Here is a 57,671-nt window from a genome sequence, read left to right on the forward strand (position 1 = left end):
ACCAATACTGTTTCGCCGAAGATGTTCTTGCGTCCTGCGGCAGCCCATTCGTCTACGTACTCAGCCATAGTCGAAGAAGGAGTGATGGGGTAGATAGCAGCTACTTCAGAGAACATATACGAGATATGCGCTGCAGCCTGGTTACCATCACAAGTGATGAATTTCTTCTGTTTAGTCATAACTAAATTAAATATTTAAGTAAATAAATCATTTCAAAAAAGGTATGGAGAGCGGGTATTTCCACAGCTTTCCGTCCAGTCCTTTGATGCCTCCGATAATAGGAAACACAAAGTATAAGATTAATAAAAGTGCGAAGGGCAATGTTCCTAAGTTGAACAAAGAACCGCTTAACAATGATAATGGAGAGGCTAATACCCCGAAGACTCCACCGATAAACTGCCCTGCAAATATAAGCCCTATTATTAATGTATAAATAGCCCAACTGATTAACCAGTTGAATATATATTTTCCTTGCGTACTGACTGCTTCCGATTTATCTTTTCCGATAATCCATGCGATAATAGAAATAATCCATCCCCATGTTGGTATCAGAAGCAGAAAATTCATCATTCCCATATAGCTATTTTCAGAAATACCTAATACTCCTTTGGGAGTTTCTTCATTCAGTATTTTCTGTTTTTCTTGTTCGAATTCTTCATCAGTCAGTGCACCTGACATGCGCAGCTTGTTCAATTCATCTAACTTCTTGTAATCCATAATCGTATTTTTTAGTATAAGAAGCCAAACATCCAGAGAGGTATCTGGTTACCCCGACCTATCTCTGCCTTGTGTAACGCGTACGTCACATTCGGATTGTTCTTTATCTTTGCTCCTTCCTGGCAAATCTTGAACGGCATTACTTCGTCCACCATAAATGAGTAGTTTTTGTCTCCTTTATGTATCTTATGGTCTTTCCATAAGGAATTTGCAAAGAAAGTGTCCAGTACATCCTGCTCTTCCACTTTCACCGGATAGATGGAATACATCAGATTGGAATTGTGCATCATTATCTTTGATGGTTTTTTCGGAAATTCTTCCCCTTTCGGATAAACCAGGTTAATGAGTCGTGCGTCTGCCAGATACTTGATATAATTCATCACCGTGGCGCGGGATGTCTGTATGTCACTTGCCAGTTGGCTCACATTGGGAGCCTTCGGACCGTCTACAGCGAGCAAATATAGTAATTTTTTTATCTTTGAAAGATATTTCAGTTCAATTTGTTTGAGAAGCAGAATATCCACTTCCACCATCATATTCATCGTTTTCAGCAGATTCTCCGAAAAGTTACGCTTTTCGAGGAAGAACGGGTAAAACCCATGATGCAGATAATCCTGAAAATAATCCAGCGGACGAACTTTAGAAAGTACTCCTTTGGCGATCTGTTCGTGCGTGCTTAGAATCTCTTCAAGGCTGTAAGCCCGGAATTTCATACCTGTTTGCAGGTTCAGGAATTCACGGAAAGAGAATCCGCGCAGGTTATAACTCTTTGCGATATCACGCAGTTCGAGGTTTTCTTCTTTCAATCGCATCACGGACGAACCGGTAAAAACAATCTTCAGATTGGGAAAACGGTCGTAGCACATACGCAGTTCTCTGCTCCATTCCGGATGCTTGAATACTTGGTCGATCAGTAATACTTTTCCACCGCGTTTTTGAAATTCGTTGGCAAAATCCACGATGCTGTGTCCCGAGAAGTAGAAATTGTTCATATTGATGAACAGGCAAGAACGGTCGTTCCCAAATTTCTCTTTGGCATATTGGAGCAGGAAAGTGGTTTTTCCTACGCCACGTGTCCCTTTGATACCAATCAGGCGGTCGCTCCAGTCGATCTCGTCCATGAGGTCGCGGCGAACGGGGGCATTGGTGTGCTCAACAAGATAGGAGTGCGTGCGATAGAATGATTCCATTTCTGTTCTTTGTTTTTCGGGGGGCAAATATAGTGCTTTTTTTAGGATTTGCAAAGTAGAGATGGCAAAATTGTGCTTTTAATTCTAACTTTCTGTTTATTGTAGCCATTCCTGACTATTTCCTGCATATATTTGCAGAATAAAGTTTGAATTCGTTTGAAATGGCTAAAAAGACTCTTTATATATTCAACCCGGAACATGATTTGGCATTGGCCAGCGGTGAAACAAACTATATGGCACCGGCTTCCGCTCGACAGATGTCGACAGAACTGGCTTTGCTGCCGATGTGGTATGCAGAAGAGGGGAGTGCGGTACTGGCTCCTTCCGCTTACAATCTCGATTATATAAAAAAAATGCAGGAATTACTGGGACTTTCCGTGCATTTGATGACAGAACCGGAACTTGCTTCCGAGCGGAATTTGGATATTCATCCCTGGGGATGGGATATAGCTGTAAGGAAACGGCTGTTGGATTTGAGGGTAGAAGAAAGCAGACTTCCATCTGTCGGACAATTAGATGAATTGCGTTCCTATTCCCATCGTTCCTGCGCAGTAGAATTGTTGTCCCATCTGCAATTGGGAACTTATTTTTGTGGTGAATCTTTCTTCCTGACGCTTCCTGAAGAATGGGAATTATTTGTAGAATCGCACAATACTTGTCTGTTGAAAGCACCTCTGTCCGGCAGTGGAAAGGGATTGAACTGGTGCAAAGGCGCATATACTCCTTCGATTTCCGGCTGGTGTTCACGTATCGGAAATCAGCAAGGAGGCGTAATCGGTGAACTTATATATAATAAGGTGGAAGATTTTGCTATGGAGTTTCATTCTTCGGGCAATGGCCGATTTAACTTTGCCGGATATTCTCAATTCCGTACAAGTGGAAGTGGCGCCTATGAGGGGAATCTTCTGCTTTCGGATGCTGCCATTGAACGGAATCTTTCGGAATATATTCCTGTCGGGGAAATTCATAAACTACGCAACCGTCTTGAACAAGAATTATCCCTTTGTTTCGGAATCAATTATGATGGTTATTTGGGAGTGGATATGATGATCTGCCGCTTTCCGGAATCCCCTGTTTATCGTATTCATCCGTGTGTGGAAATTAACCTGCGAATGAATATGGGAGTAGTTGCACGTCGTTTGTATGATCGGTATATATGTCCTGCTTCGACAGGCGTCTTTCAGATAGGCTATTATCCTTTGGCAGGAGCAGCTTGGAGCGCACACGAGGAAATGGCAGAGGCTTATCCTTTGAAAATAGAGCAGGGAAGAATACGTTCAGGTTATTTGCCATTAGTGCCCGTTCATAAAAAGAGCAACTATCGGGTGTGGATACTTATTTCAACTTGATATTGTCACTTTCCTTTTATGTGAGTAGTCAATTACCGTAGTTATTAAGGAGTAAAGTCGGCGACTTTAACATAGATACAAGTCACTCATAATCTATTTTGAAAGCACTCTGTTTTCGTTTCACGTACGTCATCTGCTCGGATTACATACATGAACCCGAAGGTATACGTACGTGAAACGTATACCCCATGTACGTGAAACAAAGTGTTTCCACTGTTCGAATAGGTTAAACAAGCGTTTCTAATCACTTAATCATTGCTTTATACTTTGCTATATACGGCGGATTAATCAGGAAAGATAGCCATAGAAAGCTATTTTGGAAAGAGAAAAGTGACAATAGAAAGCAGCTATTCTTCTATTGTCACTTTATTGTCACCGGTTATTGTCACCGCCTTGCTTTTGATTATCAACTTGTTAACCTTAAAAAGTGACAAGTGACAATAAAAACTTACTTTTTATTGTTGCACTGCTGTACTTTCATTTCCGTAACGGTCAATAGCCGTAACTGCAAAATGCTTTTTCGCATTCCAGGGTAGGATAGGAGCATAAATATAACTTGTCTCCCGAACACTTTGTGCAATAATGTTTTCCGGTCGGTTCGTGTCTACCGGATATTCGTTCGATGCGTAAATGACATACATCGGGTTATTACGTGAGTCATTGTCAGTAGCAGCTTGCCATTTTAGTTCCGTATATCCATGGTCGATATCAGTTACTTTCAGTTCGGACGGAGCTGTAGGCGGAACATTATCCAGCCAGGGCATAGATGGCTGTAAAGCCGGATATGCATAGAAGTTTTCGGCTAATTCATCATAAATACCTTGTGTATTCTCCATGAGATATTTCACCCGGTAGTGTGCTTCACCCGCCAGTTTATGACTGCGGATGAAATTCATCTGACGGTCTATCTCGTCGCGCGTCCATTTTCCTTCGTCGGGATGAAGGAAATAAATGCCGAGCCCCGGAATCACCTGTCGCCCGTTGCTCTGTTCCTGCCAGTCGAGGGCAAAAGGATAGAAACTGTTCCCTTGGAAATACATCATTGGATATATCTGATCCATGATACCTTCGCCAAGCCATCCTTGCGGGTCTTGATAAACAGTGAAGAAAGCATTCCATCCACGGGAAGGATAGCGTGAAGTATCCCGGTATTTTCCTACCGGACTCGCACTTAGCTTCACCCACGGTTTCATGGCCTTTACACCTTTATGTATATAACGTACGATTTCCGAGATATTATCCCGTCGCCACTGTTCTACTGTACGGCCTTTGCTATATCGGCGGAAGTCGTACTTGTCGGGAAAGAGAGGAGCATTCTCGGGATAACGCAGGTAATCGAAATGCACTCCGTCAATATCATAACGGCTTACTACTTCCCGCACCAGTTTCATCAGATACTCTTTAGTCCCCGGATGTCCTGGATTCAGGAAATATTCATTCTTATACGGTACGCAAATATCTTTCATCCGCTTAGTGACGGACTGGCTGCCGAGAGAAGCGGCATGTTTCCTGTTTCCCAGCGGGATAGTCACCATCCAGGCATGACACTCCATGCCCCGCTTATGACACTCTTCAATGGCAAAAGCAAGCGGATCATATCCGGGATTCCCACCGGATTTTCCTGTCAGGATAGAGTTGAAAGGTTCGATGGACGAAGGATATAACACATCCCCGCGTGTACGTGTCTGAAACAGGACGGTATTAAAGTTGGCAGCTTTCAGTTTATCGAGAATATCCACCAGTTCTTCCTTCTGCTTGCGGATACTTTGCGGACTTACAGCACGTGTACGAGGCCAGTCGAGACCATACAGAGCTGTGAGCCATGCGGCACGGACTTCATACTTGGGCTGTGCAGCCATCGGGAGTAAAGGAAACAAAAGTGAAAGAATGAAAATAGATAGGCGCATATTCTTTATTTTTTGTTTTAAATCCCTGCAAAGTTAGTAAAAGTGTCGGTATTATTGGGCTGTTTCGTGAGATTATGTTACATTTGCCAAGCTAAAAAACGACACACTATGATTACATTTACTCTATGCCTGCTTGCATTGATAGTAGGCTATTTTACGTATGGACGCCTGATGGAGCGCGTCTTTGGTCCGGATGACCGTAAAACACCGGCATTAACCAAGGCTGATGGAGTGGACTATATCCCTTTGCCAACCTGGAAGATTTTCATGATTCAATTCCTTAATATTGCAGGATTAGGCCCGATTTTCGGGGCAATAATGGGAGCGAAATTCGGAACATCTTCTTATTTATGGATAGTATTGGGAAGTATTTTTGCAGGTGCGGTGCACGATTATTTTGCAGGAATGCTTTCTTTGCGTAATGGTGGTGAAAGTTTGCCTGAAATCATCGGTCGTTATTTGGGACTTACGACGAAGCAGATAATGAGAGGATTTACCGTTATCCTGATGATTCTCGTAGGTTCAGTGTTTGTGGCCGGTCCTGCCGGACTGCTGGCAAAGCTTACACCGGAAAGTTTGGATGCCACATTTTGGATAGTCGTTGTATTTGTCTACTATATCTTGGCTACTTTATTACCGGTAGATAAGATTATTGGTAAAATCTATCCGTTGTTTGCGGTGGCACTACTGTTTATGGCAGTGGGCATTTTAATGATGCTTTACGTCAATCATCCTGCTCTGCCGGAGATATGGGATGGTTTACAAAATACAAATCCCGAAGCGAGCGAGCTTCCTATTTTCCCGATTATGTTTGTGAGTATCGCCTGCGGCGCAATTTCCGGTTTCCACGCTACGCAAAGTCCTTTGATGGCACGTTGCATGACATCGGAACGTCACGGTCGCCCAGTGTTCTACGGCGCGATGATTACCGAAGGTATTGTTGCCCTTATTTGGGCTGCCGCCGCTACTTACTTCTTCCATGAGAACGGGATGGGAGAGAGCAATGCTTCCGTTATCGTGGATGCCATTACAAAAGAATGGCTGGGAACAGTTGGCGGAGTGCTCGCTATCTTGGGAGTGATTGCCGCCCCGATAACTTCGGGAGATACGGCTTTCCGTTCCGCCCGTCTGATTGTGGCGGATTTTCTGGGATTGGAACAAAAAAGTATGCGTCGTCGTTTATACATCTGCATTCCGATGTTCGTAGTGGCTATCGGTCTGTTGTTATACAGCCTGCGTGATGCGAACGGATTTAATATGATATGGCGTTATTTCGCCTGGGCTAATCAGACATTGGCTGTGTTTACCCTATGGGCTATAACGGTATTTTTGGCGGTATCCAAGAAACCTTATATCATTACTTTGATACCTGCATTGTTTATGACAAGTGTATGTTCTACTTATATATGTATTGCTCCCGAAGGATTAGGACTTTCGCATGTAATTTCTTATAGCGTTGGTATAGCGTGTGTAGTGATTGCGGCTGTTTGGTTCTACGTTTGGCTGGGCAAGCAGAAAACAAGAAAATTATCAGAATGAAGAAAATAAAGAAATCGACGGGAGTTGCGTTAGCATTCCTTATTTATGTATCAGTAACTGCGGCTTATTTGTTGCCACGTAACACTGAAGTTGGTCTGACAGAGAAAATACTGACGGTGGCCGTATCTTATGTCATTGTCTTCCTTCTTTGGTTGGTGCTCCGGAAAAAGGAACAAATGCGTGAACGCCGCAAAAAAGACGAACAATCTATTCACTTAAAAAAGTAAGTTTATGAAGAAATTAGCTTTGGCTCTTTGCTTATTGGCAGTCTCTTTCACTGCACAGGCACAATTTGAGAAAGGAACTACGATTATTAATCCCTCATTGTCGGGATTGGACTTTTCGTATAGTAAAAATGATAAAGCAAAATTTGGTCTTGGTGCACAGGTCGGTACGTTCTTTGCCGAAGGTATTGCCCTGATGGTAAATGCCGGAGCCGATTGGTCGAAACCGGTAGACGAGTACACAATAGGTACGGGAGTGCGTTTCTACTTTAACAAAACCGGCATTTATTTAGGTGGTGGACTTGACTGGAACCGTTTCCGTTGGAGTGGCGGCAAGCATCAGACTGACTGGGGATTGGGTATCGAAGCCGGATATGCTTATTTCCTTTCACGTACAGTGACTATCGAACCTGCCGTTTATTATAAATGGCGTTTCAATGACGGTGATATGTCACGCTTCGGCGTTAAGATAGGATTCGGGTTCTACTTATAAGAGAGAATCCGATAGAATACAAAATAATAATCCCTTGCGGAAGTATAGCTTCTGCAAGGGATTATTTATTAGAATCAAGTTTGATGCTCTTTACAGCATAAACGTTGCTTATCCCAGTTTTTCTTTCAGGAACTGTCCCGTATAGCTTGCTCCGCAAGCAGCCACTTCTTCGGGAGTACCTACGGCTACGATGTTTCCACCTTTGTCTCCACCTTCGGGACCGAGGTCGATTACATAATCGGCACATTTGATAACGTCCATATTATGCTCGATGATTACGATGCTATGTCCCCGACGAATCAGTGCGTCGAAAGCATCCAGTAATTTGCGGATATCGTGGAAATGCAATCCCGTAGTCGGTTCGTCAAAGATAAACATAGTCGGGTCTGCTTTCTCCTGGCTTAAATAGAATGCCAGTTTCACGCGCTGGTTCTCACCGCCGGAAAGAGTAGAAGAAGACTGGCCTAATTTGATATATCCAAGTCCCACATCTTGCAGAGGAAGCAACTTTTTCACAATTTTCTTCTGTCCGTGTTCGTTGAAGAATTCGATGGCCTGATTCACAGTCATTTCCAATACATCATAGATGCTTTTATCGTGGAATTTCACTTCCAGCGTGTCGGATTTGAAACGCTTCCCGTGACAGGATTCACATTCCAATACCAGGTCAGCCATAAATTGCATCTCTACGGTGATTGTTCCGTCACCCTTACACTCTTCGCAACGTCCACCTTCGCTGTTGAAACTGAAGAATCCGGCTGTGTAGCCCATTTGTTTAGCTAAAGGCTGTTCAGACCACAGTTTGCGGATTTCGTCATATGCCTTGATATAAGTCACCGGGTTGGAACGCGATGATTTGCCAATCGGATTTTGGTCTACAAATTCTACATTCCTCAGGTCGCGCAGGCTACCGCCGATAGAGGAGAATTCTCCCGGACGGTCACTACACTCATCCAGTTCACGCTTCAGTGCCCGGAAGAAAATATCTCTTACCAGCGTACTCTTGCCGGAACCGGAAACTCCGGTAACAACTGTCATTACGTTGAGCGGGAAACGGGCGTCCACACCTTTTAGGTTATTTTCGCGTGAACCTTTTAATTCTATATAGTTGTTCCACGGACGGCGATGTTCGGGAACGGGAATTTCTTCTTCTCCCAAAAGATAACGCACCGTGTGACTGTTACTTCCTTTTTTCAGGTCTTTCATGTCGCCCTGATAAACGACTTCTCCCCCCAGACGTCCGGCATTAGGTCCTATGTCGATGATGTAATCCACAGCACGGATAATTTCTTCGTCATGTTCCACGACTACTACTGTGTTGCCTAACCGTTGCAGTTGGCGCAATACAGTAATTAATCGGTCGGTGTCACGACTGTGAAGGCCGATACTTGGCTCATCGAGGATATAAAGGCTACCTACAAGGCTACTTCCCAATGAGGTCGCCAAATTGATACGCTGACTTTCTCCGCCGGAAAGGGAATTGCTTAAACGGTTCAAGGTCAGATAACCTAAACCGACATCAATAAGGAAGCGGATGCGACTGTTAATCTCAAGCAGGATACGACGGGCTACATTGCTGTCGTGCTCGTTGAGTTCCAGACCGTCAAAGAACTGCTTTAATTCTGTGATAGGTAAATCTACCAGTTCGGAGATATTCTTTCCCCCAACCCGTACGTATCCAGCTTCCGGTTTCAGACGTGTGCCGTGACATTTCGGACAAAGCGTCTTTCCCCGGTAACGGGCGAGCATCACACGATACTGGATTTTATATTGATTCTCCTCCAGCATCTTGAAGAAATCATTGATGCCATGAAAGTACTGGTTGCCCTCCCAAAGCAAACGGCGCTGTGCATCCGTCAACTCAAAATAAGGTGTGAAAATCGGGAAATCGAACTTTTCCGCATTATGGATGAGTTCTTCTTTCCATTCTCCCATCTTCTCGCCGCGCCAACATACGATGGCTCCTTCGTATACGGATAAAGAACGGTTGGGCACAACCAAGTGCTCGTCGATACCGATCACTTTGCCGAATCCTTCGCAGGTAGGGCAGGCTCCGATAGGAGAGTTGAACGAGAACATTTGGTCGTTCGGTTCTTCAAAGACGATGCCGTCCGCTTCGAATTTCGTGCTGAAAGTGTGTAGCTTCGTTGTTCCGTCCGAAAGGTAGAAACGCAGCATGCAGGTTCCATCACCTTCATACATGGCTGTTTCGGCAGAGTCGGTCAACCGGCTCATGGCATCCTTGGTGGTAGCTACCGCCATACGGTCTACCAGCAGATAGACTTCATCACCTGCCACGGGCGTATATTCATCTATACGTTTCATTTCACCGTTCACTTCGATACGGTTGAAACCCTGTTTCAGGTCTATTTCCAACTGTTGTTGCAGGGTGCGGTCTTCACGCAGGCGGATTGGTGTCAGCACCGTATATCTTGTACCTTCCGGATACGAGAGCATACAGTTTACGATATCTTCCGTCGAATGTTTCTTCACTTCCTGTCCGCTGACGGGGCTGTATGTTTTTCCCACGCGGGAATACAGCAGGCGGAGATATTCGTAAATCTCGGTCGAAGTCCCCACAGTAGAACGCGGATTGCGGCTATTCACTTTCTGTTCGATGGCAATGGCGGGCGGAATCCCTTTGATAAAGTCACATTCCGGCTTGCTCATTCGTCCCAGGAACTGACGCGCATAGCTGCTCAAACTTTCTACATAGCGGCGTTGTCCCTCTGCATAGAGGGTATCAAAAGCGAGGGAAGATTTGCCGGAACCCGATAATCCGGTGATTACAACAAGTTTGTTGCGTGGTATATCTACATCGATGTTTTTTAGGTTGTTTACTCGTGCACCTTTAATCGAAATATAGTTATTTTCTGACATAAAATACTCCTTGTTTTATGGTAGTCGGCAAAGTTAGCGAATTTATCGGGAGTTTGTATTATCTTTGCGTCACATTATTACGATTTAAGAATATTATGAAGCTGAAAAACTATCTTTTACTTTTAGCTCTTCTTCTGGCGGTAGGAGTGAGGGCACAGGTGCCATCCGGCAATAAATATCCTAAACGTGAATTTCGTGCAGCATGGATACAGGCTGTCAACGGCCAGTTCCGGGGGATTCCTACCGAACGGCTGAAACAGACATTGATTAGTCAGTTGAACTCTCTCCAGGGAGCCGGTATTAATGCTATCATCTTTCAGGTACGTCCCGAAGCGGATGCATTGTACGCTTCACAACATGAACCGTGGAGCCGTTTCCTGACCGGAACGCAAGGACAGACTCCTTCTCCTATGTGGGATCCGATGCAGTTTATGATTGAGGAGTGCCAGAAGCGGAATATGGAGTTTCATGCCTGGATTAACCCTTACCGTGTGAAGACTTCATTGAGGAATCAGTTGGCACCGGAGCATATTTATCACCAGCATCCTGAATGGTTCGTAACGTATGGCGATCAGGTATATTTCGACCCGGCACTTCCTGAAAGCCGGGAATATATTTGCAAAATTGTGACTGATATTGTGTCCCGTTATGATGTGGATGCCATTCATATGGATGATTATTTCTATCCTTATCCTGTTAAAGGTTTGGATTTCCCGGATGATGCGAGCTTTGCCCGTTATGGGGGTGGCTTTACGAATAAAGCGGACTGGCGTCGTAGTAATGTCAATGTGTTGATTAAGAAGCTTCACGAGACTATCCGCGGGATAAAGCCGTGGGTGAAGTTCGGTATCAGCCCGTTTGGTATTTATCGTAATCAGAAGAGCGATCCGTTGGGAAGTAATACGAATGGTTTACAGAATTACGATGACTTGTATGCCGATGTCCTGCTTTGGGCACGTGAGGGATGGATTGATTATAATATTCCGCAGATTTACTGGGAAATAGGCCATAAGGCTGCCGACTACGAGACTTTGGTGAAATGGTGGGCTACCCATTCGGAAAATCGTCCGTTGTTTATCGGTCAGTCTGTGCCGAACACTATTCAGCATGCCGACCCGCAGAATCCTTCCATCAACCAGCTACCACGAAAGATGGCTTTGCAGCGTGCTTATCAGACTATCGGAGGTAGTTGCCAATGGTATGCGTCGGCTGTTGTCGAAAATCAGGGAAGATACCGTGATGCTTTAGTGAGTGAATATCATAAATATCCTGCTTTGATTCCTGTCTTTGACTTTATGGACGATAAGGCTCCGGACAAAGTGCGCAAGATGAAAAAGGTATGGACAGAAGACGGTTATGTTCTTTTTTGGACTGCTCCGAAAGCAGAAACAGAAATGGACAAGGCTGTTCAATATGTAGTGTACCGCTTTAGCGGAAAAGAAAAAGTGAATCTCGATGACCCTTCACATATTGTGGCTATCACTCGCAATCCTTTCTACAAACTTCCATATGAGACAGGAAAGACCAAGCACCGTTATGTGGTAACGGCTTTGGACCGCCTTCACAATGAATCGAAGTCTGTAAGCAAGAAAGTGAAACTTTAGTAAAGTAGAAAGCCTGCAACCCCGCAGGCGATAATCATCAGAATCGGATTTACTTTGTATTTTCTTGTCCCGATAAAGGCAATCAGGAAGATTATGATACTGATAACGAACGAATAAGTATCTTCCGTAGGTGAACCGAAATTCTCTACATTCATCAATACCAGTGCGGCAGAAGCCAGCAGTCCTACGACTGCTGGTCGCAGCCCGCTGAAGATAGATTCTACTACCGGATGTTTTTGATATTTCAGAAAGAATTTACTGATAGTCAGCATTAAGATAAAAGAGGGAAGAACCACTGCAAAAGTGGCAATGATAGAACCCCAAACGCTGCCTGTCGAAGTAAATCCTACATAGGTCGCCGCATTAATGCCTATCGGCCCCGGAGTCATCTGGCTGATAGCGACAATATCTGTGAACTCCTGCGAACTTACCCATCCGTAGCGGGTCACCACCTCGCCTTGAATCATGGAAAGCATGGCATAACCACCGCCGAAGCCGAAAAGCCCAATCTTGAAAAACGTATAAAATAACTGGATGTAAATCATGGTGCTAATAACAAATTTCTAAATACAAGTTGTACATTACAAATAATGAAGGGTGTCTTTCCTTCTTCACTATTCGTTTATTCTTCCTTCTTCGCTTTTAAATCTTCCTTCTTTCTTAGTTTTCCCCAAAGGAAACCGCCTACACCCGCAGCAATGATAATCCAAATCGGTGAGAAGCCCAGCAGCCAAATCAGTAAGGCTGAAACAACGGGAATCCACAGATTATAGCGATTGATTTTGGCTGACCGTCCCATTGTAAAGGTTGGTGCGGCGATAAGTGCCACTACTGCCGGGCGGATACCTTTGAAGATACGCTCCACTATCGGATTATCCTTAAAACTATGGAAGAACAGGGCGATAGCCAATATAATAATGAAAGACGGCAGAATTGTTCCCAACGCCGTGATGATGCTTCCCCGGATGCCGCGCAACTTATATCCTATAAAGATAGAAATATTAACCGCCAGGATGCCGGGGGCAGATTGAGAGATAGCCAGCAGGTCGATAAAGTCTTCCTGCGCTATCCATTTTCGCTTGGTCACAATTTCATTTTCGATGAGTGGCACCATTGCATACCCGCCGCCAATGGTAAAAGCGCCTATTTTAAAAAAGATTCCAAATGCTTCGAGATAAATGTTCATTCTTCTTTTTCTCCTTCTTCCTTATGTACTGCTCTTTTCTCTTTGAAGTATTGACTGGGACTTACGTTGTAATGCTTCTTAAATACTTCACGGAAGTATTTGGCATCACTAAACCCTGTCATCTCCGCTATTTCTGTTATGCTATGTGCGTCTTCTTTTAGCAATTGTATGGCACGCTTCAACCGAATTAACCGGATATAATCTCCCGGTGCCTGGTCGGTGAGTGCCCTTAGCTTGTTGTAGAAACTGGTGCGGCTCATACCCATCAGACTGCAAAGCACGTCCACCGTAAGAGCCGGATTATCTATGTTGTCTTCCACATTCTTCTTAACGTTGGCGATAAACTTCCAGTCAATATCTTGTGAACAGTTGATACAATCTTCATCATTCTCTTCATCTTCCAAATCCAAATTGGCGTACTTGCTGCGCAGCAGGGCACGGTTAGCCAGCAGATTGGAGATGTTAGCCTTTAGGATACCGATGTTGAACGGTTTCACTACATATTCGTCCGCACCGATATTGAGTCCTGAAAGAATATCCTTCTCGTTGTTGAGGGCTGTCAGCAGGATCACGGGAATATGAGATGTTTCGATATTGTTCTTTATAGCTTGGCACAATTCATCCCCTCGCATTTCCGGCATCATGATGTCGGAAATAACCAACTCCGGTTTGTATTCGGGAATAATAGTCAATGCTTCCTTTCCGTTGGAGCAAACCTGGATGGTATAGTCTCCGGATAATGTCTGCGACAAGTAATTACGCAATTCGTCATTATCTTCCACGATTAAGATTCGCTGGTGGCCTGCATTTTCTTTCTTTTGTGCAGTTTCGTAAATCTCAGGTGATGGAGCCGCATCATCGTTGAGGCTTTTGATTTCCTGACGTTGCTTGCTTGGAGTCGCCAGATGTGCTTTCCGATAAAGCTTACTGTCTTTCGGGAAAGTGATTTTAATCACGGAACCCTGATTCTCCACACTCGACAGATTAATCTTTCCTTTGTGCAACCGGACTAATTTCCATACGAGCATCAGTCCGATACCGCTACCGGTCACTTTGGAATTGATGGCATTGCTGCCGCGGAAATGAAGTTTGAACAGCTTGTTTTGTTCACTGGCCGGAATACCGATACCCGTATCTCTCACTTCCACACTCCACGAATCGGATGTCTCTGAAACAAAAATCTGTACGTTTCCATTTTCCGGTGTATATTTCAACGCATTTGAAATGATGTTCTTGAAGATGGATTCCATCTTCTCCTTATCAAACCACACATTCATGTACCTGAAATTACTTTCATAAGTGAAGTTGATATGTTTTATATTGGCATATTGCTGGAATGCGTTGAATATTTCATTCATAAACGTATTAAGTTCATGTTCCGAAATATATAGTTCCGAAGAATATACGTCCGCCCTTTCAAAGTTGATGAGATTGGTTGTGAGACGTAGCAAGGCATTCACGTTACGTAGAGCCGTATTCATATTTGAAATACCTTCTTTGCTTAATGTCTCTTTTTCACGCAGTTCTTCCAAAGGTGCTTTGATAAGCGTCAACGGAGTACGGATGTCATGTGCCGTATTGATGAAGAAGTGTATTTTCTCGTCGGATACTTTGCGTTGTTTCCTTAAAATCAGGATGCGTAGTAGAATCAAGGCAATGAGAAATAGTATGCCTGCATATAATAGTACTGCCCAAAAAGTCAACCAAAAAGGTTGTGCAATGATAATGTCAAGGCTTCTTTCTTCGAGTACGATACGTTTGTCTTCATTGGAGATGGCACGTACTCGCAGTGTATATTTTCCCGGTGCAAGATTGGTGTAACGAATTGTACTCTCGCTGCCGGGTTTACTCCATTCTTTGTAGAAACCATCCAGTTTCCAGGAATAAAGGATGTTGGACGGATAATCGTAGTTGATGGAAGAAACCTGCAAAGAGAAAATATTCTGATTGTATTTTAGTTCCAGAACTTTGGTGTCATTGATGCTCTCATTCAACGGGGAATCACCATCTCCGGGATAAATAGTCTGATAGAAGAGTTTGAAATCGCTGAAAATCATCTTGGATGAATAACTTCTGGGTAGCTTCATATCTTTATGAAACTCGACTGCCCCATCAGAACTACCAAGAACAAAATTATTATTTTTGCGTAATACGCCGGACAAGGCATTAAAATGCGTAGTCATCAATCCCATATCTTCTGTCCAGTTATAAAATTTCTTTTCTTGGGGATAGAAGCTGGTTAATCCGGTTTCTGTACTCATCAGTATTTCTTTATCCGCATCCGATAATATGGTGTAGATATTATTGGATATCAAGGCACAATTCTCCGAATAGTAATGGGTAAACAGCTTTGTATTACAATCGTAGATCAAGAGCCCCGATCCACTCGTACCTATATATAAGGAACCGTTCTTTGCCTGATATAAAGAGTAGATATACGTTGATTCTACCGGGAGTTTGATGCGTTCCCATTTTCCGGATTCTTTGTCCAACAGGCACAAACCTGTAGCGCTACCTATCCACATACTTTTCTCATCTTTCTCAACGATGGCAGTAATGGAATTTAAGCCTTGGTAAAATCGTACGTCCTGTGTTTTCAGATTGATACGTTTCAGGTTGTAAAACCCTCCTGACCAAATGTATCCCTGGCAATCCATCTTGATGTCACGTATATACTTATCTGGTCGCATGCTTGTACGGGTATATAGCGGCGGCATAAAATAGCTGACACTGAATGTCTTTTTGTCTATTTGGTAAGCGCCGGAAGAATAACCGCCCGCCCAAATGGTTCCGGGAGCTACTTCGCAAAGAGTGAGGAAAATATGGCTTTTATTTTCCTGTGACTTCTCAAATGAACTAAGCACCGAACGCCACTGACCGGTCTTTGAGTTGAAAAAGCTGATACCGTTGTTTGTTGCAAACCATAAATCTCCGTCACTGTCTTCAATGATTGCGTTCACTTGGTCGTTGATTAAGGACTGTTTGTTGCCTATGGAGTGCTTGATCCATTTGTAACTGGAGTAGCGATTGTTCTGTATCGTTACCCCAATAGGGTAATTTGCCAACCAGATCCGTTCTTCATCATCTACATAAATGTCATTGATACTATTGCCGTTCATGCCGTTATTACTGTTGTAATCTGTGATGATGAAAGGCTCTATGTGGTAGGTTTCGACATTCATTTTGTGTACGCCGCCACCATCCGTGGCTATCAGTAATTCTTTGTCGTCGAGTGGTCTGAATTTGCTGATACTAATATCTTTCAGGTTATATTCCGGTTGTGTGATGGACTTGATGCTCATGTCGTAAACCAAGACACCCCGCAGGAAAGTTCCTATGAATAGTTTACCGAGCTTTCTGTCGAAATGCAAGTCAATGACCTGTGCTTTCACATTCTCCAGTTTGTCACAGTGGATAAGTTCCAAAGTGTTATTCTCCAGCTTGGCATAGTGTATTCCCAGTTCCGTACCGATATAGAAATGAGTTTCATCTATCTGCTCCATGTCAGTGATTTCTCCTTCTATATCATTCTTGATATGGCAAATTTCACCGGTTGTAGTGTCAAAGAGGAAGATTGTCTCCTCATTGCACAACCATATATGTTTATTTTGGTCGAGCCATGCAAAGCTGACCGGAGCAGGGAGGTCGCGGAAGTTCTCTATGGGTAACTTATAGGCAAGTTCGAAAGTGTCATGAAGCTGGTCATATCGGAATATCTTACCTTTTTTCCCGATTTCCCACAAGACTCCATCCCGGTCAATATACAACCAGTTAAGGTTTAACAGAGAATTCACTTCTGTGTCACCATCCATTAACTTATATCGCTTAAAATCTTTTCCATTATATCTATCAATACCTTCGTGCGTGAGGAACCACATATAGCCGGTTCTGTCTTTTTGAATACAATAAACTCGCCTGTTACTTAACCCATCCTCCACTCCAAGATATTGATACGTCTGAGCGACACAGGTTAAAGGAAACAATAATAATAGAAAAATCCACTTTTTCATACAAATAGGACTTTTAAGGGTTATTGAATCTTATTTTAGAGGGGGAAAGTTTGACAAAATTAAAAAGAATTTTTGATACTACAAAATTTTAAGGTAAGATTACATGACTCTTAAAGTGAAGCGGATAAGGTATTTTATCGCTATTTGTATAAGCTGTTTATTTAAGGATGTTTAGTTGCAAAAAAAGGAATTGTGGTAGCAAGAAAAAGGGAAAGAAAAGGCTGATATTTCAAAAAAATACCAGCCTTTCTTAGATGAATTATAAAAGAAAACTTTATTTCACTTTTTCTTCTACCCATTTGCGGGCATTGACAAATGCTTCGATCCACGGAGTTACCTGATCGCTATTCTTGCGGTCTGCCGGGTAACAACCATTTTGCCATGGGAAGATGGAGCGTTCCAAGTGAGGCATGATAGCCAGGTGACGTCCGTCTGCGCTAGCCAGTGCTGCGATGGAATAGTCGGAACCGTTCGGGTTAGCCGGATATTCATCATAGCTATATTTCGCTACTACATTATATTTGTCTTCGTCATATGGCAAAGAGAACTTTCCTTCTCCGTGAGCAACCCAGATACCCAGTTTGCTGCCGCTCAAAGAACCGAACATAACGCTGCGGTTTGTCGGGATAGTCAGGCCGAGGAAGCGTGATTCGAACTTATGTGAATCATTGTGCAACATCTTGCCCTGTTTCTTCAGTTCCGGATTGATAAGGTTGAGTTCCATCATCAACTGGCAACCGTTGCAGACACCTAATGACAATGTATCTTCACGGGCATAATAGTTATCCAGCGCTTCTTTTGCTTTCGGGTTGAACAGGAAGGCGCCTGCCCATCCTTTGGCCGAACCCAGTACGTCAGAGTTGGAGAAACCACCGCAGTAAACAATCATGTTCACATCTTCCAGTGTCTCACGTCCGCTGATAAGGTCTGTCATCGTGACGTCTTTTACGTCGAAGCCTGCCAGGTAAAGTGAGTAGGCCATTTCACGCTCGCCGTTTGTACCTTTCTCACGGATGATGGCCGCACGGATACCGCTAGGAGTACGACGTTCCGGAGTGATACCATATTGAGAAAGCTTACCTTTAAATTCAGGCATGAACGCGAATTCAACAGGTTGCATCTTATAGTTTTCGAAACGTTTCTTTGCGCAGCCGTTCATAGACTGTTTGCGGTCAAGCAGGTAAGAAGAAGAATACCATACATCACGCATATAGTCGATACCGAACTGGTAAGTAGCGTCGTCTTTAGATACCAGGATGTGGCGTTCGTCAGTCGGTTTACCCAACTTCATATAACCTACACCGGCATCTTCGAGAATCTTTTTCACTTCTTCCTTGTGCTTGTCGCTGATCTGAATAACGATACCCGGATTTTCAGCAAACAGAATCTTAATAATATCCTGTTCCTTCATCTTGTCGAGGCTGATTTCCATACCGCCTTCTACATTAGAGAAGCACATTTCGAGCAATGTAGTAATCAGACCACCGGCAGAAATGTCGTGTCCCGCAAGAATCAATCCTTTGTTTACAAGCTCCTGTACAGCAAGGAAAGCATCACGGAAGTATTCGGCATCCTGTACGCAAGGTACATCGTCACCTACTTTACCCAAAGACTGTGCGAAAGCAGAGCCACCGAGTTTCAGTTCGTCAAAACTGAAGTCAATATGATAAAGAGTAGTCTTTTCATTGTTTACCAATACTGGAGATACTACTTTCTTCACGTCGGATACTTCGCCGCCGGCAGAAACAATCACAGTTCCCGGAGAGATTACTTTCTCACCGTTCGGGTACTTCTGAGTCATAGACAGAGAATCTTTTCCGGTAGGAACATTGATTTGCAGAGCGCAGCAGAAGTCGCTCAATGCTTTCACAGCCGTGTAAAGACGAGCGTCTTCACCTTCCTGTGAACGGCAAGGCCACATCCAGTTGGCAGACAGGGAGATGCTGTCCATACCTTCTGCCATCGGAGCCCAAACGAGGTTGGTCAGTGCTTCGGATACAGAAAGGATAGAGCCGGCAGCCGGATCAGCCAATGCAGCTTGCGGAGCATGTCCGATGGAAGTGGCGATACCTTTATCACCACGGTAGTCAAGTGCTACGACACCGCAGTCGCTCAACGGCAACTGAAGTTCGCCCTGGCATTGCTGGCGGGCTACCTTACCTGTTACCGAACGGTCTACCTTGTTTGTCAACCAATCCTTGCAGGCTACTGCTTCGAGCTGCAATACATTAGTCAGATATTCGTGAAGTTTGGGCAATTCGTATTTCGGCATTTCATAATGACGTTCTACGGTTTTGTCTACCATATAAGTCTTGGGAGAAGAACCGAACATCTGTTCTACGGCAAGGTCGAACGGACGTACACCGTCAGCCTGTTGGAAAGCGAAGCGATGGTCGCCGGTTGTTTCGCCGACTACGTACATCGGAGCGCGTTCGCGTTCAGCGATTTTACGTACATGTTCGATAGCTTCTTCTTTAATCAACAGTCCCATACGTTCCTGGCTCTCATTGGCAATGATTTCTTTTGCCGACAATGTCTTGTCACCGATAGGCAACTTGCTCATGTCAATCACACCACCACATTCTTCTACCAACTCAGACAGACAGTTTACGTGTCCGGCTGAACCGTGGTCATGGATAGAAACAACAGGATTCTCATCTTCTTCGCAAAGGGCACGAACTACGTTGTTGGCACGTTTCTGCATTTCTGCGTTGGCGCGCTGAACGGCATTCAACTCGATACCGCTACTGTAACGGCCTGTATCTACTGAAGATACGGAACCGCCGCCCAGTCCGATGCGATAGTTGTCACCACCGATTACTACCACCTTGTTACCTGCTTCGGGAGCACCCTTCAGACAGTCACGCTGTGTACCGTAACCTACACCACCAGCCAGCATGATTACTTTATCGTAACCATACACTTCTTTGTTCTCCGTATGTTCGAAAGTCAGTACGGAACCGCAGATCAGCGGCTGGCCGAACTTGTTTCCGAAGTCGGAAGCACCGTTGGATGCCTTGATAAGAATCTGTTCAGGAGTTTGGTATAACCATTGGCGTACCGGAAGAATATCTTCCCATTCGCGTCCTTCGTCTGTGCGGGGATAAGAAGTCATGTAGACAGCAGTACCTGCAATCGGCAATGAACCTTTACCACCACCCATACGGTCGCGTATTTCACCGCCTGTACCGGTAGAAGCACCGTTGAACGGCTCTACTGTGGTCGGGAAGTTATGTGTTTCCGCTTTCAGCGAGATAACACTCTTGATGTCTTTCACCTGGAAATAATCAGGTTTAGAGTGGTCTGCCGGAGCGAACTGCTCTACAACCGGACCTTCTGCGAAGGCTACATTATCTTTATAAGCAGAGATGATTTTATTCGGATTTTCCTGTGTAGTCTTTTTAATCATTTGGAACAGGGAAGATTCCTGTTCTACACCGTCGATGATAAACGTTCCACCGAAGATTTTGTGGCGGCAGTGTTCGGAATTGATCTGTGCGAAACCGAAAACTTCAGAGTCAGTCAGTTTACGTCCGAGGTCATTTTCCACTTTCTTCAGATAGTCCATTTCTTCTTTGGAAAGCGCCAGACCTTCTTTTTCGTTGTACGCTTCGAGGTCTTCGATATGGATGATCGGTTCCGGCTGACGGTTGGTCGTGAATACATTTTGGTCGAGTCCCTTGTACATGCGTTGTAGCATCGGGTCGCGGTCGGCGTTTTCGTCCTTAACGGGGAAGTACTCCTCGATGCGGCTGATGCCTTCAAGTCCCATGTTTTGGGTGATTTCTACTGCGTTTGTACTCCAGGGAGTGATCATTTCGCGGCGCGGACCAACGAAACAGCCTTTCAGGTTTTCTTCACTTTCCATCACGGCTTCGCCAAAAAGCCAGCAGAGTTTATTACTTTCGTCAGGGGTGAGCTGATGGTTGCTCTCTACGGCAATCACGCTCTTGGAAGGGGTTCTGAAAAAAAGAATCATGTTGTATATTTACGATTTTACGATTTGCGATTTTACGATTGAAGTCTCTGCAGGAGAAACTCTTCTCTTTTTCTGTGGCGCAAAGATAATCAATTTCATTGGTGGTAGGAAAAAAATGGAGAATAAATTCCTATACCTTATTTAATATGTTTATTTTCGATGTACGTTTTGCTTATTATGGCTATATATCGTGATTCTTGTGTGGAAAAAACGTTAATATACTATCCCCATATCACAAAAAAGTGCGATATTTGCGGAATGATTCAGATAGAGACAATATTCGATATATTAGTTAAAGGCTTTATTATTGGCGTTGTTGTGTCCGCACCCCTCGGTCCGGTGGGCGTATTATGTATCCAAAGGACTTTGAACAAAGGGCGTTGGTACGGATTTGTGACAGGGCTGGGAGCCTCTATTAGCGATATAGCTTACGCTTTATTGACAGGTTATGGCATGAGCTTCGTTTCTGACTATATTAATAAAGGTAGTTTCTATTTGCAATTGCTCGGTAGTGTCATGTTGCTTATTTTCGGAATCTATACCTTTCGTAGCAATCCGGTGAACTCGATTCGTCCGGCTTCGTCCAACAAAGGTTCCTATTTTCATAATTTTATTACTGCATTTTTCGTCACTCTTTCCAACCCCTTAATCATATTCCTGTTTATCGGACTTTTTGCCCGTTTTGCCTTTGTGCAGCAGGGCGTTCTGGTCTTTGAAGAGATTACGGGATATTTTGCTATCGCTGCGGGCGCATTGACCTGGTGGCTCGGAATCACTTACTTTGTAAACAAGGTGCGCACGAAATTCAACCTGCGTGGCATTTGGATACTGAACCGTGTTATCGGAAGTATTGTGATACTGGTATCCGTGGCAGGACTGATTTATACTTTGTTGGGAGAGTCAATTTATTAGGAGATAGTTTATGAATCAGATAGCACAACAACTGAAGGAGCAGAATATTGCTGAATACCTTATATATATGTGGCAAGAGGAAGACCTGGTCCGTGCCAATCATTGTGAACCGGAAGAAATGGAAGCCAATGTGATTTCCCGTTATCCGGAAGAACAGCGTCCTGACATGCGTGAATGGTATGGAAACCTGATTACAATGATGAACGAGGAAGGTGTGCGTGAAGCGGGACATTTGCAGATTAACAAGAATGTGATTATCAATCTGACCGAACTGCACAATGCGCTGGCTTCTTCCCCTAAATTTCCTTTTTACAGTGCCGCCTATTTCAAAGCATTGCCGTTTATCGTAGAACTGCGGAATAAAAACGGCAAGAAGGATGAACCCGAACTGGAAACCTGCTTTGAAGCCTTGTACGGAGTACTTTTGCTCCGGCTTCAGAGAAAACCTATCAGTGAAGGGACAGCCAAAGCAATGGAAGCCATCACTAGTTTCCTCTCCATGTTGGCGAACTATTATGATAAAGACCGCAAAGGTGAATTAAAACTTGATGAATAAATGAGAATCTTGGTAACGGGTGCCGACGGTCAGCTTGGCAACGAAATGCAGGTGCTTGCAAAAGAGAACCCGCAGCATACGTATTATTTCACAGATGTGCATGAACTCGACATCTGTGATGCGCAAGCCGTCTGGGCTTATATTGCGGAGAAACGGATTGAACTTATTGTTAACTGTGCCGCATATACGGCAGTGGATAAAGCGGAAGATAATCCGGAATTAGCTTATAAGCTGAACTGTGAAGCACCTAAAGAATTGGCTAAAGCGGCACAATTCAATGGGGCAGCCATGATACAAGTGTCTACTGACTACGTGTTCGACGGGACTGCGCATACTCCGTATACCGAAGACTGCGACCCTTGTCCGGATTCCGTATATGGCACCACCAAGCTGGAAGGGGAGTATGATGTGATGAATCACTGTGAGAAAGCAGTGGTTATCCGTACCGCATGGCTTTATTCCATTTATGGCAATAACTTTGTAAAAACAATGATTCGTCTCGGTAAAGAGCGCGAAAGCTTAGGAGTCGTTTTTGACCAGATAGGGACACCGACTTATGCCAACGACCTGGCGCAAGCCATCTATACCATTATTAATAAAGGTATAGTTCGCGGTGTCTACCATTTCAGCAATGAGGGCGTATGTTCCTGGTATGACTTTACGGTGGCTATCCACCGCCTTGCCGGAATCACTTCATGCAAGGTAAGTCCTTTGCATACGGCGGAGTATCCGGCTAAGGCCAACCGTCCCGCCTATTCCGTACTTGATAAGACAAAGATAAAAACAACGTTCGGCATCGAGATACCTCACTGGGAGGAAAGTCTTAAACGATGCTTGGAGAAATTGAAAATTAAAAATTGAGAATTGAGAAATTAAAAACAGATGCAAAAGTATCATTTTTAAATTCTCAATTCTCAATTCTCAATTTAACAACTATGGCAGATAATACAGAAATTTTGAGACGGCGAACGTTCGCCATTATTGCGCATCCTGATGCCGGTAAGACATCTTTGACGGAGAAGCTGTTGCTTTTCGGTGGTCAGATTCAGGTAGCGGGTGCGGTAAAAAGTAATAAGATTAAGAAAACGGCTACATCCGACTGGATGGAGATTGAGAAGCAGCGTGGTATCTCGGTAACGACTTCTGTGATGGAATTTGACTATCGCGACTACAAGATTAACATTCTCGATACTCCGGGTCACCAGGACTTTGCCGAAGATACATATCGTACATTGACAGCAGTAGACAGTGTTATCATCGTTGTGGACGGTGCGAAAGGTGTGGAAACACAGACACGTAAACTGATGGAAGTGTGTCGTATGCGCAAGACTCCGGTTATCATCTTCGTCAACAAGATGGACCGTGAAGGAAAAGATCCGTTCGATTTGCTGGACGAACTGGAAGAGGAACTGATGATTCAGGTTCGTCCTTTGTCCTGGCCGATTGAGCAGGGAGCCCGTTTCAAGGGTGTATATAATATCTACGAACAAAAACTGGACCTGTATCAGCCATCCAAACAGATGGTGACGGAAAAAGTAGCAGTCGATATTCATACGGAAGAACTGGACGAACAGATTGGAAAAACATTGGCAGACAAGCTGCGCGGTGATTTGGAATTGATTGAAGGCGTCTATCCTGAATTTGATTCTGAGACTTATCTGGCAGGTGACTGTGCTCCGGTATTCTTCGGATCGGCTTTGAATAACTTCGGTGTTCAGGAATTACTGAACTGTTTCGTAGAGATAGCTCCGAGCCCTCGCCCTGTACAGGCTGAAGAACGTGAAGTAAAACCGGAAGATCCTAAATTCACCGGATTTATTTTCAAGATAACTGCCAATATCGACCCGAACCACCGCTCTTGTGTGGCATTCTGCAAGATTTGCTCCGGCAAGTTTGTGCGCAACGCTCCATATCAGCATGTACGCCACGGAAAAACAATGCGCTTTTCGTCGCCGACACAGTTTATGGCGCAGCGTAAAACAACGATTGACGAAGCCTACGCCGGAGATATTATCGGTCTGCCGGATAACGGTACTTTCAAGATTGGCGACACGCTGACGGAAGGTGAAATGCTTCACTTCCGCGGGTTGCCGAGCTTTTCGCCGGAGATGTTCAAGTATATCGAGAATGCAGACCCGATGAAGCAGAAGCAGTTGGCAAAAGGTATCGACCAGTTGATGGACGAAGGTGTGGCACAGTTGTTTGTCAACCAATTCAATGGCCGCAAGATTATCGGTACGGTAGGACAGTTGCAGTTTGAGGTGATCCAATATCGTTTGTTGAACGAGTATAACGCGTCCTGTCGCTGGGAGCCGGTGAGCTTGTATAAGGCTTGTTGGGTAGAGAGTGACGACCCTGCGGAACTGGAAGCCTTCAAGAAACGTAAATATCAGTATATGGCGAAGGATAGGGAAGGGCGCGATGTGTTCCTGGCCGATTCCGGTTATGTACTTCAGATGGCCCAAATGGACTTTAAAAACATCAGATTCCACTTTACAAGTGAGTTTTAAGATATATTCGATGTATTTTAACTAAAAAAATAGGTAAAAAAAGGAAAAACATATCTCATATAAATGAGCGAAGAGAAATGAAGACACTATCCTGGGATAAAATTCAGCAAGGGGATGAGGATGCGTTCAGGCAGCTTTATGACCAATATGCAGATTTGCTTTATGGGTATGGCATGAAGATAGCCGGTGATGACACCGTGGTGACAGAGGCGATACAGTCGTTGTTCGTTTACATCTTTGAGAAAAGAGAAACGTGCGCCGAACCTCAATCCATACCTGCCTATCTATGTGTTTCGTTGAGACATATGATAGTGAACGAGCTGAAGAGAAAGAATAGTGGAACATTCCAATCGCTGGATGAAGTAGACACCAATGAATATCGGTTTGATCTGGAAGTAGACATAGAGACAGCTATTATCCGTTCGGAATTGGAAAAGGAACAGTTGGAGGCTTTGCAAAAAGAGCTGAATGGCTTGACAAAGCAGCAACGGGAAGTATTGTATCTGAAATACTATAAGAAGATGAGTCCGGAAGAGATTGCTCAGGTGATGGGACTCACTCCTCGTACGGTTTACAATACCACCCATATGGCTATAACCAGATTGAGAGAGCGTTTAGGTACATCTTTATTGTTAGCAGTGATGGCTAATTTATGGATCTTTAATTAAGGTGGGATATGGAAAATTGGACAGAATCTTTAGAAAAATACCTGGAAGAAGGCAAACTACCTCTGATCGGCGAAAAGTTCTCTCGTAGGAAAGAAATCGGCGATAAGCTAAAGCTGCAGCGTGAAGAGGGCCATAAGATTGCTTTAAGCCGCAGGAGAAAACAAGGTGCCGGACGAAGTATTCCTTTCTCTTGGGGAATAGCTGCTATGTTCTTGCTTCTTTTGGGAATAGGCGGATATTATTTCTCGGAGAAGAAGATTGTGACGGAAGGTACGGCTATGGCATATGAATTGCCGGATGGCAGTATTGTGCAGATTATGGAGAACTCAAGCCTGACTTACAACCGAATCACATGGCTTTGGGAACGCAAACTGCAATTGTTTGGCAAGGCTTCTTTTGAGGTGACCAAGGGCAAGACATTTACTGTGAATACCGAAGCCGGTGCTGTGACAGTGCTGGGAACAAAATTCCTGGTAGACCAACAAGGAAAGAAAATGTTCGTGAACTGTGAAGAAGGTAGTGTCAAGGTAGAGACTGCTGTAGGCAAGCGGACATTAGTTGCCGGAGAAAGCGTGCGCTGTGATGAAAACAAGATTGTCCCTGTGCCGAAACCGGATGATCCGGAATTTCCGGAAGTCCTGGGATATGAAGACGACCCACTCGTAAATGTAGTGGCAGATATAGAACTTATATTTAAGGTCACGGTGGTAGGGCGTGAGAAGTGCGACGGACTTACCTATAATGGGACGGTCTTGACGAAAGACTTGAACGCTACCCTCCAAAATGTCTTCGGTTCATGTGGAATCAGTTATGAACTTCGTGGAAAAGAAATAATTTTAAAATAAAAAAAAGCCCCTTCCAAGTACTTGGAAGGGGCTTTTTTATTTTTATTCAAATTTTCTTCATTTTTTCTTGGTAAAAAATCAACGTTCCCTTCTCTTTCTAATAGATGAGCTATTAATGATGTTTGAAAGAAACGAAACAATAGAGATTTAATTAGAAGAGTAATATGTTGTAGAAGAAATTGATGTAGAAAGGTCCTCGTGAGGAGGAGTAAAGTTTAAGCTCAAAACAAACAATAGACAATTGGCAGGTGAATGGTTGTCGAAAATTAGAATAGGAAACGGCTCCCTCGTTGACAGTGGCGATTGCTTCTTTGGTACGTTTCCCCTATCAAACAGACATAGTCGGCTAATAAAAGGGTTGACAACCGGACACTATACTGCTGTACTAATTTAAAGATGAACGCCGTGATGGCGGATGAGAGGTTTACAAAGATGGTCGGCCATTTTGGTGGTTAATAGGTTAAGAAGGTATGAAACCAGAATACGAAGCCGAACCAGTTTTTATCATTGAGTATTTTTATTTAATAATTGTTTTATCAGAATGTGAGAGAAGGTTGAGGGGCCTTCTCTCACATTGTTTTTATGCCTGTCTCTCAGCAAGGTAAATAACGGATTTATGTTTTATATTCCTTTCTTAATTTATTTTATAGCAAATATTTGGTATTTTCGAACGCTTTTTAGACAAACAGCTTAAATTACTAATAATTTATTATATGGAAAATATCGAAACAGCGCTCCTGCTGATGGTGGTCGGAATGTCCACCGTATTTGTTATTCTGCTGATTGTGATTTATTTAGGCAAGTTTTTGATCACTCTGGTCAATAAATATGCCCCTGAAGAAGTGGTTCCTGTGAAGCGGGAAACACAGAAAGGTCCTGCGCCTATCCCCGGAAATATTCTGGCAGCTATTACAGCCGCTGTGAATGTGGTGACATTGGGCAAGGGTAAAGTCACTAAAGTAGAGAAATTATAAATCTATAAAAAGTTATATCACTGAAAGACATGAAAAGAGAAGTAAAGTTTAGTTTGGTTTTCCGAGATATGTGGCAATCTGCCGGAAAATATGTACCTCGTGTAGATCAACTCGTAAAGGTAGCACCTGCCATCATTGAAATGGGCTGTTTCGCCCGCGTAGAAACAAATGGCGGTGGTTTTGAACAAGTAAATTTATTGTTTGGCGAAAATCCGAATAAAGCTGTACGTGAATGGACAAAGCCCTTCCACGAAGCAGGTATTCAAACCCATATGCTTGACCGTGCACTGAACGGACTCCGCATGAGTCCTGTTCCGGCAGATGTCCGCAGATTGTTCTATAAAGTAAAGAAAGTACAGGGAACAGACATTACCCGCACATTTTGTGGATTGAACGATGTCCGCAATATCGCTCCTTCTATTACCTATGCAAAAGAGGCCGGCATGATTTCACAGTGCTCGCTTTGTATCACTCATTCGCCCATCCATACGGTAGAGTACTACACCAATATGGCGTTGGAACTTATCAAACTGGGAGCGGATGAAATTTGCATCAAGGATATGGCCGGTATCGGTCGTCCTGTTTCATTAGGAAAAATCGTAGCCAATATCAAGGCTGCGCATCCCGAAATACCTGTTCAGTATCATAGCCACGCAGGTCCGGGATTTAATATGGCAAGTATCCTCGAAGTGTGTGATGCCGGTTGCGACTATATCGACGTAGGCATGGAACCTCTTTCATGGGGTACAGGTCACGCTGACTTGCTGAGTGTACAGGCAATGCTGAAAGATGCCGGATATCAGGTTCCCGAAATCAATATGGAAGCCTATATGAAGGTGCGCGGTATGATTCAGGAATTTATGGATGACTTCCTTGGATTGTACATCAGCCCGAAAAACCGCTTGATGAACTCCTTACTGATTGCTCCCGGACTGCCCGGTGGTATGATGGGTAGTTTGATGGCAGACTTGGAATCCAACCTGGAATCTATCAATAAATATAAGGCGAAACATAACCTGCCGTTTATGACGCAGGATCAGCTTCTTATCAAACTGTTTGATGAAGTGGCTTATGTATGGCCGCGTGTAGGTTATCCACCATTGGTGACTCCGTTCAGCCAGTATGTGAAAAACCTTGCCATGATGAACGTGATGGCAATGGAGAAAGGCAAAGACCGTTGGGGTATGATTGCTGACGATATTTGGGATATGATTCTGGGTAAAGCTGGGCGCTTGCCGGGTAAGCTTGCTCCTGAAATCATCGAAAAGGCGGAACGCGAAGGCCGCAAATTCTTCGAAGGAAATCCGCAGGACAACTATCCTGATAATCTCGACAAGTATCGCAAGCTGATGAAGGAGAATAAATGGGAAACGGGACAAGACGACGAAGAACTCTTCGAATATGCTATGCATCCGGCACAGTATGAAGCCTACAAGAGTGGCAAGGCGAAAGAAGACTTCCTGGAAGATGTTGCCAAGCGTCGTGCCGAAAAAGACAAGACTCCCGAAGAAGATGCAAAACCAAAGACACTGACCGTACAGGTAGACGGACAGGCTTACCGCGTGACTGTTGCTTATGGCGATGCTGAACTTCCTGCGACACCTGCCGCTGCTGCTCCGGCAGGAGAAGGCAAGGATGTGCTTTCTCCATTGGAAGGTAAATTCTTCTTGGTGAAGAATGCGCAGGAAACTGCTTTGCAGGTAGGCGATACTGTGAAAGAAGGCGACGTGCTCGGCTATGTGGAAGCAATGAAGACTTACAATGCCATCCGTGCAGAGTTTGGCGGTACGGTAACTGCCATTTGCGCTAACCCGGGAGATGCTGTTTCAGAAGATGATGTATTAATGAAGATAGGATAATGAACGAGATATTTGAGAATTTGTACGACATGACTGCGTTCAGCAATATCATTGCCGAACCGCAGTTCCTGGTAATGTATGCCATCGCGTTCGTTCTGCTCTATTTGGGTATCAAGAAACAGTACGAACCGTTGCTGCTTGTCCCCATCGCTTTCGGTGTGTTGCTTGCCAACTTCCCCGGTGGAGATATGGGTGTGATTCAGGCCGACGAGAATGGTATGATAATGATAAACGGAGTAATGAAGAACATTTGGGAAATGCCTTTGCACGACATTGCGCATGAACTGGGAATAATGAACTTCATCTACTATATGCTGATTAAAACAGGTTTCCTGCCGCCGATTATCTTTATGGGTGTCGGTGCATTGACGGACTTCGGGCCGATGCTGCGCAACCTGCATCTTTCTATTTTCGGTGCTGCTGCACAGCTTGGTATCTTTACCGTGTTGTTGGTGGCTATCCTGATGGGCTTCACTCCGCAAGAGGCTGCTTCACTGGGTATCATCGGTGGTGCGGACGGTCCTACGGCTATCTTTACGACCATTAAGCTCGCTCCACATTTGCTGGGCCCGATTGCTATTGCCGCTTATTCTTATATGGCATTGGTACCGGTCATCATTCCGTTGGTAGTGAAAATGCTTTGTTCAAAGAAGGAGCTAAGCATCAACATGAAGGAACAAGAAAAGAAATACCCTTCAAAGACAGAAATCAAGAACCTGCGTGTATTGAAGATTATCTTCCCGATTGTAGTGACTACGGTTGTTGCGCTCTTTGTACCTAGTGCAGTGCCTTTGATTGGTATGTTGATGTTTGGTAATCTGGTGAAAGAAATCGGAACCAATACATTCCGTTTGTATGACGCTGCTTCCAACAGCATTATGAATGCAGCCACTATTTTCCTCGGCTTATCCGTGGGAGCAACGATGACTGCTGAAGCATTCCTGAACTGGACAACAATTGGTATCGTTGTCGGTGGATTCCTTGCATTCGCACTGTCCATTACCGGTGGTATATTCTTAGTGAAACTATTTAATCTCTTTTCCAAGAAGAAAATCAACCCACTTATTGGTGCAACCGGACTTAGTGCCGTTCCGATGGCGAGTCGTGTTGCCAACGAGATTGCTTTGAAATATGACCCGAAGAATCACGTATTGCAATATTGCATGGCTAGTAATATCTCCGGTGTGATCGGTTCTGCCGTAGCAGCGGGTGTGTTGATTTCCTTCCTTGCGTAAGTGAACAACAACTGACATTAGAAGTAAAAACCGGAGAAATGGGCATCTTGGCTCATTCTCCGGTTTTCTTTATATAGAGATTTTGAGAATTGGGTTTTCTTTATTCACTGATAACTTTCCTGTATTCCGCTATCGCCATCTTTTTTGCCAGATAAGCATTAATCAGATTGGTATGAGCCTGTGTCCATGATAACTGTGCGGAGAGTACATCCACCATATTCGCTTTCCCTTCATTATACGAGAAAGAAACTAGATCGAGATTCTCATTTGCCAGGTTCATCGTTTCCGTTGCTGTTTTTACCTGATATTCCGTTTCCGTCAGTTTGGTCAGCGCGGCGGAAAGTTCTTCACTGATGTTATCCGTCACGTAGCTTTGTTGTAGCTTCTGCATACTGATATATGCTTTCTGCTGACGGTTCGTTTTGAAACGGGCACCCCAGCGAAAGATAGGGATATTCAGATTGATGCCGACAATGGGATTAAATGAAACATCATATCCGAGGTTAGGCGTACCGGTTGCCCATCCACCACTAAAGTACATATTCAGCTGCGGATTAAATTGACTGAGCGCCGCTTTACGTTGCGCCTGACTTTTCAGAATGTTGACTTCCGTGCTTTTATAATCGGCACGACGTTGAAGTACATTTTCAAGAGACAGAATTTGTACAGGGGCAGAAGCCTTATCAATCATGTAAAGACTGTCTACAGGGCTATTAGGTTCTGCTCCCATTAGAATATTTAGTTTTTGCAATGCCAATGTATAATTTTGGCGAGCTTTGATATATTGCAATTCCGCTTCTTTCAACCGGGTAGAGATCATCAGTAAATCCGTGCGGCTAATCATTCCGTCGTTGAAACGATCCTGAATAATATCATATTGCTGCTTTACGATACTCTGATATTTATCCGCAGCTTGCAACATAGCTTGTGAAGCGGAAGCATTCCAATAGACAGCATCACTCTGATAGTGAATTTGGTCTATGGTGAGTTCCTCATTAAGCTGATTCAGTTTTTCGTCAGCTTTCGCTATCTTATGCTGGGCATTGAGAGCACCACCCGTGTACAGCGGTTGCGACACGACGAATACTCCTTGATAAGTGTGATTGCGGTATTCACCTAACGGTTCATTCCATGCACTGAGGTCACTCATGTTAAGAGTACCGTCCGCATTGACATCTATTTTGGGCAAGAATCCTGTATGGGCAATCTTTCGTGCTTCAGTACTAGCCAATGTCTTTAGTTTCTGTTGTTTCAGAATTAGGCTGTACGCTTCCACTTTATCCCGGTAGGCTTCCCTGCTGAGATAAGGCTGTTGCGCCTTGGCTGTGAAACCGAGGGTCAGTAGTGATAGAATTATAAGTTGAGTCTTCATTTTATTCATTATAAATATTAAAATCAAGTTTCATCAGGAATCAGAGTGGATTCGTTGAATAGCACAATATGCTACCGGAAGGACAAATAATGTCAGCGCCGAAGCTACTAGCAGTCCGCCCATAATAGTAGCCGCCATTCCGCCGAACATGGCGTCGAACAACAAGGGTAACATACCCAGGATTGTTGTACCGGATGCCATCGCTACAGGAACAATACGGCTGGTCGTTGCACTGACAACAGCGTCCAAAGGTTTCTTCCCTGTTGCCGCTTCCAAGTCGATTTGCTCGACGAGTACAATCGCATTCTTTATATTCATACCAATCAGCCCCAGCAACCCCAGGATGGAGAAGAAGTCGAATGACTTGCCAAGTACCAATAATCCCAATACAATTCCGATGAAAATCAGTGGTAACATGAGTAGAATCACTGTCGGCTTACGATAGGTACGGAACAGGAACAGCAATGTCACAAACATAAGGAAGAATGTCAGCGGTAAATTCTTAGCCAACGCCTCGTTAGATTCCACCTGGCTTTCCTGTTCACCAAAATACTTCATCGTATATCCTTCAGGAACTTTAATCTCTTTCTGTACCTGCGACCATACTTGATTAAAGGCAGCGATAGCATTTACCCCGCGACGCGGGTCGCATTGAGCCATCATCACCATCTGCCGGTTGTAATCCTTCACATTCGAGAACCGATACTGAAAATCAAAATCAGAAACGACTTGTTCGAGACTGGTTGTCTCGTTTCCCGTTCCGAATACCGGTAATGTGCGCAAGTCATTGATGCGGAACGAATCTACCGTATTGTTTTTCAGTAAAATCGGAAGCACTTGGTCGCCTTGGCGATATTCTCCCAATGTCATTCCTGTTGTTCCTATTTGGATACTCTGTGCCATGCCCTGGCGTGATACTCCTAAAGGTTGTGCCCGCTCCGGGCTATACACCGGTTTCCACACCGGAATCTTGTTTCCCCACGAATTGCGTATGTTAATCAAATCAGGATTCTGATGCATAATGTCCAACGCCTGGTTGGTGAGTGCCACGAGTGTATCCATATTTGGTCCGATAAAACCTATTTCAATAGCTGCGTCTACGGCAGGAGACAGTTTGAACAGACTCGTGCGGGTAATTGCGTTCGGATAATTCGCTTTCATATATCCATCGAAATTCTCTTCATACTCTTTCGTATATTTACTGTCCGTCAATTCCACCAATACATTGGCAAAATTGGGTTTCGGTCCTACTGAAGTGGAAGCCAGGTAATATCTAAGTGGCGTGCTGCCGAAGGTTATGGAAACTTTCTTCACTTTCGGCTGTTTGGCCAAATGTTCTTCTACTGATTTCATTTCTTTCACCACATCATTGATGCTGTATCCATCCGGATAGAATATGTCCGCACGGAAATAAGGCTTGTCCAAAGACGGGAAAAAGTTTTGCGGCATCGTCCCCATGATAACGAGTGAAATGACGAAAAGTACCACCATAGAGCCTAACGTCAATGTCTTCCTGCGGATTAACACACGGAGAATGGAAGCAAATTTGTGATAGAATGGCTTATCGTACGGGTCTTTAGCGCCATCCTTAGCTTTTGCTTTCAGAATGAAATTACCGAATACGGTCGTCTGCGTGAGAGCAAGCACCCAACTCAATCCGAGCGAAATGGCGAGCACAACGAAAAGTGGTTTCACAATTTCCGCCACAGAAGAAGGAGCGAGGTAGAGTGGCAGGAACGAGCAAATGGCAATAAATGTAGCTCCGAGTAATCCCCATTGCGGCCCGGTTGCGCCATCTATCAATGCTTTCCGCCGATTGACTCCACGGGCAATGGCTATCTGTGCGTTGTCCGTCACTACGATGGCATTGTCTACCAGCATCCCCATGGCGATGATGAATCCTGCCAATGACGTGCGATTCAGCCCGACACCGAAGAAGGACATAATGAGCAGTGTGCCGCCAATAGAGAAGATTAGTGATGAACCGATGAGTAATCCCGCACGCAATCCCATCACTAGCATGATAATCACAATTACTATCAAGATAGACTCTATCAGATTGATGATAAATCCGTTATTGGCTTCATTGGCTATTTCGTTCTCCAAATATAGGCTTTGTAACTCAAGCCCTACCGGCATAAGTGGTAATAATTCGCTTAATTTCGCTTTCACATTCTCGCCTGTCTGCACTACGTCCCGTTGCGGGTCAGTAGAGACACCGATACCGATGGCACGTTTTCCGTTCACGTGCATGATATTGGAAGGCGGGTCCATATATCCTTTTTCTATAACGGCAATATCTCCCAGTTTCACTTGCCCGGCTTTCGTGGTAATCACTTGATTACGGATATCGTCTACCGTAGTGTACATACCATTGGCGGTCACCCGTAGCTGCTGCTCACCTGCACGGATTTCTCCGGTATTGATAATCTGATTTTGTGATTGCAGCAGGCTGGCAAGCTGCTTCGGATCAATACCCATACCCACCAACTTATTGGTTGAAATGAATATATTGATTACTTCCGTTTGCGCCCCGAACAGGGCAACTTTCATCACTCCGTCCGCTGTGACCACCTGGGTTTTGATTCGCTCTGCCCAGTTGCGCATCTCTTCGTAAGAGTAACCGTCGTCCGCTGTCAACCCATAATAGATGCCGAACACATCCCCGAAATCATCGGAAACGGTTGGCGTGGAAGCGCCGCTTGGTAATTGCGGTTGTATATTGAGTACCTTTCGTCGCAACTCATCCCATTTTTGTGGAATAGAACTGGCTGCCAGTGACGGTTGTAATTCGAATGTGATTTTAGAAAGTCCGTACATGGATTCCGACTTAATCTTGTACACGCCGCTCATACTTTGAATCTCGCGAGAGATAGGTTCGGTAATCAATCGCTCCACTTCAGCCGGTTCGGCTCCCGGATAACGGGTCATGATAACCGCCGACTTGATGACGAAGGGAGCATCTTCTTTCTTGCCCAGCTTACCGAAGGAAGTGATTCCCCCGATCAGTAATACGGCAAGAAAGAAATAGATGATTTTCGTGTTGTCTAGTGAATATTTAGCTAAGTTCATTTCTCAATTTCTTTTACAGTTTCTCCTTCTACTAACTGATGCACACCTGCAATAACGATTTTCTCTCCGGGTTTCAGTCCTTCGGAGATAAGAGCCTGGGCTTCTCCGGTAGGTGCATTGACGCTGATTTCACGCTTATGAACTTTGTCTCCTTCCACTACCCAAACATACATTTTCTTTCCCTCGCTTTCGCCGAACACAGCGCTAAGCGGAACAATAGTCCAACTATCTTGTACCAGCGGACCTACATCTGCGGTGAAACGGATGCTACACGTAAATCCCGGCTTCACCGCATAAAGATCGCGATCGAACGACGGGTCGTCAATCGTGATACTCACCGGGATTCCGGTTCCATCTGTTGATATGTCAAGATACTCCTCTAGTTTTGCCTGGAATACGTGTCCCTTGAATGTATCGAATTCTACCAGGAAACGAGGGTCTTTGGCATGGAGCAGATAGAGATAAGCATCAGGAATAGTGAACTTGATACGCAAATTACGTGTATTGACCAACTGTACGATACCCTCACCGGAATTGACACGCTGATAGTTCTCTACCAAACGCTTCTCGATAGAACCGTCAAAAGGTGCTGTCAACTTCGTGTCACGCATATTGTTGACGGATAATTCATATTCGGATTTAGCTTTCTGATAGCTGGCCAGGCTGATTTCGTATTCCTGCACGGAGATAGCCTGACGGGAGAGAAGCCGTTTATTACGTTCTACCTGTGCGGCAGCCGTTTCATAGGCGGATTTTGTAGCAGCATATTGTAACGCAATGTCTCTAGGGTCAATTGCTGCTATCAGTTGTCCCTTCTTTACCTTCTCTCCTTCGATGACGGGCAATTGAATGATTTGTCCGCTAACACGGAATGCCAGTTTCACATACTCCACAGCTTCTACGATTCCCGAAAAATCTTTCCTGATAACTGACCTCGATTCTACAATCGTAGTCTTAACGGGGCGAGCAGTTGTTACTTTCGTCTCTTTTTTCTGTCCGCAGCCGGCTAGCAAGATTGCAGCCACCAGGACGAATCCATATTTCTTCTTCATATACCACACTGATGTTTAGAGTTTTTGCGTTGATTCGTTTTCTTTTTTAAAGAGACTAAACAATTTGCAGATATGAATGTTCAAGAGAAGTTTCTTTCATTTCTTATCAGTTATACATAAAACTAATCGTCTGACTATAGTGCTTCTTTCGTCTGACTACAGTTGAACTTCCGTCTGACTATAGTCAGACGAAAAAGAAACTATAGTCAGACGATTAGATCTGTATATAGCACGTATTAGTTTCTTATTCACTGAAAACTAGTACGTGCTATGAATAAATTTATTCGTCTGACAGTTGGTGTCTTTTCGTCTGACAGCTGTTAAACTTTCGTCTGACAACTGTTGAATTTGCGTCTGACAGCTGTCAGACGAATAGAATTATGCATAGCCGGAGTTAATTTCTGTCTAGTTTTTGTTCTACTTCAGCCATTGATTCACATTATTAATAAAACAATCCCCGGCAGTGATACTGTCAGGGATTGTTTTTATTAGTTTACTGAAACTTTTAGTTCCGTTGTCTTTTGGGTTTTCCGGAGAAGATGGTCAGTTCGAAAATAGTAAATATGATTTCGACTGTTGAATAGCCGTTGAGGTCATATTCCAGATTCTCGTTATCGGAGTAGTATCTGAGATAAACGGTTGGAGTTCCATTATCGAAATCAAGGAAAAGATAAGAAGTGTAATCGTAAATCCCCAAATTAGCAAATTCATTTAGTATGGCAGTGTTGAAAAGCGTGCACCACCCTGTTGTTTCTTCGTTTCCCGACATCTCGAATCTGCGGTGTTCTTTGTTGAAAGCATCTTCATTCACATGTTTGAGTTGTCTTTTTATGTCTGAACTGAAAGACAGACGTTGTCTGATGAAATTGAGTACCTCTTCTTTTGTCATTTGTTTTAATTGAGCTATTTCCATTATAATTGTTTATTAAGTCACCAAAGGTACTCTCTTTATTCGGTAATCAAACAAAAATGAAGTGTTTCTTTTGCGAAACTTACTTTCTGTCGTAAGGCCGCTTTAAACGAAAAAGAGGAAATTCTCAGTGAGAATCTCCTCTTTTTCATCTTTAATAAAAGATCGAGTTATTTCTTCTTACGGTCACCGTAACGGCTCATGAACTTATCAACACGACCTGCAGTATCCACCAATGTAGATTTACCTGTATAGAACGGGTGAGAAGTGTTAGAGATTTCAATCTTCAGCAACGGATAAGTTTCACCTTCGAATTCGACGGTTTCTTTAGTTGCTACAGTTGACTTAGACAAAAACATGTCACCATTTGACATATCTTTAAATACTACCGGACGGTATGATTCTGGATGAAGGCCTTTTTTCATTTCAGTATCTGTTTTTTTTAATTTATATTCTGTTACTATTTTGGTAAGAAATAGTGTAATGGTCATTTTCAGAGCGCAAAGATAATGTATTTCCGTGAAATAGAAAAAGGTTTTGCAGAAAAAAAGATGATAAAGTACTTTAGTGCCCTATTGGGGTAATTAGATTATCTGCTACCTGACTATTTTATCTTTTAGTCATTTGTTTGCAAGGTGGACATTACAATCTAATGTAGGACGAGCTTCCCTGCTAGAATTTGATGTCCGATTTAAGCCTTTTTCTGCTATATTTTTCTTTCCGATGTTCGTTATTCGGTGGATAATGCTTACTTTTGCGTAGAATTTTTATTCACTAACAATAAACTTTAAACAAAATGGTAAATTACAAAGATTTAGGATTGGTAAACACGAAAGAAATGTTTGCTAAGGCTATCAAAGGTGGATATGCTATCCCAGCATTCAACTTCAACAATATGGAACAGATGCAAGCTATCATCAAAGCTGCTGTTGAAACTAAATCTCCTGTGATTCTTCAGGTTTCTAAAGGTGCTCGTCAGTATGCTAACGCTACTTTGTTGCGTTACATGGCTCAGGGTGCTGTAGAATATGCTAAAGAATTAGGCTGCGCACATCCGGAAATCGTTCTTCACCTTGACCACGGAGATACTTTCGAAACTTGCAAATCTTGTATCGACTCTGGTTTCTCTTCAGTTATGATCGACGGTTCTCACCTTCCTTACGAAGAAAACGTTGCATTGACTAAGAAGGTAGTTGAATACGCTCATCAGTTTGACGTAACAGTTGAAGGTGAACTTGGCGTATTGGCAGGTGTAGAAGATGAAGTTTCTGCTGACCACCACACATATACTGACCCTGAAGAAGTAATTGATTTCGCTACTCGCACAGGTTGCGACTCTTTGGCTATCTCAATCGGTACTTCTCACGGTGCTTACAAATTTACTCCGGAACAATGCCACATTGACCCGGCTACAGGTATGATGGTTCCTCCTCCATTGGCATTCGAAGTATTGGACGCTGTAATGGAAAAACTTCCGGGATTCCCTATCGTTCTTCACGGTTCATCTTCAGTTCCTCAGGAAGAAGTTGCAACTATCAACAAGTTCGGTGGTAACCTGAAAGCTGCTATCGGTATTCCTGAAGAGTGGTTGCGTAAAGCTGCTACTTCTGCAGTTTGCAAGATCAACATCGACTCAGACTCTCGTTTGGCTATGACTGCTGCTATCCGTCAGGTATTCGCTGAAAAACCGGCTGAATTCGACCCACGTAAGTATCTTGGTCCGGCTCGTGACAATATGGAAAAATTGTACAAGCACAAAATCATCAGCGTACTTGGTTCTGACAACAAATTGGCTCAGTAATCATCTGATTATTCCAATATAATAAGAAAGGCTGCTTCCGGTTAACGGTAGCAGCCTTTTTTTGATAGTGGAAAATTGAATTTTACTCTTTCTTTATAGCTTCGGTTTTTCCATTCTGAAAGAAATCTTCAATTTTCTGTTTGCTTTTCAAGTCTTTTAGCCAGTTGGCGGCAGCGTTGTAATAATTGGCCATTCCCAAAACAAGTTCGCCTTTTTCGTTCAATTTAGCTTGCTCGGTTTTATCATCTTTAGGACGTGTTTTCAAGAATGCTTCCAAATAACGTTCTGCGCTTTTTTTGTCTTTCAAGGCAGAAAAGGATAGGTGTGCCATGTCATACAGGAGTTTATGATTTTGCCTGTCGTATTTCTGATAACGTTCTTTCATGGATGCCAATTGCTCCTTATACATCTGCGCCATCTTGTAGCAATCGGTCATACCGATGTAAAGACGCGTCATGCTACTGTCTTTGGGAATGGACAGGTCGATAGCCTTTTCGAGATATTCAACACCCTGTTTCTTCCAAGAAGTTTTGGCGCAGGCACGTCCGAGATAATAGAGGAGGTTTACATTCTCCGGATCATATTTCCGGGCAACTTCCAAAAGGTCATGGGCTTCATAGTATTTTTCTACTGCATAGTAGCTGATGCCCAGGTAATAGCAGGTATGGAAAGAGCTGTCTCCTTGATTTACAAGATATTCATAACGCCGGATAGCGGTCGGATAGTCTTGTTTCAGGCAATAGGCCAATGCGTTTTGGCGGTTGACTGCGATATTGGTAGTGTCGATCTGCCGGTATTTCTCTGTGGCTTCGATGGCTTCGTCGAAGTAGGAACCTGATATATTTATAGCGCCCAGTTTGGCAGCAGCAAGATAATCGCTTGGATATTTCTCCTGAATATTGTAATAGCATCCGGCTGCGGGGAGCGGTTCGCCCATTCCTTCGAAACTTTGCGCCTGCAAGTGCAGGGCAATGGCAGAACTGTCTTTCTCTGTCATCAAACTGCTCTCTCCTAATGCGTCTCTGAACTTTTGCAGGGATAGGAGCAAGTTGATATATTGGATACGTACATATTTGTTTTCCGGGTTGAGGTCCAGTGCCCGTTCATAATACTCTAACGCTTGATTGCTTTTAGCAAGCGTACGGCAACATTCGGCTGCTTCAATAAATGCACGGCTATTTGTGGTATCGTTCGTGATAATCTCTTGATAGGTGGAAAGTGCTTCTGTGTTGAGTCCTAGTCCCCGCAGTGCTTTTCCTTTTTGCAGGAGCAGGGGAGTGGTCGGCTTCTTTGCTGCGATAAGAGAAAGTGCTGTCTCGTAATCATAGTTTGCCATTGCTTCCTGGATACGGTCTGTGTTCTGTGCCAGCAACAGGGTTGCGGGGCAAAGTAAAAGCAGAAAAATAATCCGTTTCATAAATTCTTATTTTAGTAGTTTGACTATTTGAGTGCAAGTTACTAAAAATACTGTTATTACGAATTATTCGTAGATTGTTTTGTATAGATTAACGGAATGATAAGAGAGGATAACACAAGGCAATAAAAAAACGCTCCTTTCTCGAGGAAAGAAGCGTCTTATTATAAAGGATAGTTGTTTTACATCAAGAATCCCAGCAGGATACCGGCAGCAACAGCTGAACCGATTACTCCGGCAAAGTTCGGACCCATAGCGTGCATCAACAGGTAGTTGGTCGGATCGTATTCCAAACCGACAACTTGTGAGATACGTGCCGAGTCGGGGACAGCAGATACGCCTGCATTACCTATCAACGGATTAATCTTGTTACCCTTCTTCAGGAAGAGATTGAAGATCTTAACGAAGATTACACCTGACGCAGTTGCAATAATGAATGACAATGCGCCGAGAGCGAAAATCTTGATAGAGTCGATGGTAAGGAATTCAGAAGCTTGCGTAGAAGCACCTACTGTCAAACCTAACAGGATAGTGATCGTGTCAACCAACGGACCACTTGCTGTATTGGCAAGACGACGGGTTACACCACTTTCTTTCAACAGGTTACCGAAGAACAGCATACCGAGTAAAGGCAAGCCGGAAGGAACCAGGAAGCAAGTCAGCAACAAACCGATAATCGGGAAAATCACCTTCTCCGTGTGAGAAACGGCGCGCGGCGGTTTCATGCGGATGAGGCGTTCATGTTTTGTGGTGAGTAGACGCATGATAGGCGGCTGTATCACCGGAACCAGCGCCATATAGGAGTAGGCGGACACCGCAATGGCTCCCATTAGGTTAGGTGCCAGCTTGGACGAAAGGAAGATGGCCGTCGGACCGTCTGCCCCACCAATGATACCGATTGCTCCGGCTTGCATCGGGTCGAAACCTATTTCCAATGCGATCATGTATGCACCGAAGATACCGAACTGTGCAGCAGCACCGATCAACATCAATTTCGGGTTAGAGATAAGTGCCGAGAAGTCCGTCATGGCACCGATACCCAAGAATATGAGTGGCGGATACCATCCGGAAGTTACTCCCTGATACAATATATTCAATACTGAACCTTCTTCATAAATACCGACTTTCAATCCGGCATCCATATTAAAAGGTATATTACCGATCAGCATACCGAACCCGATAGGAATCAGCAACATCGGCTCGAACTCTTTGGCTATCGCCAAATAGATGAACACTAAGCCTACGAGGATCATCACCAAGTGTTCTACGGTAGCGTTGGCAAAACCCGTGTAGGTCCAGAAGTCGGCAAGGTTGTTTCCTAAAAAGTTTATAAAATCTCCCATATTATTCAATAATTATGAGGTCAGTACCTTCGAGAACAGAGTCTCCTTTGTTTACTTGGATAGCGGTAATCTTACCGTCTTTGTCCGCATTGATATTGTTTTCCATCTTCATGGCTTCCAATATGATGACAGTTTGTCCTTTCTTTACAGTATCACCTACATTGACTTTGATGTCGAGGATAACACCCGGTAGCGGAGACTTAACGCCTGACTTGCCGGTAGACGGAACAGCTGGTTTTACTACCTGAGTAGGAGCGGCAGGCGCGTTAGGCATAGGACGTACCACTACTGGCTTTGCAGCCACTTTGGGTTGTTTCTCCATTTCTACTTTATAATGTGTACCGTTCACTTCTACATGAGCGATGTTGTCTTCAATATCTCCGATGGTTACTTTATATGAGTTACCGTTGATTTTATATTTATATTCTTTCATCGTTTTTACTTTTTATAAGGTGACTTACTTTCTGGGAGGAGTTTCACGCAACGTGTAAATCTTCGAACTCCACGGTGAGTAACTGCGTTTCACACGAGTGATAGTCAGTACTGTATCTTCTACGTCGTGTACTTCATCCTGCATTTCGTGCAATGCCATAGAAATAGCAGCGTAAACTTCGCCCGGAGCCTGTGACAGCTCTTTCGCTTCGTGTTTGTCGATACCTTTGGATTTCATAGCATTGCGCTTACTCAGGTTGACTGCCACTTTGCCGACAATCTTGAAAGATAAGAATAGAAGAATCAATCCGCAGAATACCACACTCATAGCAGAAATAGACATACCGATACCGTCAGCATCATGTTCCTCGAACTTTTCCATCTTAGCATTACTGTTAAGAGTTTGGTTGTTGGTGCTCGGAGTAACGTATTTGTCACTGCTTGCTCCTTTTACTTCCCATTCTGATGCAGCGTCACTTATGCGTGCGTATGATTGGTTAGGACCGAGAGCGCCTGCCGGTATCACAATTTGATCCATCAGCTTTTTGCCGGAGTCGAATAGACCAACCCAATTGGCAGTTTCGGGATTCAGCTTGAAGCTGGTGTGAAAAGTGCCGCGGTTAGGCTCGCCGTCTGCCCAAAATAAAGCGTGCTGGCGTGGTTTCACTAGCGTAAGTATATCACCTTTCGGGATAAAATAAGTAACTGTATCGCCCGGTTGGCTACTTACTTTCAGCAAGCAAGCTGCCAGGTCGGCGCTACCGAATGATTTATTGAATATTTCAATCCATGCACTGTGCAGTCCGTAATCATCCTGAAAGTTGTTTTGGTTATCTATCAGGATTTCGTTCAATACCAGCTTATTGTTCGACTTTTTCTCTCCACAAGAAGTCAGCCCAATCAGCAACAGCAAAGAAAGGAATATTCCAATTTTGGTTTTGTTCATAATCGTTCTTGTTTTAATGTGAAAAGTTGGATTACAACGGAATATTACCATGCTTCTTAGACGGGTTGACCAGTTTTTTAGTCTGCAACTGTTGTAAAGCGCGGATAACACGGAAACGTGTGTTGCGTGGTTCAATCACGTCATCAATGTAACCATATTTGGCTGCATTGTAAGGATTGGCAAACAGTTTAGTGTATTCTGCTTCTTTTTCAGCAAGGAATTGCGCCGGATTTTCCTGATCCTTAGCTTCGCGTGCATACAGTACTTCTACTGCTCCTGCACCACCCATTACTGCGATTTCAGCTGTCGGCCATGCATAGTTCATATCACCACGAAGTTGCTTACAGCTCATCACGATGTGAGAACCACCGTAAGACTTACGCAATGTGATAGTTACTTTAGGTACAGTAGCTTCGCCGTAAGCATACAGCAACTTAGCACCATGAAGGATAACGCCGTTGTATTCCTGTCCTGTTCCCGGAAGGAATCCCGGAACGTCTACCAATGATACGATAGGAATATTGAATGCGTCGCAGAAACGAACGAAACGTGCACCCTTACGAGATGCGTTGCTATCGAGCACACCTGCCAGGTATTTAGGCTGGTTGGCAACGATACCTACGGACTGTCCGTTGAAACGTGCGAAACCGATGATGATATTCTTGGCATAGTCTTTTTGGATTTCCAGGAATTCGCCATTGTCAACAATAGCGCCGATTACTTCGTACATATCGTATGGTTTAGTCGGGCTATCAGGAATAATATCATTCAAAGAATCTTCCAAACGGTCGATTGGGTCTACACAATCTACATAAGGAGCTTCTTCAAGATTATTTTGAGGAATGAAGCTCAACAGATTACGAATCAGCGCGAAACCTTCTTCTTCTGTTTTAGCAGTGAAATGAGTGACACCCGATTTGGTAGAGTGAACGCTTGCACCACCAAGATTTTCCTGGCTAACGTCTTCACCTGTTACAGTCTTTACAACTTTCGGTCCGGTAAGGAACATATAAGAAGTACCTTCCATCATCAATGTGAAGTCCGTCAAAGCCGGAGAGTAAACAGCACCACCGGCACAAGGACCGAAGATACCTGAAATCTGCGGAATAACACCGGAAGCAAGGATATTGCGTTGGAAAATTTCTGCATAACCTGCCAAGGCATTGATACCTTCCTGGATACGTGCGCCACCCGAGTCGTTGATACCGATACATGGAGCACCCATCTTCATGGCCTGATCCATAATTTTACAGATCTTCAGTGACATAGTCTCTGATAGTGAACCGGCAGAAACAGTGAAGTCCTGTGCAAAAACATAAATCAGACGTCCTTCGATAGTACCGCAACCGGTTACTACGCCATCACCCGGATAATGTTTTTTCTCCATGCCGAAGTTCGTGCATCTATGCTCAACGAACATATCCATTTCTTCGAAGCTACCTTCATCCAGCAACATAGCCAAACGCTCGCGTGCTGTGTATTTCCCTTTTTCATGTTGCTTCGCAATTGCTTTTTCGCCGCCCCCGAGACGTGCTACGGCACGGCGTTCAATAAGCTCTTTAATTTTTTCAAGTTGATTACTCATGAGTTCTTGTTAGTTTTAGAGTTTATGATTAATGTTCGCAGAGTTCTGTCAGCACGCCAAGTGTTGATTTCGGATGAAGGAAAGCGATGCTCAAACCTTCAGCGCCTTTGCGTGGAGCTTTGTCGATAAGGCGGATTTCTTTGCTTTCAGCTTCAGCCAAAGCATTAGCTACGCCATCTTCAACAGCAAATGCAACGTGATGAACACCTGCACCTTTGTTTTCAATAAATTTGGCAATGGTACTCTCAGGGCAAGTCGGCTCCAACAGTTCGATTTTTGTTTCGCCTACTTTTAAGAAAGCGGTTCTTACTTTTTGATCTTCCACTGTTTCAATGTTGTAACACTTCAGACCTAATACATTTTCGTAGTAAGGAAGGGCTTCTTCGATGCTTTTTACAGCGATGCCCAGATGTTCAATGTGTGAAATCTTCATAACTATACTTTTATTATTTGGTTTTAATTATGTGCTTATATGGCATAAAACAGCACAAAGAAAGACAATTCTTACCTAATAAAGAAATATTTCAGCATTTAATTGTTGGGTTATAAAGCATAAAAAATGGTAGGGAAGTAGCACAAGAAGTCGTTTTGTAATCTTGAGATTACATTTAGACATAAAATTTGACTAGAAGTTTGTTCAGCCAAGTCCAACTGACGCGGAACCAACGGCGCGTGCTACTCTGCTTTCCACCGAAGCGAAGCACGAAATCACGATAACCATGTTTGCGGAACGGAAGTCCTACATCCATAAATTCCATATGGCGGAATCCGTTTTGGTGAGCGTCTTCCAGGGCTTTCCAAACGGCGAGTACACCCGGATATTGCATCGCATAGGTCTTTCTCATTCCCCCTGAAAACCAAAGGTATGCGTTTTCATCGGAATAGATGCAGACGGATCCTCCGATAATTTTCTCCTTATATTTGACGATGAATATTTTTGCCTGTTTTCCTTTGATAAACATACTGTTCATATGCCGGAAGAAATCATTGGCAGGGAAGTACCTGCGTATGCGGGATGAATATACTTTGTGCAGCATCCGTGAGAAATCACGTATTTCTTCTACCGTATGTGCTTCTTCTACTCTTGCTCCGCTATTAAGTCCTTTTTTTATCTGACGGATACGTGACGGACTGAATCGATCTTCAGTCTTTTTCATACTGTGTAGTGAATTTCGCACCCGTAACCAATTGACCGGAAAGTAATCATTGCTTCGGAAGAACTTGTAACCGAACATGGCATTATTCAGATTACGGAACTCAATAAGAAAACAGGTACGCGATGCTTCCTGGGTAAGATGCTCAAGCATCTCGCCGAAAACTTCTTCCGCCTTTTCTTTATTAGTGTTGAGCGTTTCATCCAAAGCTTCGCCTTCACTATATACCACGCAATGCTTCACCAAAGAGGATGGAAGCCATCTCTTTGCCTTACGGATAGCGGCAAGTAAGCGTGCTATCGGTTTGCCATCTTCTGTCGCTATTATTAATAAAGGTGTATACCCCGGAGTTGCTTCATAAATCTGAAACAGCTCTTTGGAATGGAATGTATTCTTTCCTGATAAATCAGGAATATCCTTTCCTTTATAATATGTTGTTAGTTTAAGTGGCATCTAGGTACAAATTTACACTTTTTATTCTTCATTCAACAATAAAACAGAGAATTTGTTGGGGTTGCTTAAAGTAATGGATATAGTATCTTTGTTTTTTATTTGGAAAAAATGTATATAAAAAGAGAAAAACGGTATGAAAAGTGAGTACGTTAGTTAATTATAATCGTCTTTAATATGATTATAATCAAATAGTTTTTGCAAAACAACGAGAATTAATATTAACTTTAAATTGGAACGAATGAGATATAATGCATTTGTTGAAACATGGAAGACACATCATAGACGCGTTTCCATGATTTTAGGGCTATCTTTATTGTCTGCCCCTCTATCTTACTCTGTTTATGCAGAAGATGGAGTTTCTAATACTATGGTGCAAGTTGTAACACAAACAAAAACAGTGAAAGGAAATATCATTGATGAAAGTGGAGAGCCACTTATCGGTGTTTCTATTGTTGTGAAGGGAACAAGCACAGGTACAATTACCGATTTTGACGGTAATTTCTCTATCAATCTTCCGGCGGGGAAAAAAGAATTGGTAATTTCTTATATCGGGTATAAAGAACAGACGGTGACTGTGACTGGGAATGGACTTGTGAATGTGAAAATGATTTCGGATACACAGGCGTTGGATGAAGTGGTGGTGATTGGTTATGGTGCTGTAAAAAAACGAGATTTGACAGGAGCAGTTACATCTGTGAAAGGAGATGAAATTAAGATGGCTCCTGTTTCTAATGCAATGGAAGCGTTACAAGGAAAAGTGGCTGGTTTGGATATTTCTCGTACGGATGGGCGTGCAGGTGCTGAGCCTACTGTATTATTACGTGGTAATCGTTCTTTGAATGCCAATTGCGAGCCTTTATATATTGTTGACGGTATTCCTGGAAGCATTTCTGTATTAAATCCCAATGATATTCAATCCATTGAGGTATTGAAAGATGCATCTTCTACTGCAATTTATGGTTCTGCCGGTGCAAATGGGGTTGTGATAATCACTACAAAGCAAGCAGACAAAGGAAAGGTTCAAGTAGACTTTGATGCCTATTTTGGCGTGAATACTTCTCCGTCTTATCCGAAGGCTTACAGCGGTCAGGAATGGCTGGATTATTTGGAAGCTGGTTATTATGGGGCTAATGGACAACAGTCAGCATCTCGTGATGAGTTGTTAACTGCATATAGTTTAAGCCCGGAACAGTTGAATCCATATATTGATGCAGGTAAATGGATTGACTGGGTTGACGAGGCTTTGCATACAGGAACACAAGAAAACTATAATGTTTCTGTTCGTGGTGGAAATGAAAAGATACAAGGATATTTTTCTCTGGGCTATAATAAAGAGAAAGGGATATATAAGAAGGATCAAAATGAGCTTATCACAATGCGGGCCGGAACTACCGTACAACTCGCTTCATGGGTTAAAGCCGGAGTACAGTCTACATTGAGCTGGAGAGATAGGGATTCGCGTGGTAGCCGCCTTAATAAGACATTTGATACTCTTCCTTTAGGGGATGTATATAATGAAGACGGAACAATAAAGACAAAACCTATTGATGGCAATTCAACAGTCAGTTTGATTGCGGATGATGTTGATGGAGTATTTGTGAATAATAACAAGACGCTTCGCGTAACGGTTAATCCGTTTGTGGAATTAAATCCAATAAAGGGATTGTCTGTAAAATCTTTGTTGAGCGGTAATTTCAATATAGGTCGTACCGGAACTTTCCAGAATGAGAATACTTATATGAGCCTGACCGGTAGTGATAAGAATGAGAAGAGGGCAGCATATAATACGAGTATGTATTATAATTATCGTTGGCAAAATATCGTAACTTATAATTTTAAAGTAAAACAAGACCACGATTTCACAGTGACAGGTATCAGTGAGTGGAGTAAGTCGCGTACGGAAACATCCGGTGCGAATAGTGCCGGTTTTAATGTGGACAATTATTTATTCTTCAATTTAGGTTCGGGTACTACACAGTCTGTAGCGTCTTCATACAAAGAAACAATGATGATGTCCTACGCTGCTCGTTTGAACTATTCTTATAAGGGACGTTATTTGATAACCTTGTCTAATCGTTGGGATGGTGCTTCACAATTATCTAATAAATGGTGTGCTTTCCCGGCTGCTGCCGCTGCATGGCGCATTAGTGATGAAGCCTTTATGTCGGGAACGCAAAACTGGTTAAGTAATTTGAAATTGAGAGCTGGTTGGGGAATTACGGGTAATGCTAATATCGACCCTTACGTTACTGTAACAAAAGCAACGTCTCCGGATGTGAAAATGGATTTGGGAACAGGTAGCCTTCCTTTGAGTATAATGACACAATCATGGGGTAATAAAGATTTGACATGGGAAAAATCTTATAACACTAATATAGGCTTGGACCTGGCTTTGTTCAATGGACGCATAGATTTGGCTGTGGATTATTACTATACAAATACCAAGGACGTTCTTTATGCACGTCCGCTGCCTGTATCCTTAGGCTCTTTTGATGCGAAGAAATCTTTCACCATGATGTCTAATATTGCGTCTATTAATAATAAAGGATTAGAAGTTAGCTTATCTACCCGAAATATTGAAACAAAAGATTTCAGATGGAACTCTAATTTGACATTTGCTACAAATAAAGAAAAACTGAAAAGTATAGATTTAGGTAGTTCTACGTCTGTTGATGAATTGATTGCGTTGAATTTATTCCTTGATCATCCGGCTAAAGGAACATTATATGGCTATAAGTATGCAGGGATTTGGCAAGAAGATGAAGCTGAAATCGCCGCATTATTTAATCGTAAACCCGGTCAGGTAAAGCTGGATTCTCCGCGTGTCATGCAGGATGAGAATGGCTATTATTACATGGACGAAGGTGTGCGTAAAGATATTACGGCATCTTCTAAATATAGTTATTCTGCAAAAGATAAGACTGTGTTAGGCGACAATAACCCGGACTTTTCAATCGGGTTCCAGAATAGCTTTTATTGGAAGAACTTTGATTTGGCTATATTAGCTAATATGCGTTGGGGGCAAATGGTAAATTCTCCGGTTCTTGGCTACTTTAAATATGGTAAGAAGGTGAATCTGCCGGATATTTACGACTATTGGATTCCTACCAATACAGGAGCACATTATCCACAACCTGATATTACAGGTAGTACAAGCGACGTGGCTTTGGAAAGCTTGTCCATAGTTGATGCTTCTTATATTAAAATTAAGAATATAACTTTGGGATATACATTACCAATGAAGATATGCAATAAAGTAGGGATTCAAAAGCTACGTGTTTATGGAACAGTAACGAATCCGTTTATTTTTGCAAAGAGTGATTTGTTGAAAAAGGTAGATCCGGAGACGGGTGGTAGTGATTCCTATCCGCTGTATAAGCAATTTGTGTTTGGTGTCAATTTATCATTCTAATTATTAAAGGGAAACAACAATGAAAAAAAGTATATATAAATTAGTCTTAGTGCTTTGTTGCTCTGCAGGATTATTAACGGCTTGTTCGCTGGAGGAATATGATCCAAGTACGGAGACATTGGAAAAAGCCTATTCCTATCCTGAAGGATATAAATCATTGATAAATTCATGCTATATGAATTTATACTACATTTATGGAAAAATAGATGGTATCGGTCCTTTGGAAATGGGATGCGATTTATGGATTAATTCTACTAATGCTGAAAGTACTTATAGTGCATATCAGGATTTGAATACTTCTGTAGGTTCGCTAAAAACGATTTGGCAATCTCTTTACGCAACGGTAAACCTGTGTAATACGGCTATTACTTTGGTTGATAAAGTGAAAGATTTGACTGATGAGCAAAAGAACCAACTGGTAGCTGAAGCATATTTTCTGCGTGGATGGGCATATTTCCATTTAGTTGAACAATTTGGTGGTGTCGTGTTGACAGAAAAAGGTTCTGCGATAGATGCGGTGGTGGACAATTCTCCGAAGCGGAGTGAGGAAACTGCATTTTATGATTTGATAATTAAGGATCTGCAGTTCTCTTGTACAAATCTGCCTATCACTCAGAATGATCGTGGACGGGCATCTCGTAAAGCTGCATATGCCATGTTGGCTAAAGCTTGTTTGCAACGTACCCGTTTGGGAGATAAACAAACATATGCGAAGATGGCTTTAGATGCCGCTCAAGAACTGATTAATAATCCGTCGGAATACAATTGTTCCCTTTACACCAGCGATGATAATGAATCAGGCTTTGCTAAATTGTGGAAAGATGAGAACAATAAGAATAATTCGGAATTTCTTTTTGTAGAAGCTATTGATGCCTCTACTAATTATGCAAATCCGGAAGGTACTAACCGGGGACGTACCAGGCAGTATTATTTAATGGATTTAAAGGGAGTAGGTTCAGCATGGGGTACACAAGAAAGTGATACATGGTTGGGACGTGCTAATGCCAGGTCGTTTAAACCAACTAAATATTTAATGACTGGCGTATTCGATCCTAGTGAAAATACACCGGATACACGTTATGCAAATACGTTCATTTATAAATATTACAATGCTTCCTGGGGAGATAAAAAGATAACGCAATCCATGATTAATGCTTATGGGAAAGATCCGTCGTTACTTGATCATGTTATTTTGAATACGGCAGCAGTTCCTTCTCCAAATACGAATATTAGAAATAGTTGGAAATCTGCAGCCATTAATATGGAAGATGATAAAGGACTTTCTGTCTTTACTCCCAATTGGACGATTGCTAAAACGGAAAAAGCGCTAATACCATGTTTGGTGGCAGATCCTTCGGATATGTTTAATGCAGACGGTACATGGACGGAAGACACACAGATGAAAGAAGTGTATCCTTCTATGTCTAAATATTCAGGCTGGACTTATTGCTACGATAGACAATGCTGGATGGGAGATTTTGCTATTATCCGTTTAGGTGAAGTGTATCTGATAGCTGCTGAAGCTGCATTACTTTATAACCAGGATAAGGCGACTGCATTAAGTTATGTGAATGACATTCGTAAACGTGCTGCATTAAAAGGGCGTGAGAATGAAATGCTGGCAAATGAGTCGGACATGACAGTAGAATATATTTTGGAAGAAAGAGCTCGTGAATTGGCAGGTGAACATTTGCGTTGGTATGATTTGAAACGTACAGGCAACTTGACTAAGGCATATCTTGCGAGAACGAATCCGGATATCACCTTGTTTGATGAAACCAAGCATTTTGTTCGTCCTATTCCGGTATCATTCTTGAATGCTATAGCAAATCCGGATGAATTCGGAACGAATGGGTATTAGTACTCTTACAGATTAAATTTTAATTTGGAGAGGGATATATCGTGATGATATGTCCCTCTTTTTCATATTTTCTTTATCTTTGTATTATCAAACAGGACTTTATAAATTAAGCGGAAATATGATTGAAGAAATTTTAGCTTACAACAAGCACTTTGTAGAGAAGAAGGGATATGAAGAGTATATTACGAACAAGTATCCCGACAAGAAAATAGCTATTCTTTCCTGTATGGACACCCGGCTGACTGCTTTGCTGCCGGCCGCGTTGGGTATAAAGAATGGCGATGTAAAAATGATAAAGAATGCGGGAGGGGTTATTTCCCATCCTTTCGGTAGTGTGGTTCGTAGTCTGCTCGTTGCTATTTTTGAACTTGGCGTAGAGGAGATTATGGTGATAGCCCATTCTGATTGCGGAGCCTGCCATATGCATAGTGAAGATATGGTCGAGAAAATGAAGGCGAGAGGGATAAACCCCGAATATATCGACATGATGAGTTTCTGCGGAGTGGACTTCCATGCATGGTTGGATGGTTTTGAAGATACTGAAAAGTCGGTGAGGGGAACAGTCGATTCTATTGTACGCCATCCTTTGATACCTTCGGATGTGAAAGTTTACGGATTTATTATTGATTCTACTACAGGAGAGTTGACGAGAGTAGTATAAGTAATCCCTTTGGAAAAGGACAAAAAATAAGGCAGCTCTTTGTTAGCTGCCTTTATCTTTTTGCGGTTATATACTTTCTTTGACTGGTGCACCCGTTTATGACAAATAGGGTGTCCGTACATCTCGATTTCAGCCTCCCGGCTTGCCTTACGATTCGCTTTAATGTAATCGTCCTGCGTAATTCGCTTTTTCATATCATCATATTATTTGTCAGTGCAAAGATACTATTTTATTTTCGATTACGCCCGTTTTGCACTATCTTTGCAATTATTAATCAAATGAAACCCGGAAACAATATGGAAAATTTCAGTGAATTGATAAAGAACCGTCGTAGTATGCGCAAGTTTACCAATGAAGAGCTGACACAGGACGAAGTTGTTACGTTGATGAAAGCAGCCTTGATGTCCCCCTCTTCCAAGCGCAGTAACAGTTGGCAATTTGTAGTAGTCGATGATAAAGAAATGTTGAAAGAACTGTCTCATTGCAAAGAACAGGCTTCTTCCTTCATTGCCGATGCCGCTTTGGCGATTGTCGTAATGGCTGACCCGCTGGCGAGTGATGTTTGGATTGAAGATGCTGCTATCGCTTCCATTATGATACAGTTGCAGGCAGAAGACCTCGGACTGGGAAGCTGCTGGGTACAGGTACGCGAACGTTTCACTGCTACCGGAATGCCTTCCGACGAATTTGTGCATGGCATACTGGATATACCTTTGCAACTTCAGATTCTTTCCGTCATAGCTATCGGGCACAAAGCAATGGAACGCAAACCCTTCAACGAAGAACATCTTCAGTGGGAGAAAATTCATATTAACAAGTTCGGAGGAAAATAACGATGGGAGCTGCCAAAGCAAATAATAGCAAAGATACCTACATGGCTACTGCCGTTACCTTTATGGTAATCGGAGCATTATATCTGATTGATAAACTGATTCATTTTTCTTCCATCGGCCTGCCTTGGGTGATGAATAAGGATAATATGTTGCTGTATGCTTCTATCTGTTTCCTTATTTTCAAACGCGACAAATCCATAGGCTTCGTATTGCTGGGACTTTGGCTAGTAATGAACATCGGTTTGGTAATGTCATTGCTGGGCTCGCTTTCAGGATATTTGCTGCCGTTGACATTACTCATCATCGGAATTATTTTATTTTGGATTGCAAAACGGTAAAGAAACGATGAATAGAAGTATAGAAGATACCCCGATTGTGTTTATCGGTGCCGGAAACCTGGCTACCAACCTGGCAAAAGCACTTTATCATAAAGGCTTCCGTATCGTGCAAGTGTATAGCCGGACTGAGGAATCCGCCCGCACCTTAGCCGAACAAGTGGAAGCGGAATATACAACCGACTTACAAGAAATCTCCAAAGAAGCCCAATTATATATCGTATCCCTGAAAGATGCCGCTTTTGTGGAACTACTGCCCCAAATAACAGAAGGCAAACAAAACGCCCTGTTAGTACATACGGCAGGAAGCATCCCGATGAGTATTTGGGAAGGACACGCGGAACGTTACGGAGTATTCTATCCGATGCAGACATTCAGCAAACAACGTGAAGTCGATTTCCGGGAGATACCATTCTTTATAGAAGCCAAAAGACCGGAAGACGTGGAACTTCTGAAAGCCATTGCCGCCACTCTCTCCGAGAATGTCTATGAAGCTACTTCCGAACAACGCAAGAGCCTTCACCTTGCAGCAGTCTTTATCTGTAACTTCACCAATCATATGTATGCTTTAGCGGCAGATTTGCTTGAAAAATATAATCTGCCTTTTGATGTCATGCTTCCGCTGATTGATGAAACAGCGCGTAAGGTGCACGAACTGGCACCCCGCGAAGCACAAACCGGTCCGGCTGTGCGTTATGACGAAAATGTGATAAGCAATCATCTTGCTATGCTGGCAGACTCGCCGGCATTACAGGAAATCTATAAATTAATGAGCAAAAGTATTCATGAGCACCATCAATTATGATTTATCCCGTATCAAAGCGTTAGCTTTTGATGTCGATGGAGTATTGAGTTCCACCACAGTTCCGCTGCATCCTTCCGGTGAGCCGATGCGCACTGTGAATATCAAGGATGGATATGCCATCCAGCTTGCAGTGAAAAAAGGACTTCATATCGCCATCATCACCGGCGGACGGACAGAAGCGGTACGCATCCGTTTTGAAGGCTTGGGAGTGAAGGACTTATATATGGGCTCTGCGGTGAAGATACATGATTACCGTGCTTTCCGTGACAAATACGGATTGGCTGACGATGAGATATTATATATGGGAGATGACGTGCCTGATATTGAAGTGATGCGGGAATGCGGACTTCCCTGTTGCCCGAAAGATGCTGTGCCGGAAGTAAAATCCGTAGCGAAATACATCTCTTATGCAGACGGTGGCTGTGGCTGCGGACGTGATGTCGTAGAGCAAGTCTTGAAAGCACATGGCCTATGGATGGCGCAAGATGCTTTCGGTTGGTGAGAACAATCAGTGACCTCAATAAAAAGTATTTTCAATCGTAAATCGTAAATAGTAAATCGTCAAATCGTAAATAGAATAATGCTTGATAATCTAAAGAAATACCAGGTCATACTGGCTTCCAATTCACCCCGCCGAAAAGAACTAATGTCAGGTTTGGGAGTAGACTATGTAGTCAGGACATTGCCCGATGTCGATGAATCGTATCCCGATACATTGGTTGGTGCAGAAATCCCTGAATTTATCGCCCGTGAGAAAGCTGATGCTTATCGCGCTATGATGAAACCGGGAGAATTATTAGTAACGGCTGATACTATCGTTTGGCTGAATGGAAAAGTTCTCGGCAAGCCGGAGGGCAGGGAAGGGGCTGTTGAAATGCTTCGCACTCTTTCGGGAAAATCCCATCAGGTATTTACGGGTGTCTGCCTGACAACTACCGAATGGCAAAAGAGCTTTACCGCTTCTTCCGATGTACTGTTCGATGTCTTGTCCGAAGATGAAATCCAGTACTATGTTGACCGTTACCAACCTATGGATAAGGCGGGAGCCTATGGCGTTCAGGAATGGATTGGTTATATCGGTGTCAAGTCTATTTCAGGCAGCTTCTATAATATAATGGGACTCCCCATACAGAAGCTGTACGGGGAGTTAAAGAAATTATAATAAGTCCAACATCAAAGGAATATCCTCTTCTCGAATACCTTGTTTGAGAAGGGGTTCTTCGTCTTTATGGAACATTTCAAGGAATCGTTCCCGACTTCCACAAGCTGTTATCGCTTTTCCGTAGAAAACAGCAGCCTTCTGTATATCTCCCATCACCCATGCAACGTGTCCGGCATTCATATAGTCGATAGCCAATGGCTTTTGCTCGATGATTTTCTCGTAATACTTCATGGCCTGCTCGTATTTCAGGCTGATAAATGAACACCATCCGATGCCGCGCCATGCCTTTACACAATTACTTTCGATGAAATCCAATTTGAAGAAATAATTCAGTGCTTCTTCATATTGTCCCATTTCAGCCAGGCAGCTACCGATATGGAATGTGACATTTACATCTTCCGGAGCAACTTCTTCCACCTTCTTGTAATAAGTAAGGGCAGCCTGATAATTTCTGTTTAAGCGATAGCAAATAGCCAAATGACGGTTGTTCCAAATATTATCCGGCTTCACTGTATCCGCTTTCAGATAGGCTTGAATAGCTTCTCCGTATTTCTTCCTCTTTTGCAGTGCATATCCAAATTTCTGATAATAATCCGCACTGTCACCTTCGAAACCACCGATAGCTTCCAGTTCTTCAAAAATCTCGATAGCCTCGTCCCACCGTTCCTTCGATAAATAGAAGTCTGCAATAGGAAATAATACATCTTCCCAATACAACACATTGTCGAGTGCGGGAATGTGATGAAGGTCGAGCTTCTCTTTAAAAATATCCCTAAACTCATTACGGCGTACACTAAGTTTGAAGAAACGGTAAAGGTCGTGCAGATACTGGTTGCTAACCGTTCCCGGACGCTCATTGAACCGCTTCATTGTCTCAGCATTCGATTTCTCGGCCAATTCAGCCACCTGCTGTTCATTCAGTTGACTCAACATCATGTCCTGCTGCACCTGCGGCAACTGATGAATAGTGAAAAACAACGAATACTTATCACTATTACTGAAAAATCCCGATTGAAGAATCAAATCCAATAAACTGCTACCTTCATTTCCCGCCTGTTTCAGCGATTTAAGCACATTAGACTGCTGCTTGCTGAACGGATAAAACCAATTATGTACTTCGCGGAAGAACGGATAACTCTTCAAAGCGGCAAACGTACTCATATATACATCGGCACCTTCCAGTTGAAGCTCGTTCATTTCACGCAATTTATCTCCCAAGCCCGACTTCTCGAAAGCATCTTCCCAATCCGGGTTCTTATCGTCATTCTCCTCGTCATTCTCCTCAAAGCCGAACCGCATATTCTTCATCGAAGAAACATTCTTCAGCATTTCGGGAATAATCTCTTCCCGCATCTTTTTGTCAATCTTCTCCGTCTCCTGACACAGCAACATCTGACGATAAATGCGTGCAACGTCCTCCCTGAACGAAGGAATCTCCTCCATAAGATCCACCCGCTTGATAAGTTCCGGATAGAAAGTAAGCCGGTTTCTGTAAATGTGGAAGATAATCAATGTGCCTACCAATGCCCGTTGATTAACGTTAACATTCGGGTGACGGTATGCATCAAGCAGCCACATGATTTTCCGCAAGTCGAAACACTCCATCAAACTCAATGTGACAGCACTGACGAACAAGCATAAATCATCTCCCGGAAGTAATTCCGACGCGAGCATGGCCTGTGCATCCTCTTCATCCTGTGGATTCCATGCACTGTTTGTCCATGTTCGTATGAACATAAATTTGAGTGTATCCTCATGCCGTTTCAGGACTTCGTCCATTTTTTCGGCAGAAAGCAATCCGCTGACTGCCAAGTCGTCATTAAATGACTCCAATATATGCAGTATCGTTTTAATGCCGTAGCCCGATAAGTCTGGCGTTACGGGAGTGCGGCGTACCTCGTGATAATATCTCGAGGATGCGTTATCCAGCATAAGTAATCGTGACTGGTCGGCAATTCCCCACGTATCCGCTACCATTTTCTGATACAGATTCCAGCGTTCCGGGTCGTTTGCTCCCTGTCTCATATAGTCCAGCATATACTTGTATGAGGTCTGCAATTGCTCCAGGCGTGTACGTAAATCCCAGTCAGGACATTGCCACAACAAGGATTCCAGTTGCATCAAAGCCTCCTTGAGTCTTTTATCTTCAAGTAAAGTACGTATATATGCGTATTGTTCATTAATCGTTTTTTCGTTCATTGTGATTTAATTATTTATTTTTTTCCAATCCAGGTCAGACGTTTCCAAAGACCTTCAAAAGGACCGTGTTTGTGGTGTCGGAGCCACCACGAACAGAATACCATTTGTAATAGAACAAAAAGGATGCCAAAAAGGAAACTGTATGTAATACCTAAATACCGTCCCAGTTCGAATCCCCAATGATAGAACAAAAGAGAACCGAAAATAGATTGCCCGAGATAGTTAGTTAAAC

General features: G+C 43.3%; 47 protein-coding genes (2 of these 47 running past the window's edge). 23 read left to right on the top strand and 24 right to left on the bottom strand.

Going from position 1 to position 57,671, the window contains the following annotated elements; all coding sequences use genetic code 11:
- The 3 genes in view from nifJ to HC965_RS00595 are tightly spaced (at most 28 nt apart) and all read right to left on the bottom strand, a layout consistent with a single transcriptional unit that may run on beyond the window.
- On the bottom strand, positions 1 to 179 hold the 5' end (the start) of the coding sequence (nifJ, locus tag HC965_RS00585; RefSeq protein WP_191029603.1) for a pyruvate:ferredoxin (flavodoxin) oxidoreductase. It extends 3,370 nt beyond the left edge of the window; only the first 179 of its 3,549 coding nucleotides appear in the window; the start codon lies at positions 177 to 179; the stop codon falls past the left edge of the window.
- Between the two features lie 28 nt (positions 180 to 207).
- Positions 208 to 717: a DUF4870 domain-containing protein gene (locus HC965_RS00590; RefSeq protein WP_191029604.1), complete on the bottom strand. Its 510-nt coding sequence runs from the start codon at positions 715 to 717 to the stop codon at positions 208 to 210.
- Between the two features lie 11 nt (positions 718 to 728).
- Positions 729 to 1,907, bottom strand: a complete 1,179-nt coding sequence (locus HC965_RS00595) for an ATP-binding protein (RefSeq protein WP_191029605.1) — start codon at positions 1,905 to 1,907, stop codon at positions 729 to 731.
- 161 nt (positions 1,908 to 2,068) lie between these two features.
- Here HC965_RS00595 and HC965_RS00600 point away from each other — a divergent pair, with 161 nt between their 5' ends.
- Positions 2,069 to 3,256 carry a hypothetical protein gene (locus HC965_RS00600; protein WP_191029606.1) on the top strand — a complete coding sequence of 396 codons (1,188 nt, stop codon included), beginning with the start codon at positions 2,069 to 2,071 and terminating at the stop codon, positions 3,254 to 3,256.
- 455 nt (positions 3,257 to 3,711) lie between these two features.
- On the opposite strand, the gene HC965_RS00605 is transcribed toward HC965_RS00600, so the two are convergent.
- Positions 3,712 to 5,163 (bottom strand): glycoside hydrolase family 10 protein, encoded by a 1,452-nt coding sequence (locus HC965_RS00605; RefSeq protein WP_191029607.1) that lies wholly within the window; start codon positions 5,161 to 5,163, stop codon positions 3,712 to 3,714.
- A 108-nt stretch (positions 5,164 to 5,271) separates the two neighbouring features.
- Here HC965_RS00605 and HC965_RS00610 point away from each other — a divergent pair, with 108 nt between their 5' ends.
- From HC965_RS00610 to HC965_RS00620, 3 genes are read left to right on the top strand one after another with little or no spacing between them, the layout of a single operon-like run.
- The gene (locus HC965_RS00610) at positions 5,272 to 6,702 is read left to right on the top strand and encodes a carbon starvation protein A (protein ID WP_191029608.1); all 1,431 of its coding nucleotides are present in this window, start codon (positions 5,272 to 5,274) and stop codon (positions 6,700 to 6,702) included.
- Positions 6,699 to 6,929, top strand: coding sequence for a hypothetical protein (locus tag HC965_RS00615; protein ID WP_022138347.1), 231 nt, complete (start codon positions 6,699 to 6,701; stop codon positions 6,927 to 6,929). The genes HC965_RS00610 and HC965_RS00615 overlap by 4 nt, the downstream gene beginning before the upstream one ends.
- Positions 6,930 to 6,933: 4 nt before the next feature.
- Entirely contained in the window at positions 6,934 to 7,419 is a 486-nt protein-coding gene (locus HC965_RS00620) for an outer membrane beta-barrel protein (RefSeq protein WP_191029609.1), read from the top strand.
- Between the two features lie 108 nt (positions 7,420 to 7,527).
- Here the strand turns inward: HC965_RS00620 and uvrA are convergent, their stop codons facing one another.
- Positions 7,528 to 10,299 carry an excinuclease ABC subunit UvrA gene (gene uvrA, locus HC965_RS00625; RefSeq protein WP_191029610.1) on the bottom strand — a complete coding sequence of 924 codons (2,772 nt, stop codon included), beginning with the start codon at positions 10,297 to 10,299 and terminating at the stop codon, positions 7,528 to 7,530.
- A 17-nt stretch (positions 10,300 to 10,316) separates the two neighbouring features.
- Between uvrA and HC965_RS00630 the strand changes: the two genes are divergently transcribed.
- Positions 10,317 to 11,903, top strand: a complete 1,587-nt coding sequence (locus tag HC965_RS00630) for a glycoside hydrolase family 10 protein (RefSeq protein ID WP_191029611.1) — start codon at positions 10,317 to 10,319, stop codon at positions 11,901 to 11,903.
- On the opposite strand, the gene HC965_RS00635 is transcribed toward HC965_RS00630, so the two are convergent.
- The 4 genes from HC965_RS00635 to purL form a co-directional block, all read right to left on the bottom strand.
- Positions 11,900 to 12,448, bottom strand: a complete 549-nt coding sequence (locus HC965_RS00635; RefSeq protein ID WP_191029612.1) for a chromate transporter — start codon at positions 12,446 to 12,448, stop codon at positions 11,900 to 11,902. The two genes, HC965_RS00630 and HC965_RS00635, sit on opposite strands and share 4 nt — an antisense overlap.
- A gap of 77 nt (positions 12,449 to 12,525) precedes the next feature.
- A complete protein-coding gene (locus HC965_RS00640) occupies positions 12,526 to 13,089 on the bottom strand; it encodes a chromate transporter (RefSeq protein WP_191029613.1) in 564 nt (187 codons plus the stop codon).
- Positions 13,086 to 17,099 (bottom strand): two-component regulator propeller domain-containing protein, encoded by a 4,014-nt coding sequence (locus HC965_RS00645; protein WP_191029614.1) that lies wholly within the window; start codon positions 17,097 to 17,099, stop codon positions 13,086 to 13,088. Before HC965_RS00645 ends, HC965_RS00640 begins: the two co-directional genes overlap by 4 nt.
- Positions 17,100 to 17,373: 274 nt before the next feature.
- Complete coding sequence (gene purL, locus HC965_RS00650; protein ID WP_191029615.1) at positions 17,374 to 21,078, bottom strand: phosphoribosylformylglycinamidine synthase; 3,705 nt, start codon at positions 21,076 to 21,078, stop codon at positions 17,374 to 17,376.
- 258 nt (positions 21,079 to 21,336) lie between these two features.
- Between purL and HC965_RS00655 the strand changes: the two genes are divergently transcribed.
- The 9 genes from HC965_RS00655 to HC965_RS00695 all read left to right on the top strand — a co-directional run bounded on the left by HC965_RS00655 (position 21,337) and on the right by HC965_RS00695 (position 30,637).
- Positions 21,337 to 21,990: a LysE family translocator gene (locus HC965_RS00655; RefSeq protein ID WP_044656119.1), complete on the top strand. Its 654-nt coding sequence runs from the start codon at positions 21,337 to 21,339 to the stop codon at positions 21,988 to 21,990.
- 10 nt (positions 21,991 to 22,000) lie between these two features.
- Positions 22,001 to 22,546 (top strand): DUF4924 family protein, encoded by a 546-nt coding sequence (locus HC965_RS00660; protein ID WP_191029616.1) that lies wholly within the window; start codon positions 22,001 to 22,003, stop codon positions 22,544 to 22,546.
- Positions 22,547 to 23,407: a dTDP-4-dehydrorhamnose reductase gene (gene rfbD / locus HC965_RS00665; RefSeq protein WP_191029617.1), complete on the top strand. Its 861-nt coding sequence runs from the start codon at positions 22,547 to 22,549 to the stop codon at positions 23,405 to 23,407.
- A gap of 74 nt (positions 23,408 to 23,481) precedes the next feature.
- Positions 23,482 to 25,056, top strand: coding sequence for a peptide chain release factor 3 (locus HC965_RS00670; RefSeq protein WP_191029618.1), 1,575 nt, complete (start codon positions 23,482 to 23,484; stop codon positions 25,054 to 25,056).
- 77 nt (positions 25,057 to 25,133) lie between these two features.
- A complete protein-coding gene (locus HC965_RS00675; RefSeq protein ID WP_191029619.1) occupies positions 25,134 to 25,724 on the top strand; it encodes an RNA polymerase sigma factor in 591 nt (196 codons plus the stop codon).
- Positions 25,725 to 25,732: 8 nt separating this feature from the next.
- On the top strand, positions 25,733 to 26,569 hold the full coding sequence (locus HC965_RS00680; RefSeq protein WP_191029620.1) for a FecR family protein: 837 nt from the start codon (positions 25,733 to 25,735) through the stop codon (positions 26,567 to 26,569).
- A gap of 713 nt (positions 26,570 to 27,282) precedes the next feature.
- The gene (locus HC965_RS00685) at positions 27,283 to 27,543 is read left to right on the top strand and encodes an OadG family protein (protein WP_191029621.1); all 261 of its coding nucleotides are present in this window, start codon (positions 27,283 to 27,285) and stop codon (positions 27,541 to 27,543) included.
- Positions 27,544 to 27,572: 29 nt separating this feature from the next.
- On the top strand, positions 27,573 to 29,402 hold the full coding sequence (locus HC965_RS00690) for a biotin/lipoyl-containing protein (protein WP_191029622.1): 1,830 nt from the start codon (positions 27,573 to 27,575) through the stop codon (positions 29,400 to 29,402).
- The gene (locus tag HC965_RS00695; RefSeq protein ID WP_191029623.1) at positions 29,402 to 30,637 is read left to right on the top strand and encodes a sodium ion-translocating decarboxylase subunit beta; all 1,236 of its coding nucleotides are present in this window, start codon (positions 29,402 to 29,404) and stop codon (positions 30,635 to 30,637) included. The genes HC965_RS00690 and HC965_RS00695 overlap by 1 nt, the downstream gene beginning before the upstream one ends.
- A gap of 100 nt (positions 30,638 to 30,737) precedes the next feature.
- Here the strand turns inward: HC965_RS00695 and HC965_RS00700 are convergent, their stop codons facing one another.
- From HC965_RS00700 to HC965_RS00720, 5 genes are all read right to left on the bottom strand, one after another.
- Positions 30,738 to 32,009, bottom strand: a complete 1,272-nt coding sequence (locus tag HC965_RS00700) for a TolC family protein (protein WP_191029624.1) — start codon at positions 32,007 to 32,009, stop codon at positions 30,738 to 30,740.
- Between the two features lie 33 nt (positions 32,010 to 32,042).
- A complete protein-coding gene (locus HC965_RS00705) occupies positions 32,043 to 35,081 on the bottom strand; it encodes an efflux RND transporter permease subunit (protein ID WP_191029625.1) in 3,039 nt (1,012 codons plus the stop codon).
- A complete protein-coding gene (locus HC965_RS00710) occupies positions 35,078 to 36,133 on the bottom strand; it encodes an efflux RND transporter periplasmic adaptor subunit (RefSeq protein ID WP_191029626.1) in 1,056 nt (351 codons plus the stop codon). The genes HC965_RS00705 and HC965_RS00710 overlap by 4 nt, the downstream gene beginning before the upstream one ends.
- Before the next feature lie 505 nt (positions 36,134 to 36,638).
- Positions 36,639 to 37,046 (bottom strand): hypothetical protein, encoded by a 408-nt coding sequence (locus HC965_RS00715; protein ID WP_191029627.1) that lies wholly within the window; start codon positions 37,044 to 37,046, stop codon positions 36,639 to 36,641.
- A gap of 167 nt (positions 37,047 to 37,213) precedes the next feature.
- On the bottom strand, positions 37,214 to 37,468 hold the full coding sequence (locus tag HC965_RS00720; protein WP_191029628.1) for a type B 50S ribosomal protein L31: 255 nt from the start codon (positions 37,466 to 37,468) through the stop codon (positions 37,214 to 37,216).
- A gap of 371 nt (positions 37,469 to 37,839) precedes the next feature.
- Between HC965_RS00720 and HC965_RS00725 the strand changes: the two genes are divergently transcribed.
- A complete protein-coding gene (locus tag HC965_RS00725; protein WP_191029629.1) occupies positions 37,840 to 38,844 on the top strand; it encodes a class II fructose-bisphosphate aldolase in 1,005 nt (334 codons plus the stop codon).
- Between the two features lie 82 nt (positions 38,845 to 38,926).
- On the opposite strand, the gene HC965_RS00730 is transcribed toward HC965_RS00725, so the two are convergent.
- From HC965_RS00730 to HC965_RS00760, 7 genes are all read right to left on the bottom strand, one after another.
- Positions 38,927 to 40,261, bottom strand: coding sequence for a tetratricopeptide repeat protein (locus tag HC965_RS00730; protein WP_191029630.1), 1,335 nt, complete (start codon positions 40,259 to 40,261; stop codon positions 38,927 to 38,929).
- A gap of 179 nt (positions 40,262 to 40,440) precedes the next feature.
- On the bottom strand, positions 40,441 to 41,601 hold the full coding sequence (locus HC965_RS00735) for a sodium ion-translocating decarboxylase subunit beta (protein ID WP_191029631.1): 1,161 nt from the start codon (positions 41,599 to 41,601) through the stop codon (positions 40,441 to 40,443).
- Position 41,602: 1 nt separating this feature from the next.
- Entirely contained in the window at positions 41,603 to 42,034 is a 432-nt protein-coding gene (locus HC965_RS00740; protein WP_191029632.1) for a biotin/lipoyl-containing protein, read from the bottom strand.
- Positions 42,035 to 42,058: 24 nt separating this feature from the next.
- Positions 42,059 to 42,979, bottom strand: coding sequence for an OadG family transporter subunit (locus tag HC965_RS00745; RefSeq protein ID WP_191029633.1), 921 nt, complete (start codon positions 42,977 to 42,979; stop codon positions 42,059 to 42,061).
- A gap of 31 nt (positions 42,980 to 43,010) precedes the next feature.
- Positions 43,011 to 44,564, bottom strand: a complete 1,554-nt coding sequence (locus tag HC965_RS00750) for an acyl-CoA carboxylase subunit beta (RefSeq protein WP_191029634.1) — start codon at positions 44,562 to 44,564, stop codon at positions 43,011 to 43,013.
- Between the two features lie 28 nt (positions 44,565 to 44,592).
- Positions 44,593 to 44,997, bottom strand: coding sequence for a methylmalonyl-CoA epimerase (gene mce, locus HC965_RS00755; protein WP_008999807.1), 405 nt, complete (start codon positions 44,995 to 44,997; stop codon positions 44,593 to 44,595).
- Between the two features lie 175 nt (positions 44,998 to 45,172).
- Positions 45,173 to 46,171, bottom strand: a complete 999-nt coding sequence (locus HC965_RS00760) for a GNAT family N-acetyltransferase (protein WP_191029635.1) — start codon at positions 46,169 to 46,171, stop codon at positions 45,173 to 45,175.
- A 292-nt stretch (positions 46,172 to 46,463) separates the two neighbouring features.
- On the opposite strand from HC965_RS00760, the gene HC965_RS00765 reads away from it, so the two are divergent.
- The 3 genes from HC965_RS00765 to HC965_RS00775 all read left to right on the top strand — a co-directional run bounded on the left by HC965_RS00765 (position 46,464) and on the right by HC965_RS00775 (position 52,105).
- Positions 46,464 to 49,583, top strand: a complete 3,120-nt coding sequence (locus HC965_RS00765; RefSeq protein ID WP_223854623.1) for a TonB-dependent receptor — start codon at positions 46,464 to 46,466, stop codon at positions 49,581 to 49,583.
- 19 nt (positions 49,584 to 49,602) lie between these two features.
- Positions 49,603 to 51,444: a RagB/SusD family nutrient uptake outer membrane protein gene (locus HC965_RS00770; RefSeq protein WP_191029637.1), complete on the top strand. Its 1,842-nt coding sequence runs from the start codon at positions 49,603 to 49,605 to the stop codon at positions 51,442 to 51,444.
- A gap of 118 nt (positions 51,445 to 51,562) precedes the next feature.
- Positions 51,563 to 52,105, top strand: a complete 543-nt coding sequence (locus tag HC965_RS00775; RefSeq protein ID WP_191029638.1) for a carbonic anhydrase — start codon at positions 51,563 to 51,565, stop codon at positions 52,103 to 52,105.
- On the opposite strand, the gene HC965_RS00780 is transcribed toward HC965_RS00775, so the two are convergent.
- Positions 52,054 to 52,299 (bottom strand): hypothetical protein, encoded by a 246-nt coding sequence (locus tag HC965_RS00780; RefSeq protein WP_191029639.1) that lies wholly within the window; start codon positions 52,297 to 52,299, stop codon positions 52,054 to 52,056. The genes HC965_RS00775 and HC965_RS00780 overlap by 52 nt on opposite strands.
- A gap of 102 nt (positions 52,300 to 52,401) precedes the next feature.
- Between HC965_RS00780 and HC965_RS00785 the strand changes: the two genes are divergently transcribed.
- From HC965_RS00785 to HC965_RS00805, 5 genes are all read left to right on the top strand, one after another.
- On the top strand, positions 52,402 to 52,938 hold the full coding sequence (locus HC965_RS00785; RefSeq protein WP_191029640.1) for a nitroreductase family protein: 537 nt from the start codon (positions 52,402 to 52,404) through the stop codon (positions 52,936 to 52,938).
- 2 nt (positions 52,939 to 52,940) lie between these two features.
- The gene (locus HC965_RS00790; protein ID WP_022137506.1) at positions 52,941 to 53,276 is read left to right on the top strand and encodes a hypothetical protein; all 336 of its coding nucleotides are present in this window, start codon (positions 52,941 to 52,943) and stop codon (positions 53,274 to 53,276) included.
- Between the two features lie 7 nt (positions 53,277 to 53,283).
- On the top strand, positions 53,284 to 54,078 hold the full coding sequence (locus HC965_RS00795) for a Rossmann-like and DUF2520 domain-containing protein (RefSeq protein ID WP_191029641.1): 795 nt from the start codon (positions 53,284 to 53,286) through the stop codon (positions 54,076 to 54,078).
- The gene (locus tag HC965_RS00800) at positions 54,059 to 54,580 is read left to right on the top strand and encodes an HAD family hydrolase (protein WP_044656069.1); all 522 of its coding nucleotides are present in this window, start codon (positions 54,059 to 54,061) and stop codon (positions 54,578 to 54,580) included. Before HC965_RS00795 ends, HC965_RS00800 begins: the two co-directional genes overlap by 20 nt.
- A gap of 78 nt (positions 54,581 to 54,658) precedes the next feature.
- Entirely contained in the window at positions 54,659 to 55,240 is a 582-nt protein-coding gene (locus tag HC965_RS00805; RefSeq protein WP_191029642.1) for a Maf-like protein, read from the top strand.
- Here the strand turns inward: HC965_RS00805 and HC965_RS00810 are convergent.
- A complete protein-coding gene (locus HC965_RS00810) occupies positions 55,235 to 57,439 on the bottom strand; it encodes a tetratricopeptide repeat protein (RefSeq protein ID WP_191029643.1) in 2,205 nt (734 codons plus the stop codon). The two genes, HC965_RS00805 and HC965_RS00810, sit on opposite strands and share 6 nt — an antisense overlap.
- A gap of 14 nt (positions 57,440 to 57,453) precedes the next feature.
- On the bottom strand, positions 57,454 to 57,671 hold the 3' end of the coding sequence (locus HC965_RS00815) for a DUF418 domain-containing protein (protein ID WP_191029644.1). The gene runs 964 nt beyond the window's last position; only the last 218 of its 1,182 coding nucleotides appear in the window; its start codon lies beyond the right edge, outside the window; the stop codon is at positions 57,454 to 57,456.

This window comes from Bacteroides sp. GM023 (assembly GCF_014750685.1).
Lineage (GTDB): Bacteria > Bacteroidota > Bacteroidia > Bacteroidales > Bacteroidaceae > Bacteroides.

What these genes read in the sequence shown, in the direction of transcription:
- HC965_RS00590 (WP_191029604.1), bottom strand. Translation starts at nt 717, where the DNA reads ATGGATTACAAGAAGTTAGATGAATTGAACAAGCTGCGCATGTCAGGT.
- HC965_RS00595 (WP_191029605.1), bottom strand. Translation starts at nt 1,907, where the DNA reads ATGGAATCATTCTATCGCACGCACTCCTATCTTGTTGAGCACACCAAT.
- HC965_RS00600 (WP_191029606.1), top strand. Translation starts at nt 2,069, where the DNA reads ATGGCTAAAAAGACTCTTTATATATTCAACCCGGAACATGATTTGGCA.
- HC965_RS00605 (WP_191029607.1), bottom strand. Translation starts at nt 5,163, where the DNA reads ATGCGCCTATCTATTTTCATTCTTTCACTTTTGTTTCCTTTACTCCCG.
- HC965_RS00610 (WP_191029608.1), top strand. Translation starts at nt 5,272, where the DNA reads ATGATTACATTTACTCTATGCCTGCTTGCATTGATAGTAGGCTATTTT.
- HC965_RS00615 (WP_022138347.1), top strand. Translation starts at nt 6,699, where the DNA reads ATGAAGAAAATAAAGAAATCGACGGGAGTTGCGTTAGCATTCCTTATT.
- HC965_RS00620 (WP_191029609.1), top strand. Translation starts at nt 6,934, where the DNA reads ATGAAGAAATTAGCTTTGGCTCTTTGCTTATTGGCAGTCTCTTTCACT.
- uvrA (WP_191029610.1), bottom strand. Translation starts at nt 10,299, where the DNA reads ATGTCAGAAAATAACTATATTTCGATTAAAGGTGCACGAGTAAACAAC.
- HC965_RS00630 (WP_191029611.1), top strand. Translation starts at nt 10,317, where the DNA reads ATGGTAGTCGGCAAAGTTAGCGAATTTATCGGGAGTTTGTATTATCTT.
- HC965_RS00635 (WP_191029612.1), bottom strand. Translation starts at nt 12,448, where the DNA reads ATGATTTACATCCAGTTATTTTATACGTTTTTCAAGATTGGGCTTTTC.
- HC965_RS00640 (WP_191029613.1), bottom strand. Translation starts at nt 13,089, where the DNA reads ATGAACATTTATCTCGAAGCATTTGGAATCTTTTTTAAAATAGGCGCT.
- HC965_RS00645 (WP_191029614.1), bottom strand. Translation starts at nt 17,099, where the DNA reads ATGAAAAAGTGGATTTTTCTATTATTATTGTTTCCTTTAACCTGTGTC.
- purL (WP_191029615.1), bottom strand. Translation starts at nt 21,078, where the DNA reads ATGATTCTTTTTTTCAGAACCCCTTCCAAGAGCGTGATTGCCGTAGAG.
- HC965_RS00655 (WP_044656119.1), top strand. Translation starts at nt 21,337, where the DNA reads ATGATTCAGATAGAGACAATATTCGATATATTAGTTAAAGGCTTTATT.
- HC965_RS00660 (WP_191029616.1), top strand. Translation starts at nt 22,001, where the DNA reads ATGAATCAGATAGCACAACAACTGAAGGAGCAGAATATTGCTGAATAC.
- rfbD (WP_191029617.1), top strand. Translation starts at nt 22,547, where the DNA reads ATGAGAATCTTGGTAACGGGTGCCGACGGTCAGCTTGGCAACGAAATG.
- HC965_RS00670 (WP_191029618.1), top strand. Translation starts at nt 23,482, where the DNA reads ATGGCAGATAATACAGAAATTTTGAGACGGCGAACGTTCGCCATTATT.
- HC965_RS00675 (WP_191029619.1), top strand. Translation starts at nt 25,134, where the DNA reads ATGAAGACACTATCCTGGGATAAAATTCAGCAAGGGGATGAGGATGCG.
- HC965_RS00680 (WP_191029620.1), top strand. Translation starts at nt 25,733, where the DNA reads ATGGAAAATTGGACAGAATCTTTAGAAAAATACCTGGAAGAAGGCAAA.
- HC965_RS00685 (WP_191029621.1), top strand. Translation starts at nt 27,283, where the DNA reads ATGGAAAATATCGAAACAGCGCTCCTGCTGATGGTGGTCGGAATGTCC.
- HC965_RS00690 (WP_191029622.1), top strand. Translation starts at nt 27,573, where the DNA reads ATGAAAAGAGAAGTAAAGTTTAGTTTGGTTTTCCGAGATATGTGGCAA.
- HC965_RS00695 (WP_191029623.1), top strand. Translation starts at nt 29,402, where the DNA reads ATGAACGAGATATTTGAGAATTTGTACGACATGACTGCGTTCAGCAAT.
- HC965_RS00700 (WP_191029624.1), bottom strand. Translation starts at nt 32,009, where the DNA reads ATGAAGACTCAACTTATAATTCTATCACTACTGACCCTCGGTTTCACA.
- HC965_RS00705 (WP_191029625.1), bottom strand. Translation starts at nt 35,081, where the DNA reads ATGAACTTAGCTAAATATTCACTAGACAACACGAAAATCATCTATTTC.
- HC965_RS00710 (WP_191029626.1), bottom strand. Translation starts at nt 36,133, where the DNA reads ATGAAGAAGAAATATGGATTCGTCCTGGTGGCTGCAATCTTGCTAGCC.
- HC965_RS00715 (WP_191029627.1), bottom strand. Translation starts at nt 37,046, where the DNA reads ATGGAAATAGCTCAATTAAAACAAATGACAAAAGAAGAGGTACTCAAT.
- HC965_RS00720 (WP_191029628.1), bottom strand. Translation starts at nt 37,468, where the DNA reads ATGAAAAAAGGCCTTCATCCAGAATCATACCGTCCGGTAGTATTTAAA.
- HC965_RS00725 (WP_191029629.1), top strand. Translation starts at nt 37,840, where the DNA reads ATGGTAAATTACAAAGATTTAGGATTGGTAAACACGAAAGAAATGTTT.
- HC965_RS00730 (WP_191029630.1), bottom strand. Translation starts at nt 40,261, where the DNA reads ATGAAACGGATTATTTTTCTGCTTTTACTTTGCCCCGCAACCCTGTTG.
- HC965_RS00735 (WP_191029631.1), bottom strand. Translation starts at nt 41,601, where the DNA reads ATGGGAGATTTTATAAACTTTTTAGGAAACAACCTTGCCGACTTCTGG.
- HC965_RS00740 (WP_191029632.1), bottom strand. Translation starts at nt 42,034, where the DNA reads ATGAAAGAATATAAATATAAAATCAACGGTAACTCATATAAAGTAACC.
- HC965_RS00745 (WP_191029633.1), bottom strand. Translation starts at nt 42,979, where the DNA reads ATGAACAAAACCAAAATTGGAATATTCCTTTCTTTGCTGTTGCTGATT.
- HC965_RS00750 (WP_191029634.1), bottom strand. Translation starts at nt 44,564, where the DNA reads ATGAGTAATCAACTTGAAAAAATTAAAGAGCTTATTGAACGCCGTGCC.
- mce (WP_008999807.1), bottom strand. Translation starts at nt 44,997, where the DNA reads ATGAAGATTTCACACATTGAACATCTGGGCATCGCTGTAAAAAGCATC.
- HC965_RS00760 (WP_191029635.1), bottom strand. Translation starts at nt 46,171, where the DNA reads ATGCCACTTAAACTAACAACATATTATAAAGGAAAGGATATTCCTGAT.
- HC965_RS00765 (WP_223854623.1), top strand. Translation starts at nt 46,464, where the DNA reads ATGATTTTAGGGCTATCTTTATTGTCTGCCCCTCTATCTTACTCTGTT.
- HC965_RS00770 (WP_191029637.1), top strand. Translation starts at nt 49,603, where the DNA reads ATGAAAAAAAGTATATATAAATTAGTCTTAGTGCTTTGTTGCTCTGCA.
- HC965_RS00775 (WP_191029638.1), top strand. Translation starts at nt 51,563, where the DNA reads ATGATTGAAGAAATTTTAGCTTACAACAAGCACTTTGTAGAGAAGAAG.
- HC965_RS00780 (WP_191029639.1), bottom strand. Translation starts at nt 52,299, where the DNA reads ATGAAAAAGCGAATTACGCAGGACGATTACATTAAAGCGAATCGTAAG.
- HC965_RS00785 (WP_191029640.1), top strand. Translation starts at nt 52,402, where the DNA reads ATGGAAAATTTCAGTGAATTGATAAAGAACCGTCGTAGTATGCGCAAG.
- HC965_RS00790 (WP_022137506.1), top strand. Translation starts at nt 52,941, where the DNA reads ATGGGAGCTGCCAAAGCAAATAATAGCAAAGATACCTACATGGCTACT.
- HC965_RS00795 (WP_191029641.1), top strand. Translation starts at nt 53,284, where the DNA reads ATGAATAGAAGTATAGAAGATACCCCGATTGTGTTTATCGGTGCCGGA.
- HC965_RS00800 (WP_044656069.1), top strand. Translation starts at nt 54,059, where the DNA reads ATGAGCACCATCAATTATGATTTATCCCGTATCAAAGCGTTAGCTTTT.
- HC965_RS00805 (WP_191029642.1), top strand. Translation starts at nt 54,659, where the DNA reads ATGCTTGATAATCTAAAGAAATACCAGGTCATACTGGCTTCCAATTCA.
- HC965_RS00810 (WP_191029643.1), bottom strand. Translation starts at nt 57,439, where the DNA reads ATGAACGAAAAAACGATTAATGAACAATACGCATATATACGTACTTTA.